42 protein-coding genes (1 of these 42 running past the window's edge) are annotated in these 57,671 nt (G+C 41.6%); 24 read left to right on the top strand and 18 right to left on the bottom strand.

Features of this window, described 5'->3' with window-relative positions; translation table 11 throughout:
• The 4 genes from D0T50_RS01865 to D0T50_RS01850 all read right to left on the bottom strand — a co-directional run.
• Window positions 1-384: the 5' end (the start) of a peptide chain release factor 3 gene (locus D0T50_RS01865; protein WP_163221407.1), read on the bottom strand. It extends 1,188 nt beyond the left edge of the window; the window shows 384 of its 1,572 coding nt (coding positions 1-384); the start codon lies at window positions 382-384; its stop codon lies off the left edge, out of view.
• 79 nt (window positions 385-463) lie between these two features.
• Complete coding sequence (gene rfbD / locus D0T50_RS01860; RefSeq protein ID WP_163221405.1) at window positions 464-1,327, bottom strand: dTDP-4-dehydrorhamnose reductase; 864 nt, start codon at window positions 1,325-1,327, stop codon at window positions 464-466.
• 110 nt (window positions 1,328-1,437) lie between these two features.
• On the bottom strand, window positions 1,438-1,995 hold the full coding sequence (locus tag D0T50_RS01855; RefSeq protein WP_163221403.1) for a DUF4924 family protein: 558 nt from the start codon (window positions 1,993-1,995) through the stop codon (window positions 1,438-1,440).
• A gap of 2 nt (window positions 1,996-1,997) precedes the next feature.
• The gene (locus tag D0T50_RS01850; RefSeq protein WP_163221401.1) at window positions 1,998-2,657 is read right to left on the bottom strand and encodes a LysE family translocator; all 660 of its coding nucleotides are present in this window, start codon (window positions 2,655-2,657) and stop codon (window positions 1,998-2,000) included.
• A 597-nt stretch (window positions 2,658-3,254) separates the two neighbouring features.
• On the opposite strand from D0T50_RS01850, the gene D0T50_RS01845 reads away from it, so the two are divergent.
• From D0T50_RS01845 to D0T50_RS01830, 4 genes are all read left to right on the top strand, one after another.
• Window positions 3,255-5,702, top strand: a complete 2,448-nt coding sequence (locus tag D0T50_RS01845) for a TonB-dependent receptor (RefSeq protein WP_163221399.1) — start codon at window positions 3,255-3,257, stop codon at window positions 5,700-5,702.
• 33 nt (window positions 5,703-5,735) lie between these two features.
• Entirely contained in the window at window positions 5,736-8,156 is a 2,421-nt protein-coding gene (locus D0T50_RS01840; RefSeq protein ID WP_163221397.1) for a TonB-dependent receptor, read from the top strand.
• Between the two features lie 21 nt (window positions 8,157-8,177).
• Entirely contained in the window at window positions 8,178-9,347 is a 1,170-nt protein-coding gene (locus tag D0T50_RS01835; RefSeq protein WP_163221395.1) for a 6-bladed beta-propeller, read from the top strand.
• A gap of 540 nt (window positions 9,348-9,887) precedes the next feature.
• On the top strand, window positions 9,888-10,937 hold the full coding sequence (locus D0T50_RS01830; RefSeq protein ID WP_163221393.1) for a BF3164 family lipoprotein: 1,050 nt from the start codon (window positions 9,888-9,890) through the stop codon (window positions 10,935-10,937).
• On the opposite strand, the gene D0T50_RS01825 is transcribed toward D0T50_RS01830, so the two are convergent.
• A complete protein-coding gene (locus tag D0T50_RS01825; RefSeq protein WP_163221391.1) occupies window positions 10,879-11,934 on the bottom strand; it encodes a winged helix-turn-helix domain-containing protein in 1,056 nt (351 codons plus the stop codon). The genes D0T50_RS01830 and D0T50_RS01825 overlap by 59 nt on opposite strands.
• A gap of 124 nt (window positions 11,935-12,058) precedes the next feature.
• On the opposite strand from D0T50_RS01825, the gene D0T50_RS01820 reads away from it, so the two are divergent.
• Together D0T50_RS01820 and D0T50_RS01815 are read left to right on the top strand one after the other, a co-directional pair.
• The gene (locus tag D0T50_RS01820) at window positions 12,059-12,274 is read left to right on the top strand and encodes an NVEALA domain-containing protein (protein ID WP_163221389.1); all 216 of its coding nucleotides are present in this window, start codon (window positions 12,059-12,061) and stop codon (window positions 12,272-12,274) included.
• 10 nt (window positions 12,275-12,284) lie between these two features.
• Window positions 12,285-14,309, top strand: coding sequence for a transglutaminase family protein (locus tag D0T50_RS01815; protein WP_163221387.1), 2,025 nt, complete (start codon window positions 12,285-12,287; stop codon window positions 14,307-14,309).
• Between the two features lie 10 nt (window positions 14,310-14,319).
• Here the strand turns inward: D0T50_RS01815 and lepB are convergent, their stop codons facing one another.
• Entirely contained in the window at window positions 14,320-15,123 is an 804-nt protein-coding gene (lepB, locus tag D0T50_RS01810) for a signal peptidase I (protein WP_163221385.1), read from the bottom strand.
• A gap of 176 nt (window positions 15,124-15,299) precedes the next feature.
• Between lepB and D0T50_RS01805 the strand changes: the two genes are divergently transcribed.
• The 13 genes from D0T50_RS01805 to D0T50_RS01745 all read left to right on the top strand — a co-directional run bounded on the left by D0T50_RS01805 (window position 15,300) and on the right by D0T50_RS01745 (window position 39,277).
• Window positions 15,300-16,175 (top strand): DUF1573 domain-containing protein, encoded by an 876-nt coding sequence (locus D0T50_RS01805; protein WP_163221383.1) that lies wholly within the window; start codon window positions 15,300-15,302, stop codon window positions 16,173-16,175.
• 187 nt (window positions 16,176-16,362) lie between these two features.
• Complete coding sequence (locus D0T50_RS01800; protein ID WP_163221381.1) at window positions 16,363-16,647, top strand: NVEALA domain-containing protein; 285 nt, start codon at window positions 16,363-16,365, stop codon at window positions 16,645-16,647.
• A 1-nt stretch (window position 16,648) separates the two neighbouring features.
• A complete protein-coding gene (locus D0T50_RS01795) occupies window positions 16,649-17,953 on the top strand; it encodes a 6-bladed beta-propeller (protein WP_163221379.1) in 1,305 nt (434 codons plus the stop codon).
• A gap of 75 nt (window positions 17,954-18,028) precedes the next feature.
• Window positions 18,029-19,678 (top strand): O-antigen ligase family protein, encoded by a 1,650-nt coding sequence (locus tag D0T50_RS01790; RefSeq protein WP_203558164.1) that lies wholly within the window; start codon window positions 18,029-18,031, stop codon window positions 19,676-19,678.
• A 3-nt stretch (window positions 19,679-19,681) separates the two neighbouring features.
• Window positions 19,682-20,683, top strand: coding sequence for a BF3164 family lipoprotein (locus D0T50_RS01785; protein WP_163221377.1), 1,002 nt, complete (start codon window positions 19,682-19,684; stop codon window positions 20,681-20,683).
• 85 nt (window positions 20,684-20,768) lie between these two features.
• Window positions 20,769-21,851 (top strand): efflux RND transporter periplasmic adaptor subunit, encoded by a 1,083-nt coding sequence (locus D0T50_RS01780; RefSeq protein ID WP_163221375.1) that lies wholly within the window; start codon window positions 20,769-20,771, stop codon window positions 21,849-21,851.
• Window positions 21,848-24,931 (top strand): efflux RND transporter permease subunit, encoded by a 3,084-nt coding sequence (locus D0T50_RS01775; protein ID WP_163221373.1) that lies wholly within the window; start codon window positions 21,848-21,850, stop codon window positions 24,929-24,931. The genes D0T50_RS01780 and D0T50_RS01775 overlap by 4 nt, the downstream gene beginning before the upstream one ends.
• Complete coding sequence (locus tag D0T50_RS01770) at window positions 24,924-26,423, top strand: TolC family protein (protein ID WP_163221371.1); 1,500 nt, start codon at window positions 24,924-24,926, stop codon at window positions 26,421-26,423. Before D0T50_RS01775 ends, D0T50_RS01770 begins: the two co-directional genes overlap by 8 nt.
• Window positions 26,410-29,613: an efflux RND transporter permease subunit gene (locus D0T50_RS01765; protein ID WP_163221369.1), complete on the top strand. Its 3,204-nt coding sequence runs from the start codon at window positions 26,410-26,412 to the stop codon at window positions 29,611-29,613. Before D0T50_RS01770 ends, D0T50_RS01765 begins: the two co-directional genes overlap by 14 nt.
• A gap of 805 nt (window positions 29,614-30,418) precedes the next feature.
• The gene (gene purL, locus D0T50_RS01760; RefSeq protein WP_163221367.1) at window positions 30,419-34,120 is read left to right on the top strand and encodes a phosphoribosylformylglycinamidine synthase; all 3,702 of its coding nucleotides are present in this window, start codon (window positions 30,419-30,421) and stop codon (window positions 34,118-34,120) included.
• Between the two features lie 101 nt (window positions 34,121-34,221).
• Window positions 34,222-38,175 (top strand): response regulator, encoded by a 3,954-nt coding sequence (locus tag D0T50_RS01755; protein WP_163221364.1) that lies wholly within the window; start codon window positions 34,222-34,224, stop codon window positions 38,173-38,175.
• A gap of 2 nt (window positions 38,176-38,177) precedes the next feature.
• On the top strand, window positions 38,178-38,732 hold the full coding sequence (locus tag D0T50_RS01750; RefSeq protein WP_163222181.1) for a chromate transporter: 555 nt from the start codon (window positions 38,178-38,180) through the stop codon (window positions 38,730-38,732).
• Window positions 38,729-39,277 carry a chromate transporter gene (locus tag D0T50_RS01745; protein ID WP_163221362.1) on the top strand — a complete coding sequence of 183 codons (549 nt, stop codon included), beginning with the start codon at window positions 38,729-38,731 and terminating at the stop codon, window positions 39,275-39,277. Before D0T50_RS01750 ends, D0T50_RS01745 begins: the two co-directional genes overlap by 4 nt.
• 23 nt (window positions 39,278-39,300) lie before the next feature.
• Here D0T50_RS01745 and D0T50_RS01740 read toward each other — a convergent pair whose 3' ends face one another.
• The 5 genes from D0T50_RS01740 to D0T50_RS01720 form a co-directional block, all read right to left on the bottom strand.
• Window positions 39,301-40,836: a carboxypeptidase-like regulatory domain-containing protein gene (locus tag D0T50_RS01740; RefSeq protein WP_163221361.1), complete on the bottom strand. Its 1,536-nt coding sequence runs from the start codon at window positions 40,834-40,836 to the stop codon at window positions 39,301-39,303.
• A 12-nt stretch (window positions 40,837-40,848) separates the two neighbouring features.
• Window positions 40,849-41,703 (bottom strand): FecR family protein, encoded by an 855-nt coding sequence (locus D0T50_RS01735; protein ID WP_163221359.1) that lies wholly within the window; start codon window positions 41,701-41,703, stop codon window positions 40,849-40,851.
• A gap of 4 nt (window positions 41,704-41,707) precedes the next feature.
• Window positions 41,708-42,244, bottom strand: coding sequence for an RNA polymerase sigma-70 factor (locus tag D0T50_RS01730; protein WP_163221357.1), 537 nt, complete (start codon window positions 42,242-42,244; stop codon window positions 41,708-41,710).
• A 16-nt stretch (window positions 42,245-42,260) separates the two neighbouring features.
• Window positions 42,261-43,517, bottom strand: coding sequence for a carboxypeptidase-like regulatory domain-containing protein (locus D0T50_RS01725; protein ID WP_163221355.1), 1,257 nt, complete (start codon window positions 43,515-43,517; stop codon window positions 42,261-42,263).
• 191 nt (window positions 43,518-43,708) lie between these two features.
• Window positions 43,709-46,216 carry a thiol protease/hemagglutinin PrtT gene (locus D0T50_RS01720; RefSeq protein WP_163221353.1) on the bottom strand — a complete coding sequence of 836 codons (2,508 nt, stop codon included), beginning with the start codon at window positions 46,214-46,216 and terminating at the stop codon, window positions 43,709-43,711.
• Between the two features lie 178 nt (window positions 46,217-46,394).
• Between D0T50_RS01720 and D0T50_RS01715 the strand changes: the two genes are divergently transcribed.
• From D0T50_RS01715 to queF, 3 genes are read left to right on the top strand one after another with little or no spacing between them, the layout of a single operon-like run.
• Window positions 46,395-47,075 (top strand): queuosine precursor transporter, encoded by a 681-nt coding sequence (locus D0T50_RS01715; protein ID WP_163221351.1) that lies wholly within the window; start codon window positions 46,395-46,397, stop codon window positions 47,073-47,075.
• Window positions 47,076-47,077: 2 nt separating this feature from the next.
• Complete coding sequence (queC, locus tag D0T50_RS01710; protein ID WP_163221349.1) at window positions 47,078-47,746, top strand: 7-cyano-7-deazaguanine synthase QueC; 669 nt, start codon at window positions 47,078-47,080, stop codon at window positions 47,744-47,746.
• On the top strand, window positions 47,739-48,194 hold the full coding sequence (gene queF / locus D0T50_RS01705; RefSeq protein ID WP_163221347.1) for a preQ(1) synthase: 456 nt from the start codon (window positions 47,739-47,741) through the stop codon (window positions 48,192-48,194). The genes queC and queF overlap by 8 nt, the downstream gene beginning before the upstream one ends.
• Here queF and nfo read toward each other — a convergent pair.
• The 4 genes from nfo to D0T50_RS01685 all read right to left on the bottom strand — a co-directional run bounded on the left by nfo (window position 48,181) and on the right by D0T50_RS01685 (window position 52,548).
• Window positions 48,181-49,020, bottom strand: a complete 840-nt coding sequence (gene nfo, locus D0T50_RS01700; RefSeq protein ID WP_163221345.1) for a deoxyribonuclease IV — start codon at window positions 49,018-49,020, stop codon at window positions 48,181-48,183. The two genes, queF and nfo, sit on opposite strands and share 14 nt — an antisense overlap.
• Window positions 49,021-49,280: 260 nt before the next feature.
• Window positions 49,281-50,651, bottom strand: coding sequence for a TrpB-like pyridoxal phosphate-dependent enzyme (locus tag D0T50_RS01695; RefSeq protein WP_163221343.1), 1,371 nt, complete (start codon window positions 50,649-50,651; stop codon window positions 49,281-49,283).
• 128 nt (window positions 50,652-50,779) lie between these two features.
• Window positions 50,780-52,003 carry a porin family protein gene (locus D0T50_RS01690; RefSeq protein WP_163221341.1) on the bottom strand — a complete coding sequence of 408 codons (1,224 nt, stop codon included), beginning with the start codon at window positions 52,001-52,003 and terminating at the stop codon, window positions 50,780-50,782.
• Window positions 52,000-52,548: an RNA polymerase sigma factor gene (locus tag D0T50_RS01685; protein ID WP_163221339.1), complete on the bottom strand. Its 549-nt coding sequence runs from the start codon at window positions 52,546-52,548 to the stop codon at window positions 52,000-52,002. Before D0T50_RS01685 ends, D0T50_RS01690 begins: the two co-directional genes overlap by 4 nt.
• Before the next feature lie 179 nt (window positions 52,549-52,727).
• Between D0T50_RS01685 and D0T50_RS01680 the strand changes: the two genes are divergently transcribed.
• Window positions 52,728-53,474 (top strand): NigD-like protein, encoded by a 747-nt coding sequence (locus D0T50_RS01680; RefSeq protein WP_163221337.1) that lies wholly within the window; start codon window positions 52,728-52,730, stop codon window positions 53,472-53,474.
• Between the two features lie 77 nt (window positions 53,475-53,551).
• Here the strand turns inward: D0T50_RS01680 and D0T50_RS01675 are convergent, their stop codons facing one another.
• The 3 genes from D0T50_RS01675 to D0T50_RS01665 are packed head-to-tail and all read right to left on the bottom strand — an operon-like array spanning window position 53,552 to window position 56,114.
• A complete protein-coding gene (locus tag D0T50_RS01675) occupies window positions 53,552-54,220 on the bottom strand; it encodes an MIP family channel protein (protein WP_163221335.1) in 669 nt (222 codons plus the stop codon).
• Between the two features lie 31 nt (window positions 54,221-54,251).
• Window positions 54,252-55,178, bottom strand: a complete 927-nt coding sequence (locus D0T50_RS01670; protein ID WP_163221333.1) for a hydrogen peroxide-inducible genes activator — start codon at window positions 55,176-55,178, stop codon at window positions 54,252-54,254.
• Window positions 55,179-55,187: 9 nt separating this feature from the next.
• The gene (locus D0T50_RS01665; protein WP_163221331.1) at window positions 55,188-56,114 is read right to left on the bottom strand and encodes a cation diffusion facilitator family transporter; all 927 of its coding nucleotides are present in this window, start codon (window positions 56,112-56,114) and stop codon (window positions 55,188-55,190) included.
• A 157-nt stretch (window positions 56,115-56,271) separates the two neighbouring features.
• Between D0T50_RS01665 and D0T50_RS01660 the strand changes: the two genes are divergently transcribed.
• Window positions 56,272-57,093 carry a mechanosensitive ion channel domain-containing protein gene (locus tag D0T50_RS01660; protein ID WP_163221329.1) on the top strand — a complete coding sequence of 274 codons (822 nt, stop codon included), beginning with the start codon at window positions 56,272-56,274 and terminating at the stop codon, window positions 57,091-57,093.
• Window positions 57,094-57,671 lie beyond the last annotated feature (578 nt).

The following is a 57,671-nucleotide window of genomic DNA, read 5'->3' as shown; positions in this document are numbered from 1 at the left end:
ACGCATCCTACAAACTTCCATCAGTTTTCGTGTTTGCGTTTCTACCCCTTTGGCGCCATCTACTACAATAATTACACTATCTACGGCAGTCAGTGTACGGAAGGTATCTTCGGCAAAGTCTTGGTGACCGGGAGTATCGAGGATATTTACTTTATAGTCTTTATAATCGAACTCCATGACGGAGGTAGTTACCGAGATACCACGTTGTTTCTCAATCTCCATCCAGTCGCTGGTAGCTGTTTTCTTTATCTTGTTGCTTTTCACAGCACCTGCCACTTGAATTTGCCCTCCGAAAAGCAGTAACTTTTCTGTCAAGGTGGTTTTACCCGCATCGGGATGTGCGATAATGGCAAAGGTGCGTCTTCTTTCTATTTCATTTATCATAACTGTTTATTGTAATGTGGGTGTGTTAAAAGACTACTTAAATCTTCTGACACACCCACATTAGTGCTTTAGTATATACTTATTTCTCTTGTTTTTTCAACTCCCTGATACACTTAGCCAAGCTGTCTTGCCAGTGTGGTATTTCTATGTGGTATGTTTCTTTTATCTTTGCTTTATTGAGCACAGAGAAAGCAGGACGTTTCGCTTTGGTCTTATAATCTTTGGAAAGTATGGGAGATACCTTGCAGTTTTTTATTCCTGCTTCGCGATGAATAGCTACAGCAAAATCGTACCAAGAACAAACTCCTTCGTTACTGTAATGATAAATACCAGTATCAAATCCTTTTTCAATAATATCGAAAATAACCTGCGCCAAGTCTCCCGCATAAGTAGGAGCACCTATATGGTCGTAAACCACATTCAGTGTATCGCGTTCTTTGCCCAACTTTATCATACTCTTCATAAAGTTACTTCCGAAAGCAGAATAAAGCCACGCCGTGCGTATCACAATTGATTTTTTACAGTTTTCAATCACATTGTCTTCGCCTGCCAGTTTGGTGGCTCCATATACCGATTGTGGGTTGGTTTTATCTTCCTCCACATAGGGTCTGTTCAGTTTACCATCGTATACATAGTCGGTAGATATATGAATCATAAATCCGTTGCGATTCTGCATAGCACTCGCAAGGACACGGGGAGCGTCGCAATTCACAGCATGGCACGCCTTTGGATTATCTTCAGCAGCATCTACGGAAGTATAGGCAGCGCTATTGATAATCATCTTTATATTATGCTCCATGACAAACAAATAGACCGCTTTTTCATTTGTTATATCAAGCTCATCTACATCTGTAAAGAAGTAGCTATGTGCCGGATATTTCTTAGATAAGAGCTTCAACTCATTACCTAATTGCCCATTTGCCCCAGTTATTAAGATATTCATATATACAACTACTAATAATCGAAATTGGCGGTAAATTCATAAACATACAAAAGTACGTTTCGATTCACATATTTACAGAAATCCAGAAAATTATTAACGTTATTTAATTGTTAATCGTTGCTTCTACCGAAATCCAGCTCCCCTTTTCTTTCGCGGTCATAGTAATTGGCAAGCATGGAAAGAAAGCTGCTGATTATATTGATGGCTTTGGTAGTTTCTGCGCTAACTGTTTTTTTCTGTAGCCTAAGCAACATCACGCCATACAGCGCATCGAAACATGTTTCCAATTCGGGTGTTTCAGCACTACCACTCCGGCTACGCAATTCTACAATAACCGGCAATGCTTTGTAGTAAGCCGCGCTATAATAAGGAAAAGCAGAGGTAGCCAAAAGCTTAGTATGTAGTTCCGTGAGGTTAATTATCACATTCTTATTTATCTGCAAGTGTCCGTTTTGAGTAACACCTTCATCGCGCATCATTTGTATCAAATCGGCATACCACCCCTCCAAAGCCTTTTGTTGTTCTTCGTCGAGAGTAGCACCAGCAACAACCGTTTGGCAAATTTTCTCTACATCAAAACCAGCGGCACGGATTAAATCCTCCACCTGCCACATATATATAAGGTATTCGGCAATATTTTTTTCTCTGAGCTGCTGTGCAATAAACATCGTCAACAATATAAAGATGCCCCAAGGAGCGTAAATATAAAACCAAGTACCGACACCACCATCACAACAATGCCTATGATGCGATTTATCAGCCAGATGCCACGCAGGTTAAAGCGTGCCCGCACCTTATTCACAAAGAAAGAGATGCCAAACCACCAACTGATAGCTCCGAGCACAATGGCGGCATAACCTATAAGTTGTTCCGCCAGCGGTATATCGGGATGCACAAAAGTAAGGCGCGCAAAGAGCCCAATAAAAAGGAATATAATAAGCGGATTGGAAAGTGTTACGAAGAATGCTGTTAAGAAATTATGAAAATAAGTTCCTTTGTTGGAAGATGCCGGACGAATAGACTTCACCGGATTAGTTCGAAACGTATAGTAGCCAAATGCCAATAGCATGGCGCTACCCAATAGTTGCAGATAAAAGATTTTATTGGTAATAAAATCAAAAATAAAACTCATGCCATAACCCGTAACGAGTGCATAAATGATATCGCTTAGCGAAGCTCCAAGTCCTGTAATAAAGCCATACCAGCGTCCTTTATTCAATGTACGCTGTATGCAAAGCACTCCTACCGGTCCCATTGGTGCTGAAACAACAACACCTATGATAATGCCCTTAATCAGTAACTCTATTGCAGTAACCTCAAAACCTAACATTCCGCAAATATCGCATATTTTTACGACATAGGGTTATACCTTAACGTTTTTTCGTGTCTAAGCCATAAGTAAACGGTCTGTGAGCCATAAGCAAACGACCCGTGAACCATAAGCAAACAGTCCGTAAGCCATAAGCAAACAGTCCGCGAGCCATAAGCAAACGATCCGCAAGATATAAGCAAAAATAAATTCGCTTTCAATGGCTGATATACACTCCAAATACACTTTTACTAAATAGGTCTTCACCTTCACAAAAAGCTGTAATCGAATGACAGTAAATTAGTTACGTGTGAAGACCTCCTCTTTTTGCCTTCACAGGGTCTTCACAACTATTTTTTTGAGATTTTCAGAGTCAGTTTTATACTAAAACACAGTCAAATATGATGTAAAACAGAGTCAGAAGTGTAGCAATAAACAGTCACAAAACAAACAACTTCTAATTCTATTTTACGTCTGCATATTTGTGGGAAATAACAGAAAAATCTTTTGTCACAAGAATTGTCACAAAGAAAAATACATTGTGACAATAATTGTGACAATGAAAAATTGCAGTAAAGAGGCAATAACTATATATTTGTAACAATAAAAATACGACAAATGAAAAACAAGAAACAAACTCTCCTACTCTTATTTACTCTGTTGCTAACTCAAATACTTTACGCGCAACAATCCATAGATAATCTGCGCGATAGCATAGCAACCAATTTTTCAACCCAACTAAATCTGTTTCCGCAAGAGAAAGTACACTTGCATACCGACAGGGAACTATACTCCCCTGCCGAAAAAATATGGTTCAAAGCCTACCTTGTGGATGCCTATCATCATCAATACTTGCAGCAAAGCAGGTATGTATATGTAGAACTCATAGCACCAGCCGACACCTTGATACAACGTGTGATGATTGCTCCGCAAAATGATATGTATCACGGGTATATCAAACTACCAACAGAAACTCCCGCAGGGGCATATACTCTCTGTGCCTACAGCAAACACATGGAGAACCAAGGAAAGGAGTATTTCTTTCGGAAGAAGATTCATGTGGTGCCCAGTGTAAAAGTACGTGAAGAAAAAGAAGAAGATTCCAAGGATACAAAGCCAGCAAAAAAGAAAGACTACGAAGTGTACTTTTTCCCCGAAGGAGGAAATATACCGGCAGGCGAGCGAAGTATGGTAGCGTTCAAAGCACTGGACGAAGATGGTAATGCAGAGATAATAACAGGCTGGGTAATAGACAGTAGCGGTAAGGAGGTGTTGGAAGTAAACACCCTGCACGAAGGCATGGGAACTTTTTCACTTTTCAGCAAAACAGGCGAAACGTATTCACTGCGTTGCACCAACCACCAAGGAACAAGCAAAACATTTAAGCTACCTGCAGCACAGCCTAATGTTTTTGCGCTTAGCTGCACCGCACGAAAGAATATGTTACTCCTGAATAAACTACATGCTACAGAAGCGAACACACAAGAGAAACATTACCTACTGGCACATTGTAAAGGTGGACTGTTTCATTTTGAGGAGTGGGATGAAGAAAAAGCAATCTCTTTCCGTCTCGACGAGTTACCTGCAGGAATTATCCAATTCCTCTTGCTCGATGAACAACTGAACCCGCTAAGCGAACGCCTCTTTTTCTCCAAGAACTACGAAACAACTACAATAGATTTTTCTACGAACAAAATAGTCTATGACAAGCGGGAGCTTATTTCTTGCGAGCTATCAGTGTCAGACAAAGATGCTATTCCCCTACTCTCCAACCTATCTGTTGCCATTACCGATGATGAAGATATTGTGTACGATGGCACAGCTCCCACCATACTCTCCAGCCTGTTGCTGACTTCGGAGTTAAACGGCTACATAGCATCGCCCGGTTATTATTTTGAAAACAATGATGCCGAACGCACACAAGCGCTTGATTGCCTGATGCTGACACATGGATGGAGACGCTACGATATACCCAAAGTTGTAAAAGGGGAGTTCACCGAGCCTGCTATACAGGCAGAAGTTAGCCAAACAATATCGGGGATGGTAAAAACATTGGTGTCAAATCATCCGGTGGTAAAAACCGAGGTAAACTTTCTTGCGCATAAGAAATATGTGACCGGTAAAGCATTAACCGATGAAAACGGAAGATTTTGTTTTGGTGGCTTTGAACTTCCCGATAGCACTACTTACGCTGTGCAAGCCTTAAGCAATAAAGGGAAGAAAACCGTAGAGCTACTACTAGACGAGACTACCTATCCAATACTAAAAAAGTTACCTCATCGCAAAGAAGAGATTACCACGTTTGCCAACCATAGTTCTTATGCACCCAAAGTAATGCAACGCGAACATACCTATAACGAGAAAATGCGCAGCATCCAACTCGACGAAGTAGTAATCACAGCAAACAAAGTAGATAAAATGAAGGATAAAATGCCTTATTTCTCTAGTTTTGCAACACGTTCAATTAATAGTGAGGCAATCAAGAAAAAGCGTCCCAGAGCAACAAATCAGGCTCTTTGGGGGTTGCCAAAGGTAAAGATATCTCCTACTGGTGAGGTTGGGCTGTACGGTCGACCCGGCTCTTTTATAGATGAAACAACCCCAATGGTTTATGTTGATGGAATGCGCATGGGCAGAGACTTTAACATCAACGACATACCGGTGGAAGATATATACCAAATTGATGTATTCAACGATAAGATAGCTCTCAGTGCTTTCCCACGGAGCGATCGGGATACAGGAGTTATCAGTATTATCATGAAGGCACCGGAAGATAGAGCCCACGGCGAACAGTTTAACATCAAAACCACAACCCCACTCGGCATACAAAAGCCGGTAGCATTTTATGCGCCTCGCTATGACACGAAGACGCCAAACCATAATACGATCGACATCCGTACCACTCTCTTCTGGAAACCCGATGTAATAACAGACGAAGAGGGGAAAGCCTCTTTCGACTTCTATTCGGCAGATTATTATACGACCTATACAGTTATTATTGAAGGGGTGACCGAAGAAGGATTGATAGTAAGAGCGGTGGAGAAAATAAAAATAGGAGAAGAATAAAGAAACACTCTTAATAAACATAAAATACTAATTATGAAACACTACTCAACACTCCTACTAACTCTTCTGTTTTTGCAGGCAGCCTACGCCCAGCAACCCATCGATAATCTGCGCGACAGCATAGCCAACAACTTTGCCATTCAGCTCAACACCTATCCGCAAGAGAAAGTACACCTGCATACCGACAGGGAATTATACTCCCCTGCCGAAAAGATATGGTTCAAAGCATACCTTGTGGATGCCTATCACCATCAATATATGCAGCAAAGCAGGTATGTATATGTAGAACTCATAGCACCAGCCGACACCTTGATACAACGTGTGATGATTGCTCCGCAAAACGATATGTATCACGGCTACATCACGCTACCAACAGCAGCTCCCGCAGGGGCATATACTCTCTGTGCCTACACCAAATACATGGAGAACCAAGGAAAGGAGTATTTCTTTCGGAAGAAAATTCATGTAGTACCCAGTGTAAAAGTACGTGAAGAAAAAGAAGAAGACTCCAAAAATAAAAAGCCAGCAAAAAACAAAGACTATGAAGTGTACTTTTTCCCCGAGGGAGGAAATATACTAGCAGGCGAGCGAAGTATGGTAGCGTTCAAAGCACTGAACGAAGATGGCAATGCAGAGATAATAACAGGCTGGGTAATAGACAGTAGCGGTAAGGAGGTATTGGAAGTAAACACCCTGCACGAAGGCATGGGAACCTTCTCGCTCTTTAGCAAACCGGGCGAAACATATTCACTGCGTTGCACCAACCACCAAGGAATAAGCAAAACATTTAAACTACCTGCAGCACAGCCTAACGTTTTTGCGCTTAGCTGCACCGCACGAAAAAATATGTTATACCTGAATAAGCTACGTGCTGCAGAAGCAAACAGACAAGAGAAACATTATCTATTGGCACACAGCAAAGGCGAATTGTTTTGTTTTGAAGAATGGAACGAAGAGAAGGCAATCTCTTTCCGTCTCGACCAACTACCTGCGGGAGTTATTCAGTTCCTCTTGCTCGATGAACATCTGAACCCGCTAAGCGAACGCCTCTTTTTCTCCAAGAACTACGAAACAACTACGGTAGATTTTTCCACGAACAAAACAGTCTATGACAAGCGGGAACTTATTTCTTGCGAGCTATCAGTGTCAGGCAAAGAGGCTATTCCCCTACTCTCCAACCTATCTGTTGCCATAACCGATGATGAAGATATTGTGTATGATGGCACAGCTCCCACCATACTCTCCAGCCTGTTGCTGACTTCGGAGTTAAAAGGCTACATAGCATCACCCGGTTATTATTTTGAAAACAATGATGCCGAACGCTTACAAGCACTTGATTGCCTGATGCTGACACATGGGTGGAGACGCTATGACATTCCCAAAGTAGTAAAAGGGGAGTTCGCAGAACCTACCATAGAAGTAGAAGTTAGCCAAACAATATCGGGGATGGTAAAAACGTTGGTGTCAAATCATCCGGTGGTAAAAACCGAGGTAAACTTTTTCGCTTATAAGGGAAATGTAACCGGTAAAGCATTAACCGATGAAAACGGAAGATTTTGTTTTATTGGCTTTGAACTTCCTGATAGCACCACTTATGCAGTGCAAGCTTTAAGCAATAAAGGGAAGAAAACCGTAGAGCTACTGCTAGACAAGACAACCTATCCAAGACTAAAGAAATTGCCTCATCGCAAGGAAGAGATTACCACGTTTGCCAACCACACCTCCCATGCGCCCAAAGTTATGCAACGAGAACATGCTTATAACGAGAAAATGCGCAGCATTCAACTCAACGAAGTGGTAGTCACAGCAAGGAAAGTAGATAAATCGAAAGATAACCTACCATGGTTTGCAAAAATATCGACTCATGTATTAGACAGCGAATACATAAAAAAGAAAAATGCACCTAAGGCAACACAACTTCTTGCAGGCATAGCAGGCGTAAGAATAGATGAAAATGAAAATGTCATTATACGATCAAGTGGCTTTAACGTATTAGCCATTTTCTATGTCGATGGATTTCAACAGGATTCGGAGTTCAAAATCAATGACATACCTGCTCACGAAATACATCGCATTGATATTTACAAAGGTCCCGATGCTGCTATTTTCGGCATGTCAGGTGCAGGTGGTGTAATAAGCATTATCACTAAAGGTCCAGAGGATAGAGAACCACCTGCACAATTTAACATCAAAACCATAACCCCACTCGGCTTACAAAAGCCGGTGGCATTTTATGCGCCTCGCTATGACACGAAGATACCAGACCATGATGCGGTTGATATTCGTACTACTCTCTTCTGGAAACCCGATGTAATAACAGACGAAGAGGGGAAAGCTTCCTTCGATTTCTATTCGGCAGATTATTATACAACCTATACGGTTATTATTGAAGGGATAACCAAAGAGGGATTGATAGTAAGAGCGGTGAAGAAGATAAAAATAGGAGAAGAATAAAGAGAATAAACAATAAACACTATGAACCAAAGATTAAAAACAACAGCTATCCTACTAATTGGATTGTTATGCTGCTACTCTTGCCAAGAGAAGAACAAAAAGGGTATCGCTACGGATTCCGAAGAGATTCTAACAGTAAATTTAGATGCTCCGGATGATGAGGTTTCTTTTTACGACATTTTCGATCGGGTGTCGGTTATCCAATTGGAAACGACCGAAGAATCGTTGATACGCACAATATGGAAGATTGTGTTTCACAACGACTCCATTTTTGTTTTCGACAGACCACAACAAACGATATTTCTTTTTGACGCAAACGGCAAGTACCTGAGTAAGCTCTGTAAAGTAGGAAACGGACCTGGTGAATACTCTTCCATTAGCGACTTCGCCATCAATAAATTCACCAATAACATAGAATTACTCAGTCCAATGCAAGGAGTATTTTGCTATGATTTGAACTTCAATTTCATCGAAAAGATAGTTACTCCCGAAGGAAGAGTTATTCATAGCTTTGCCATTATAGATGCCTGTACAAGAGTATTTCACAATCACGTAAGGGAGAATAATCTTGAGGTGTTTGATTGTTGCAGCAACGAAAAAACTGGCGAATACTACAACATCCCTAAAGATATCTATTTCAAGTCCGGAATTGTAAGTCCTTTCTCGTGTTTCGAGAACAGACAAGAAGGAGAAGCCACTTTCACGCAATCATTCACTCATACAGTTTACAGCATAACGAGAGATTCTTTTAAGCCGCGCTATACATGGGACTTTGGGAAATATAATTTCGATCTAAAAAAGGATCTGGACTTAACGCAGTCGGCAGAAGAATGGAAAAACTTCATTGAAAGTAAATCATTCAAAGAAAACCACATCTTTAGTTTGGGAACAAACACAGAAACGTCTTCATTCTATCTTGCAAATTTCATGTTTTGGAAAGAACAGAGAAACATTACGGTTATTCACAACAAAGCAACTGGCAAACAGATTAAGTTCAGCCTGTTTAAGGAAGGTGTGTGTTTCCCCAATTACGCCCATGCTACAGAAGACTTCATCTATCCATGTCCCATGAGCATGCGAGTGATAGATAGTTATTTGAATGACCAAATAAGAAAAGAGAATAATATCTCACTTGAATGGGATGAAGATCAAAATCCTATTATTATGAAGTATTATTTGAAGAAGAATTAATTCCGTCAATGCCTCCGGTTTTAGTTTTGTGATGTATGAGTTCAACCCCATTACAGGGTTGTGGATGGGTGATATTTGCTTCCACAGGTTTCACCCGTGGTTATAGACATTGCACCCCTACGGGGTTTGGTTAGCCAATGCCGTAGTCTACACTTTATTATCGAATAGTTATGTATGAAGTGTTTATCCTTCCCCATGGTTGCCCCTTCGGGGCTGAATATGGATAACCACGGGGGAAACCCGTGGCAGTGAGTAAGTTAATGAATGAATCCCGTAGCGGATTCAACCCCACACATCATAACTTTATAAAGAGCACATAGCCCGATGGTAAGCTTCCTGAAAAAGTCCTTGCATATATTAAGAATTTTAGCGAATATTGCATATGAATCTTAACATATATACATTATTTATTCTCACCATGTTGAGAACAAATACTCGCCTTGTTGAGAACGAATACTCGCCATGTTGAGAATAAATTCTCAACATGGCAAAAACAAATGAGAAAAACAATAATAGTTTCATCTAATACAATCCGGAATCATGAGCAATACTCCTAATAGTTTCTGTGTAATAGCAATGCTTCTACTTATTGCTGCTTTCTCTGCCTGTCGGCAAGAGAAGAGGGTGGCATTTGAGTTTCCCGAAACCATTCAGTTGCGATCGCAAACAATAGAGCTCGATACGGCTGTTTTTCGCTACCCGTTCAGGATACGTATAGCTGGCGATAGAGCTATTGTTATGGACTTACACAACATTGATTACTACTTTCACCTTTTCACCTACCCCGAATTCAAACATCTATCGGCTTTTGGTAAACGTGGCAACGCACCGAGAGAGATGCTCTCTGCCGAGAACTTCCGCATACAAGGCGATGCGGTATGGGCACTGGATGCCAACAAGAGGGAGTTGAGCGAATTTCGTTTCAACACTTCGCGAGACTCCGTAATCCTTACGCAACAAATAACGCTCGAAGAGAAATTCTTACGTCCGTTGGATTTTGCCATAACGGGCGAGTTGTTTATCATCCCCGATTATTCCGGCAAGAAACGTTTGAACCAAGCAGACCATGCGGGAAAAATGGTAAATCAAATAGGTACAATTCCAAGCAAAAACGTAAATAACTCCAAATTACAAAACCCGGCACTGGCACAAGCATGGCGAAGTTTTATCGATTACAACCCGGCAAATCATACCATCGCAGCAGTAACGCAACTTGGCGAAGTTCTGGAAATTCTTCATTTGAACGACACTACACACATCACTTTGGAGGGTTTTGGGGGCGAACCGGAGTTCCGCTTATCAGACAACTATGCCGTGCCCACAGGTATTATGGGATTTAGCGATATCCAGATAACAGAAAGATACATTTATGCTGTATTCCACGGACGAACATTCAAAGAAATGTCTCAACAGAAAGAGCATATTGATGGTGGCAAGTATGTATATGTATTTACCTTAACAGGCGAGCCGGTAAGAAAATATGTGCTCGATGCATTTATATATGGTATCTATGTAGACGAAGCCGAAGGAATTATGCTGGCAACGGATGTGAATCAGGATCAGCCGATTCTAAAATTTCGACTGAGGTAGACTCTTCTTGCTGCAACTCAAGGATATAAAAATTTTCTTTATTATTGCTTACTCTTATAGTGTATGCCGTTTTAGCCTTCAACATATTCCTAAGTCTATTTATGTTAGTTGTCATGTTCTTTGCCGCACTTTCAGGTGCACTTTTACTCCACAATTCTGTTATTATATCCTCTTTCATCACACAATAATCGGGTGCGAGAAGAAACAATTCAAGTAACCGATTGCTCCTTGCCGATAGTTTAACAATTTCATGCTCAGCAGTAGTTATTGTTCTTTTCTCAAAATCAATAACACAATCGCCCAGCCAATAAGTCTGGTTACTCGGTAATATTGTATCGTCTTCGTTCTTTTGGTGCTTCTTATATTCTTGTATCCTATAAATAATGAATACCATTAATAAAACGCCAATGGTAGTATAAAGAACTCCTTTGGGCATTGCCCTCCAATAGGTATAGGGAGTTAGTTGTATATAAGCTGTATAGTTAATATCTTCATAATCACCTTGCTTTTCGACACTTGCCCGTTGGTTAATTCGCATATTAGTTGTATCACGACTTAACAAATTGGCTTTTGTATAGAAAGAAGCGGTTACTCCAACAGAAGATTTAACATATAGCTCGTGAGAATGGCAGATACTATCGAAAATTAAATTTAGGTCATCTACCGATAATGCTTCTGTATCAATTAAATATGTTTGAACCGCTCTATTATTAGATGTATTTTTATCAACAATTGTGGTCATATAAAAAAAAGTTGTATCAGCATATACTGCTTTCGCCTTCTTCCTTTTTCCCAAATTTTTTGGATCAAATTTAGAAAAATCACATAAGTGTGTGCGTAACATTTCTTTTTCGACATAAGTACGTTGCGATTGTTCAAACAAAGCGGGTAACATCTGTTCTGCATCTTTTGAAATTGAGAAGCATGCATATATGTAATAATACAAGGAGCATACTATGCAAGCAACAGTAAAATAGATTAAATAGAGCGGTTTCATCGTTATTTATGTGTTTATTGTTTGTTCAATTTTATATTGTGAGGCAAGTTGTGAGGCAAAAAATTTGCTATTTCTTGACAGTACAACTAACTTTACCTGCAAAAATAACTAAAAATAAGAACTAATGAAAAAAATCAAATTGTATTTTGTAGGCATAGTAATATTAGTTATTGCTATTAGCTGTTTTTCCTTAAACAAGCAAAACAAATCAAACAAGGTGTTATTATCTAATGTAGAGGCATTAGCAAATGGAGAGAATGATGGATTTTGCGCTGGAACAGGTTCCGTAGACTGTCCTAGAGGCAACATTAAAGTGTACAAAGTTTACCTCTATAGATAAATTTTGCCACATGACAACACGCGCTACCCTTCCCCCCTCCTTTCTTATACTATTGTTTACCGCAACAATACTCCTTGCTTCGTGTCACCGCAACACATCGCGTTTGGAACAGGCGCTATCGCACGCAGCGACAAATCAGGGAGAGTTGGAGAGCGTTCTTAATCATTACAAAGCAAGCCCTGCCGATACATTAAAGTATCGGGCGGCTTGTTTTTTGATTGAAAACATGTTTCATGGTTATTCGTACACGCCCATTATGGATGAGTACAGGGAAGCTGTTTTTGCAGCTCCCACCCTATTCAGGTACCAGCACGACACTATCTGGACAGAATTATCTGCACAGCCAAGCGTTTCCAGAACAGGAGTGTCGCGGTTTATTTATGATTCTTCGGTTATTACCGCAGATTATTTAATAGAAAATATAGATGAGGCATTCGATGCGTGGCAAAATGCTCCGTGGCATAACGAGATAGCCTTCGAAGCATTTTGCAAATACATTTTGCCCTATCGTGCGAGCGACGAACCGCTGTCTAACTGGCGCAAAGATTTACGAGCAAAGTTCCTACCGGCAATTACAGATGTGAAATCTTCCGAAGCCGCCTTTGTTAGTATATACAATAAGGTGTTGACAGAGTTTAAGAAGTCAAACAACGCCTATCCGTATGGAATAGATGCGCTGTTGGCAGACAAGATACAACACGGCAGTTGCGATAATCGCTCGATGTATCTGGTAAACGTACTGCGGGCACTTGGCATTCCCGCTGTATATGACCATACCCCCTTTTGGGGAAACTTTAATTCCACCGGGCACTCATGGGTGTCTTATGTTCGTAATGATTCTACTTTTTCGCTAACACACAAAGAACAGACACTTAAACTGTTTGGCACCATTGATGCCTCCCGCTTTTATCAAAAAAACCACAACTACGACATCAACACCTTCTCCTACCGCGTAGATTCGGTTAAGAAAGTACCCAAAGTATTCCGGTCGGGCTACGAGGTACAGCAGGCACACATCGATTGGCTCAACCGTAGCAAGGACGAAGTTCCTTCCTTCTTCAAAAACATCTACCGCAAAGATGTATCGGAACAATATGGTCTTTTTGCTTCGCGCGAAATATCCACTACCCACCGCTCACCCATCTATCTCTGTGCGTTCGCTGCCGGAAAAGATTGGCAACCCATTGCTGTGGCACAACCACGCCACGGCAAGGTACTATTCGAACACCTGAATAATGAATTGGTGTATATCGCTTGCCGGTACGAGAACGACTCGCTCATCCCCATTTCATCGCCATTCTACGTTACCGACAACCACATTGTACACGAAATTATTGCCGATAAAACCACCACGGAAACCATTCGGTTAACAAGGAAATACGTACTTACTTTTCATTGGACAGACAGGTGGAGCCTCTTCCTCAACGGACGATTTGAAGGGTCGAACAAACCCGATTTCAGCAGCAAAACCATTCTGCACGAAATAACAGAGCTACCCACAGGTGTAGAGCAGATTACATTCAGCAATCCCGGCAAGTATCGTTACATCCGCTTCGTAGCCCGCAAAGACGCAGATCCCAACTTTGCAGAATTTGCATTCTTGGGCAAAAAGGAACTGACGGATGCCACACAGCAAGAGATTAACGGCAAACTTATTTATCACGATATTGAAGAAATATCTATCGTGCGTGGCATGGATAAGGACAACTCTACGTTCTTCAGAATTACCAACACACCCGGTGTACCCCTGAAAGGCTATTGGTTTGGCTATGACTTGGGCAGTAACCCCGACGCGTACATAACCGGTGTATCCTTCTGCCCCATGAGCGACCAGAACATGATTGAGCCGGGCGACTTGTATGAGTTGTTTTATTTTCAGGAAGGGTGGGTCTCATTGGGCGAGCAAACCGCCACTACCAACTGTCTGAGTTATAACAACGTACCCCGGAACGCGTTGTTATGGTTGAAGAATAAGACGAAAGGAAAAGAAGAACGAATATTCACCTATAAGGACGGAAAACAGATTTGGTGGTAATATTGAATCCCTACCACGCAAACGCAACTTTACCCACAATATACTCCTCGGGCACTACTCCCCAGTAACGGGAATCTTGCGAATTTATCAGCCTATCGCCTGCCATGAAGTAGTAATCTTTCCGGAAGCTATATTCGGTAATGATGCTATCGCCTAAATACACCACATCATCCTGTAAGATGGGACGTTGCTGTTGTTCCCAAAAAATAAGAAAGCGATAGAGTCGCCAGTTTTCTTTACTCATTTGCACTACCTGCCCTTTGGCAGGAACAGCAAAAGGACCAAACTCTTTAATTGTCCACGGCAACATCTGGCTTTTGGGGAAAGCGCGCATCTCTTTGATGGTATCGGGCAGATTGGCTACTATCGCCTGCATCTCCATATTACCCAACGCCTGCTCTACTCCCCGAACACGAAAATAGCCTTTTCGTATCTCCACAGTATCGCCCGGCAGTCCGATGCAACGCTTCACGTAGTACTTCATAATATCAAAACTAATACTATCTTTTCTGTCGGGATAAGGATAGTTAAACACCAATACATCGTTGCGGTTGAAAGAGCTAAAGCCCGGCATGCGATAGATATTGAAAGGTTTTCTGTTTAAGGCGGCAAACAAATCGAACAACCGCGCGCCACCAGCCAATTTATTCACCACAATTCTGTCGCCCGGAACCAACGTTGGCTGCATGGAATCACTGGGTACGTTAAACGAAGTAAAGCAGAACACCTGCAACACTCCCCACAACAACGCCAGTAATACAAGGTAAAATGTAACATCGAGTAGTTTATTCAGAATATATTTCAGTGTTTTCATGTAATATGCTTTTATTGGTGGTCAAAGATAAAAACATTCAGGAAAACAGCCGTAAACCATGCCTCACAAGTTGCCTCACAAACAAAAATAATTTTGTGAGGCAACTTGTGAGGCACAAAATTTGCGCCATATCGTGAGTAATTCTACTTTTGTTGCAATCAAATACAGACAAAAACATGAAAAACATTATTCTCCTTTTATTATTACTATTAGTTACCGCTGCTTGCAAAGAAAGCGAAAAACAACGCATCACCCGTTTAGTACAAGCATGGGATGGGAAAGAGATTATTTTCCCCGATGATGCTATTTATACCATCTATGGAAAAGACACAGTAGCATATCCACGACCCAATGCCGCATACACCATTGTATCTTATATAGACTCGGTAGGTTGCACTTCTTGCAAATTACAACTGATGCGTTGGAGTGAGTATATGCATCAATTAGACTCCATTTCATCGAAAGAAATTGCTTTTCAGTTTATCTTTCATCCCAAAAACACGAGAGACCTTATCCATATATTAAGAAGAGACCGATTTGACTTCCCTGTATGGCTCGATCAGGCAGAGTTGTTCAATAAAGCAAACGCATTGCCCGAAGACCGTATGTTCCACACGTTCTTGCTCGATACCAAACATAGAGTGGTAGCACTTGGCAACCCTGTAGAGAATCCTAAAATCAAGGAACTGTATCAAAAAGTAATAACGGGAAAAGTAGAAGTGCGCCCCGCATTGCCAACGACATCAGTCGTTATAAGTAAAAAAGAGATAAATCTTGGAGAATTTGATTGGACAAAAGAGCAAGAACAAAAGTTCTCTTTGCAAAACACAGGAAAAAATGCCTTGGTAGTTCAAGATGTTATAGCTTCTTGCGCTTGTATCAAAGTAAGTTATTCACGAGAGCCCGTACAACCCGGGCATGAATTGGAATTTGTAGTATTATATAGTGCAATCTCACCGGAGTATATTCATGAATCGCTAAAGATTTATGCGAATACTGAAGCTTCGCCATTAGTTATAAAGGTGAAGGGTGAGTCGAGAGAAGAAAATTGAAGTAAAAGGAGCGAGCAGGTAAATTCTTGCAGAGAGTTGCTGCTCGCTCCATACACCCTAAAAAGAAAGGATATGCCTGGCAAAGATAAATAATAAGAGAAAAATAAGAATGCTGTTTCGTTGAAAAAGAGTAGATGAAAGAGTGGAGAGTAAAATAGAATTAAATACAAATTAAACAAACAAGAAAATGAAAAAGAGAATTATTGGAATTTCATTGGTAGCAATATTTGCTTTAGTTGCTAGCTGGAATTCATTTCAAACAAAAAATAATGATAGAATGTCAGATTTACTATTAAGTAATGTGGAAGCATTAGCAGGTTTAGGAGAGTGGTGGGATTCTAAAGTCTATACCTGTTCATCACAGACTTGTACTATAACATTCTTGTTTTATACGTATTATGGCACATACGAACAGTGTTTAGATGGAAGTGATGTTGCCCATTGCTGGAATTGTAAAATGTGTGATGCGTAGTATGAAGACAACATATTGTTTTATTGCCTGCTTGCTATTATTTGGTTGCAAGCAGGCAACAAATAATCTTCTTCTATATGAAGAGGAAAATTTACAAGGAGACACTTTTTCTAGGACAATTTCTATAGATGTTTTAGATGAAAATAACGTATTGAAATATTCAGATGTGTTTGACTATGTTAATTTTATAAAGTTAGAAACAACAGACGATGCAATTATTGGACGGGTTGACAAAATAATTGCATTAGACGACAAATACATTATACTTGATTCATCATTAGCAAAGAAAGTCTTTGTCTTTGACTCTTCGGGGCAGTACCTAAATTCTTTAGGAAAGATAGGACAAGGACCGGGTGAGTTTGAAAGTCCTCACGATATTGCATTCAATAAATACACCAATGAGTTGTTGATTTGGAGTCATAATGATAAGAAAATCCTTAGATTTAAGCTGGATGGTACTTTTGTCTCTGAACTCAAAATTGATTGGTGGATATCATCTTTATCTGTTATTGCCCCCGATGCGATTGTCTTATATTTGAATAACATTACTCAAAAAGCGTCGACTGAAATTGGATATAATATTGTTATGATTGACTATGATGGAAATATTCTGAATAAAATGATGCCAATAGAGAATGAGTTGAAACGATTTTCTCCTCCCTCAAAAAAAGTATTCTCTCTATATAATGATAATGTTCTGTTCTCTCCACAGTTCAGTCGTGGAGTCTATACTGTAGATACCGATAGTATTAGCCAAAAATACTTTATTGACTTCGGTGAGATGAATATCCACTCATCACTTATAAGAGCAAATACATTACGTGATTTATATAAACTCATCAACAAGCATAACAAATATGCTTTTTCAAATAGTATTATAGAGACAGAACACCATGTTTATGTACAGGCAGTATATAAAAATAAATTATTTGACTGCTACTATTCAAAAGAGTCCAACAGCATAAATTGCACATCATTATATTTGAATGACATGAAATTATTAGCTTTTAGTGGTGTTGTAATGACTGCAAAACAAGATACAATAATAAGTATTGTACAGCCTGACGCGTTTACTGCATTCCTTGACTATATAGAGAAGGAAAACAACATTGCATCCGGTGGTACCATTTACAAAAAGTTACTTTCTTCCTCAGCAGCCATACTTGGAAGCGCAAAAAACAACTACAAAAAGTTAGCAGAGGAATCTGACTTTGAATTATCTAAAAGTGACATTGGGTTTATTAAAAGTATAAATAGTACAGATAATCCTATCATAAGATTATCTACATTAAAAACAATAGAATAAAAAGGATAAGAGTCTAACTATTTATATGAATTTAACAATAAGATTGTTTACGCTCACAATTATTGGCGTGCAAAAATGATAACAAAAACACGCAACCCCATCTCCTCCCTCCTACTGTTCGTCGGCGTTATCGTCGCCCTGTCAGTAGTATGCATCACCACCCCCGAGCTATCGCCCAATGATACCACCGGACAACTACTATGGCTCGGACGTGGTTGCATCGTTTTTGGAGTTTGCGGAGTGCTATCGGCTATTGTCCGTACACCATCAAACGAATCGAATTTTGCCGGCATCGTATCGTGGGTGCTTATCTGTTTAGGAAGTGTACAAGCCGTGTGGGGATTGTGCCAGCTATACGGACTTACCTATTCCAACCATTCGCTCTTTGCCCTTACCGGGTCGTTCTTCAATCCGGGTCCTTACTCGGGTTACTTAGCGATGGTGTTACCTATCTGCCTGCATCAATGGCTGTTGCTACGTAGCAAGGAGCAGCGCACACTCTTTGAACAAATAGGCTATTACCTTGCTTTCGTGAGTATGATTTTGATACTATGTGTACTACCTGCGGGTATGAGCCGTTCTGCCTGGCTTGCTGCATTAGTATCTTGCGGCATGGTATATGCCATTCACTACTCGTTGATAGACTTTATAAAAAAACAGTGGCGCACACACCGCAAACGAATGATAGGTTGTTTTGCTGCTGCCATACTCTTGGCTATATTAAGCACAGTATGGGTATTTTACATCAAAAAAGATTCTGCCAACGGGCGATTGTTTATGTGGAAGATTACCGCCACTGCCATATTCGAGAAGCCATTTGGTTATGGAACCAACAGCTTTGCCGCTGTATATGGAGCCACGCAAGAGGTCTATTTTGCCAAAGGCAACTATAGCGAGCAAGAAGAACACGTAGCAGGCTCGCCCGAATATGCGTTTAACGAGTACTTGCAGGTGGCACTGGAACAAGGCATACCTGTATTGGTGGTTTTATTGTTATTAATAGGTTATTGTCTGTTCGTTTCTTTAAAGAACAAACGTGTGGGTGTGGCAGCAGCCGTGGTGTCTCTATTGGTTTTCGCATTTTCTTCCTATCCGTTTCAACTTCCTGTATTTGTATGTACCTTTGTTTTTTTGTTGGCAGCTTGTGTATTGGGTCGTAGCAATTATTGGTTAGGTTTGTTTTCCCTATGTATGGCTATAACCGGATTCGTAATAGAGCAAAACAACACATACGAGGAGCATTGCAAATGGAGAAGTAGCCGGATGCTTTATCAGACAGGGGCCTATGACTCGGCAATCAAAGCATACTCCGAGTTATATCCTGTTCTAAAAACGCATCCGGCTTTTCTTTTTGAATATGGACACGCCTATCATAAAGCGGGGCAATATGCACAATCTACCAAGATAATGAAAGAAGCAGTACAATATAGTTGCGACCCGATGATATTGAATATTATCGGTAAGAATTATCAGGAACTGGCACAGTACCATGAAGCAGAACAATGGCTACTACGTGCAGTAAACAGGCTACCGGGTAGGATATATCCCTATTATTTATTGGCAAAGCTGTATGCAGAGCCAGAGTTTCATCAACCCAAGAAGCTGGAAGAAATGGTACAATTAGTACTAACAAAAGAGCCGAAAGTACAATCTACAGCAGTGAGGCAGATGAGGGAAGAGGTGAGGAAACTGGCAAGCAAAGGTAAAGAACAAAACAAATACTAACATATGAATACAAAACCAATTTACGCATTACTACTGTGCATATTGGCATCTTGCCAGTCTTCTCGTACAACCGATATCGAAAGAGTTTCAGTAACACCCGAGATTGTGGTCAATGACTTAGAGACACCCATGCCGGGACAGTTGCAGGTAACAGAAAATTATCTATTATGGACAGATCCGTTTAGTAGTGAATTTGGTGTTCATCTTCTTGAAAGAGAAACCGGTAAAGAGCTTTCGGCAGTTGCTCCCATAGGAAATGGTCCGGAAGAGTTTTTATCACCTACGGTTTCTACTGTTTCGGGAGACTCTTTTCTTACCTATGATTATAATGCTAATCGGTTTTTTCTTGGTTCGGGCGATAAATCTACATGGGAGAAACTAGATTGGGATATTAAACATTTGGTAGAAGTCACACGCATAACTCCATTAAACAAAGAGCAGTTTGTAGCCTTTTCGCCGTCTCAGAACCCTTCGTTCGCTCTTCTCGATCACGAAGGAAAAGTATTAAACCGCTTTGGGAAAGCACCTATCGAAGAAGAGGTTAGTAATAGCTTTGCTGCATTTCAAGGAGGAGTCACGTATCATCCCATACGAGAAATCTTGGTTTACTCCCTTTTCAATTTTCCATATATCGCCTCGTATAAGAAAGGAAAGGGCGTATTTGCATTACAACATGAGTTCAAAGAGGGAGCTAATTGCCATATCGTAGAAGGAAAACTTAAATACGACCGCTCTAAGAAAGGTATTTCTGAGTTAGCTTTGACAAAAGACTACATCGTAACATTAGAACGCGATTATCAAACAGACCCTATGGATGAATCTACAGTAGGGCGTGACTTCAGTAAATTGCCGCAGACTGTATTCCTCTATGATTATAATCTTATATTAAAGAAAATAGTACATACCGGAATGCCTATTTTGCGTATTGCTGCCACTCCTTTAACAAATGAAGTGTATGCAGTGGGGGTTAATCCTGACTTTGCAATTGTCAAATTCAACTTATAAACACAATTTCCGTCCAATCTCCTTTGATTTCTTACGTCAAACTCGTAGATTTGCATAGAACGACAATACAAATAAACTACACAATATGAGAAAACACATACTCATCAGTCTCCTCATCTGTCTCCTGATAACCTCAGCAGCCTGTTCGGGCGAGAAGAAAGCTATAACAGAAGAAGAAGGTGTATCTACCGTGTTACCCGATTCGAAAAGTGAAGTAACAATTGCTACCCTTAAACGCCAGGCGTTCAATCATGAACTGGTAAGCAACGGTAAAGTAGCCGCGCGAAACATGGCTGACCTGCGCTTTCAGTCGGCAGAGGTCATTGCATCTGTATGGGTGAAGAATGGCGACCGTGTAGTGAAAGGACAAAAGTTGGCAGAATTAGATTTATTCAAACTCACGAATAACCTCAACCAGACCAAAGAAGCACTGAAAAGTGCGCAACTGGAACTACAGGATGTATTGATAGGACAAGGATATCGGTTGGAAGATCAAGACAAGGTACCCGCCAATATCATGGAGCTGGCAAAGACACGAAGTGGATACGACCGCAACCTGGCGCAATACGAATTGGCTGCGCGCGAAGTACAAAATGCTACATTAACCGCACCATTTGATGGTATCGTAGCCAACCTCTTTGCCAAACCGCACAATGTGGCAAATACATCGGAGGTGTTTTGCTCGATCATCGACAATCAAGGAATGGAAGTAGACTTTACCGTATTGGAAAGCGAACTGGCATTGATACGCAATAACGACAAAGTATCCGTAACTCCCTACTCGGGCATGGCAGAATCGTGCAGCGGACAGGTGGTGGAGATAAATCCCGTGGTAGACGACAAAGGCATGGTAAAGGTTAAGGCACGCATAAACGGAAACAGCAAACTCTTCAGCGGGATGAACGTACGGGTTAGCGTGTTCCGCTCGCTCGACGGACAGTTGGTAATACCCAAAAGTGCCGTGGTGCTTCGTTCGGGCAAGCAGGTGGTGTTTACCTATAAGGATGGAAAAGCACACTGGAACTATGTACACACCGGGTTGGAGAATGCCACGGAATGTACCATTCTGGAAGATAGTAAAGATAAGCTATCCGAAGGAGATGTGATAATTATCAGTGGAAATGTTAACTTGGCACACGAGTCGCCAGTCTCTGTTATTGAGCAATGATTAAGTTTCTGCTTCAGCGACCCATAGCCGTCTTAATGACTTTTACCGCCTGCTTTATTGTGGGTTGGATAACTTACTTTACCCTGCCGGTATCGTTGCTCCCCGACATTGCCATTCCTGAAATTACGGTGCAGATAGCCGCACAGAACACATCGGCACGCGAACTGGAGAATGCCGTGGTGAAGCCTATACGGCAACAACTGATGCAAGTAGCCCGCCTGCGCGACATGATTAGCGAAACACGCGACGGAGCCGGTATCATCCGCCTCAGCTTTGACTACGGAACCAATACCGACTTAGCTTTCATAGAGGTAAACGAAAAGATAGACGCCTCTATGAACAGTCTGCCCAAAGAGACAGAGCGTCCGAAAGTGGTAAAGGCAAGCGCCACCGACATTCCGGTATTCTACCTCAACCTGACGTTGAAAGAAGAAACCGTTTATAAGGAAACCAGCCAACAAGACTTCATGAACTTGTGCGAATTTGCCGAATCGGTTATCAAACGTCGCATCGAGCAACTCCCCGAAGTAGCTATGGTAGACATTACCGGATTGATAGACAAACAGCTACAGATTGTGCCCGATGCTGCTAAAATGACACTACTGGGGCTCTCCATCCAAGACCTTGAAAGCGTACTGGAACAAAACAATGTAGAAGCAGGGAGCATGACTGTGCGCGATGGCTACTACGAATACAATATAAAATTTGCTACTCTGCTCAGAACCGCCGAGGATGTGGAAAACATCTACCTAAATAAAGACGGACGCGTTATGCAACTGAAGGACTTCTGCCGGATACGCATTGTGCCTCAAAAAGAAAAAGGTATCTCCGTGTGCAACGGCAAGCGAGCCGTATCCTTAGCCATCATCAAGCAAGCCGACGAAAACATGGAGCACCTCAAGGTAGCACTGTCAAACGTTATGAAGCATTTCGAGGAGGTCTATCCAGATATTGACTTCCACATATCGCGCGACCAGACCGAGCTTTTGGACTACACCATTTCCAACCTCAAGGAGAACCTATTGTTGGGGCTTATTTTTATTTGTTTTATTGCTATCTTATTCTTGGGCGATGTACGCTCTCCATTCATCATTGGACTGAGTATGCTGGTTTCTATCGTGGCATGCTTCGTCTTTTTTTACCTGTTTAAGATGTCGCTCAACATCATCTCGCTATCGGGATTGATATTGGCGTTGGGGATGATGATTGACAACTCCATTATTGTAACCGAGAACATCTCGCAATATCGCGAACGGGGACATACGCTAATGGATGCCTGTGTATTGGGTACAGCCGAAGTGATTACACCCATGCTCAGTTCATCGCTTACCACCATCTCGGTATTTGTGCCGTTGATTTTCATGAGTGGCATAGCAGGAGCTATTTTCTTTGACCAGGCCTTTTCGGTTACGATTGGTTTGTTGGTTTCTTACCTCACAGGAATTATGCTGCTGCCCGTGCTCTACTACCTCATTTACAGTATCAAAGCAAAGAAAGTGCGCTTTTTTTCTTTGCACTTCAACAATCCTATTAAGGAACACACGCTCGACGCATGGTATGACAAAGGTGTGGATTGGGTATTTAATCACAAAACCTTCTCTACCATTGCCTGCCTATGCTCATTACCCTTATGTGCCTTTATGTTCTTCTTTATCAATAAAGAAAGAATGCCCGAGATAGACGAGAGCGAACTCATGGTACGTATCGAGTGGAACGAAAACATCCATATAGACGAAAATAAAGAACGGATCTACACCCTATCGGCAACGTTTGCACCAAGTACGGTAGAGCAAACAGCCTTTATCGGGCAGCAGGATTTCTTATTGAACCGCGAACAGGAGCTCTCTTCTTCGGAAGCGGAGGTGTACCTCAAAACAGAGACTTCGGATAAGATAGCACCGTTACAACGTGAAATTATGAATTGGTTGAAAACGCATTATCCATTGGCGGTGGTCTCTTTCTCGCCCCCCGAAACTTTCTTTGAAAAGCTGTTCGTAACCGGTGAACCCGATGTGGTAGCCGAATTATATGCCCGTGACATGGAGCAAGTGCCCGACGCGAATATGCTGCGCGAAATAGAAAACAACCTCACCCGGCAAACTGGCATCGCCCCTACAGGTATTGCTTTCGAAAACCAACTCAACATTACCATTAACCGCGAAAAGCTATTATTGTATCAGGTATCCTACAACGAACTGCATCGTACCCTGAAAACCGCTTTCAAAGAAAACAGTGTGGCAATGCTGCACTCGTACCAGCAATACCTGCCTATCTCCATTGCAGGAGAAGAAAAAACGATTAACAAGGTGTTGCAAGAAACCCTGATACAGGCGCAAAACACATCCACGAACAATAAAATCTTCATTCCGCTGCGCGAGCTCATTAGCGTGACACCTGCCGAAGACCTCAAGAGTATTACTGCCGGAAAGAATGGCGAATACATACCATTCCGTTTCTACGATGTAGAGGACGCCGAGAGTTTGATTGCGACAAGCAAAGCGGTTATTGAAAAAGTCAACACGTGGGATACGGCATTCTCGGGTAGCTTTTTCTCCAACCGGAAGATGCTGAACGAGCTGGTAGTTATTCTGCTGGTTTCTATCTTGCTGATGTACTTTATACTGGCGGCTCAGTTCGAGAGTTTCCTCCAACCATTGATTGTACTCTTTGAGATACCAATAGATGTAGGTTTCGCCTTGGTGGTGCTTTGGCTGTGCGGACACACGCTGAATCTGATGTCGGCTATCGGATTGATTGTAACCTGTGGCGTTATTATTAATGACTCGATATTGAAACTCGACGCGATAAACGAGTTGCGCAAGAAAGGTACTCCCATACTCGAAGCTATTCACGAAGCCGGAAGACGAAGACTTCGCCCTATTATCATGACGTCACTGACAACGATGTTTGCCATGGTACCGCTACTGTTTTCATTTGACATGGGTTCGGAGTTACAGAAGCCGCTTGCCATTGCTATGATTGCTACCATGTTTCTGGGTACATTAGTGAGCCTCTTCATCATCCCATTGCTATACTGGTTTATTTATAGAAGAAAAGAAAGAAAGGAACCAAATGAATAAATATATACACTACTGGCTGTTGTTCATCACACTTTGGCTGGGCAACACAATCTACCTCCATGCTCAAGAAAGAGTAACTCTTGATTTGCACGAAACCATCGGTTTGGCAAACGATAGTTCGCTGGAGGCATTCCGCACGCAGAATATGTATCTTTCGGGCTACTGGGAATATCGCACCTACAAAGCCAATCGTCTGCCAAGCTTGACGCTCAACATGACACCGGCACGCTACAATCGCGACTTTACCCAACGCTACGATTCGGAAAATAATCTGGATGTGTATCGCAGCCAGCGGAGTTTCTACGCATATGGCAACCTTGCTATCCGACAAAACTTCGACCTTACGGGAGGTACGTTCTTCTTAGACACAGAACTGGCCTATCTGCGCAATTTCGGCGACAACAAAACGACACAATACACCAGTGTTCCTATTCGCATAGGGTATTCGCAAAGTTTGCTGGGATACAATGCCTTCAAGTGGGAGCGAAAGATTGAACCGCTCAAATTTGAGAAAATAAAGAAAGAGTTTATCTACAACACCGAGCAGGTGGCAGAGTCGGCTATCAGCTATTTCTTCAAGCTGGCGACGGCACAAGTAGAATATAATTTGGCAAAAGACGAGGTGGCTTCGAGCGACACCTTATATAGAATGGGATTGCAACGGCATCAGATAGCTGCTATCTCACAATCAAACCTGCTCACATTAAAGTTAGACCATGTAAATGCCAGAAACCGCTTGCAGAACGCATCCATCAGTTTGAAGCGTGCTATGTTCTCCTTAGCTTCGTTCCTCAATCTGGACAGGAATACCGAAATTGAGCTGGTACTCCCCCAGCGACCACAAGATATGATGATTCCTGTGGATGCCGCGCTAACCTATGCCAAAGAGAATAATCCTACGCTGCTGGGGTTGAAGCAAAGCATCTGGGAAGCCGAGAGAAATGTGGATAAGACAAAAAAAGAATCGCGATTCAATGCGTCGCTCAGTGCCAGCATAGGCTACAACCAATCGTCCGAAACCTTTAGCAATGTGTATCAACACCCGATGCGTCAAGAAATGGTAGCACTTTCTGTCTCCATTCCTTTAATAGACTGGGGGGTGCGCAAAGGAAAGTATAACATGGCACGAAACAATCTGAATGTAACACGTATCTCTTCCCGCCAAAGTGAAATAAGCCTCGAAGAAGATGTGATTATGACTGTGAACGACTTCAATATTCAGCAAGATTTAATCATCAGTGCCGAAGAAGCCATGAGTTTGGCACTGTTGGCATACAACGAAACCAAACAACGGTTCATGATTGGCAAAGAAGACATCAACAGCCTTACCCTCTCCCTGAACCGCCAACAAGAAGCGCAGCACAACTACATCACTGCGTTGGAGAACTATTGGTTGAATTACTACAAAATACGCAAACTCACCCTGCACGATTTTGCCACCGGCATGTCGCTCTCCGAAAAGTTTGATTACTCCACGAATGGCAGATACTAAACAACACACCACAAACGGTTGGAAATTCTCTTCCTTCACCCTCATCGTAGCCTTTATTTGCCTGGCGTTGGTGGGGGTAGCGTTGGTTCCGTTGTTGCCTGTTAAGCTCAATCCTTCGGGAGCATTACCGGGTTTTACCATCCGGTTCAATATGCCCGGAAGCTCTTCGCGGGTAGTAGAAATGGAAGCTACCAGCAAGCTCGAAGCTATGCTGGCACGTATCAGGGGGATAAAATCTATGAAATCTGTTTCGAGCAACGGGTCGGGACGCATCACCATCGAAGTAGACAAGTATGCCGACATCGATGCTGTTCGCTTTGAGGCTTCTACCGTGATACGCCAAACCTGGTCGCAGCTCCCCGAAGGGGTGACTTACCCCTATCTGCAAATGCGCAGAACCGACGAAAAGAACGCACGCAACTTTCTTGTTTTCACTATCAACGCACCGGCTACACCTATATTAATTCAACAATACGCCGAAAACCACATCAAACCACGACTCTCGCAGTTGCAAGGAATTTACAGCATCGATATTTCAGGAGCTACCCCCATGGAGTGGAGGTTGGAGTACGACAGCGAACAATTGCGCACACTGGGCATTACAACAAATGCCATACAAAGTGCCATTAGTCAATACTACGCGCACGATTTCCTGGGAACAGCCAATATGGAAACCGCATCGGGAGGCAAAAAATGGATACGTCTATTATTGACTTCGGGTATTTCGCGCAATAAGTTTGATGTAACAGAGATATTCGTCACCGCTACCAACGGTAAACAGATTCGTTTAGACCAACTGGTAAAAGTTGCTTATGTGGAAGAAGAGCCGCAAAGCTACTACCGCATCAACGGACTGAACTCCATCTATCTTTCTATTACCGCCGATGAGGCCGCAAATCAGTTAAATCTGAGTGAACAGGTAATAACCGAAATGACGAGTATAAAAGAATCATTGCCACAGGGCTACGAAATCCATACCAGCTATGATGCTACCGAATACATTCACAAAGAACTCGATAAAATATACCTCCGCACAGGACTTACGATAATCATCCTGTTGATGTTTGTATTGCTCATCACGTTTAATCCACGTTACCTTTTGCTCATCGTCATCAGCTTGAGCATCAACATTGCTATTTCGGTTATCTTCTACTACCTATTTGGTTTGGAGATGCAGTTGTTTTCTTTGGCAGGAATCACCGTTTCTCTCAACTTAATCATCGACAACACCATTGTGATGACCGATCATATCTTGCATCGACGTAACTTAAAGGCTTTTCTTTCTATCCTTGCCGCCACACTAACCACAATGGGAGCACTGGTTATTATCTTCTTCCTCGACGATAAGATAAAACTGAACCTGCAAGACTTCGCAGCGGTAGTCATCATTAACCTTACAGTATCGCTCTTTGTCGCTCTATTCCTCGTACCCGCACTGATAGATAAGCTAAACCTGCAAAAAAACAGTTACAGATGGCGAAGACTCCAACCACGCTTTATTAAACACCCGAAGACACTATTCAAACGCTTCGCTGTTTATTTTGGCAAGGCATACGCGGCTATGATACGTTTTCTGTGTCGGTGGCGGGTAGTGGTATGCTTACTGTTTGTATTACTCTTCGGACTGCCGGTATTCCTCTTGCCCGAGAAGATAGAAGGAGAAGACAGAAAAGCCGAGCTATACAACAAGACCTTAGGCTCTGCTACCTACAAAGAAAAAATAAAACCAATCGTAGATAAAGCGTTGGGGGGCACCTTGCGTCTGTTTGTTCAAAAGGTGTACGAAGGAAGCTACTTCACCCGCAACGAAGAAATAGTACTCAGCATCAGCGCTACACTACCCAACGGCAGCACGCTCGAACAGATGAACAACCTTATTAAACGCATGGAGGTATATCTGAGCGAGTTCAAGGAAATCAAACAGTTCCAGACCAATATAAGCTCAGCGCGAAGAGCACACATACAAGTGTTTTTTACAGACGAAGCACAACAAGGCGGTTTTCCATACACACTGAACTCGCTCGTTATTAGCAAGTCATTAGAGTTGGGCGGTGGCAGTTGGGGCGTATATGGTTTACCTCAAACAGGCTTCAGCAATGATGTACGCGAGAATGCCGGAAGCTTCCAGATAAAAATGTATGGTTATAACTACGACGAGCTCTATGCCCATGCCGAGAGGCTAAAGGCACAGTTGATGACCTTCAGACGTATCAAGGATGTTATTATCAATTCCGAATTCTCGTGGTATAAGGACGATTATCAGGAGTTTTACTTCGACCTCAACGGGCATCGATTGGCAGAAGAGAACCTCTCTGCACAGAACCTCTTCAACACTATGCGTCCCATCTATGGCAAAAATATCGGAGCAGGTTACATTGTTACTAAAAATGGTACGGAAAACATTCGCCTTTCCTCCCAACAGTCGCATCAATACGACATCTGGGCAATGCAACACTACCCTTACCTCATTGGCAATCGACTTTACAAACTTACCGACCTTGCTACCATTGAAAAAGGACAAGCGCCTCAAAACATTGTAAAAGAGCGGCAACAATACCTGCTTTGCCTACAGTACGAATATATTGGAGCCCACGAACAAGGGCGTCGCACGCAAGAACGTGTTTTAGAAGAATTCTCGTCCACGCTCCCTATGGGCTACACTGCCGAATCTGAAAATGCCCGTCACTACTGGAACAAAAAGGATAACAAGCAGTACAACCTGTTGCTGGTTATTGTCGTTATCATCTTCTTTATTTCGAGTATCCTCTTTAACTCACTGAAGCAGCCATTTGCCATCATCTTTGTCATACCCATTTCGTACATTGGGGTATTCCTTACATTCTACTGGTTCAAACTCAACTTCGATCATGGCGGCTTTGCATCTTTTGTCTTATTGTGCGGCATCACGGTCAATGCCAGCATCTACATTCTGAGTGAGTACAATGCCATTCGTCGCCGCTTCCCGCGCCTATCACCGCTGCGCGCTTATGTAAAGGCATGGAATTCTAAAATAATTCCTATCTTCCTCACGGTAGTATCTACCATACTTGGCTTCATTCCGTTTATGGTAGGAACACAGCGCGAGTCGTTCTGGTTCCCACTGGGCGCAGGAACGATGGGTGGGTTAATCATGTCGGTCATTGGAATTTTCTTCTTATTGCCGCTGCTTACACTGAAAAAGCGACCTTAATTTGAGACTGTTTTTCTATCAAAAGAAACGCTAAAAGTCATTATTACAAAGGGGTTAATAAGAAGAAAGTACAAAAAGGATATCAGCAATTCAACATGAAGAGCATCTCCGCGAGACTATGGACGAGCGATGGTGCGCCTATGGACGAAGGGTCGTGAGCCTATGGCTGAAGGGTCGTGAGACTATGGCTGACGATGCACGAGCCATAGGCTGACAGGGCGTGAGACTATGGCTCACAGGTGCATTTAACTAAGAGCTTTAAGCCATCTCTTTTTGTGACTGTTTTTTGCTTCATTTCTCACTGTTTTTCACCTCGTTTCCGACTGTTTTCTTACCACAATAACAGTCAGAAAATTATTGTGAAGACCCTGTGAAGGATAAAAGAGGGAGCCTTCACACGCAACTTGCTTACTTTCACTCGCTTACAGCGATATGTGAATGTGAAGGCTAATTTGCTAAAACTACATTTGGGATATATATTAAGCTGTTGGGTTGGTAAAATATGCATTAATTAATTCCGCCAACGGGTGTGTTTATAAAAACGTAGAGCCCAGACATATTCTATCGGACGACGAATCGTTCAAAGTGGCAGGTACAGAGAAAGACGTTGAAGAGGAAAGCAACAAAGGGATTGTGAAATTTAGAATAAAAGCAGCCAAACCCTAATCTCTGGCATAGTAGCCAAACCCATCTCTTTGTGGCAAATAATTGAAAGGAAAATTGTTCTTGCAGAAAAGAAAAAGTAGATATAAAACATTATCTTTGCACACTCAAATACAAATAACTCATTAACCATAATAACATTATGATTTTTTTCTTCAAGACCTCTTCCCAAAGCATTATTGCTGTAGAGTGCGCTCACAATCTTTCCACCGAAGATAATAAAAAACTTTGTTGGCTTTTTGGCGAAGCAGAGAACCTCAAAAAAGAAAACCTGGAGGGCTACTTTGTTGGTCCGCGTCGCGAAATGATTACTCCTTGGAGCACCAACGCTGTTGAGATTACACAAAACATGGGAGTGGAAGAAATAGCCCGTATTGAAGAATACTTCCCCGTGTCTGACGAAAATGCGGAATATGACTCTATGTTACAACGCATGTACAAGGGGTTGAACCAAGAAATATTTACCACCAATCGTGCCTCACAGCCCATTCAATACATTGAAGACCTCGAAGCATACAACGAGCAAGAAGGTCTGGCACTCTCTGCCGAAGAGATGGACTACCTGAAAAAAGTATCGGAAGATTTGGGCAGAAAGCTAACCGACTCTGAGGTATTTGGTTTCGCACAGATAAATTCCGAACACTGCCGTCATAAAATATTCGGTGGCACCTTTATTATCGACGGGGTAGAAATGGAGTCGTCGCTATTTCAAATGATTAAGAAAACAACCGCCGAGAATCCCAATAAGATAATCTCCGCCTATAAAGACAACGTAGCCTTTGCCAGCGGACCGGTTGTAGAACAGTTTGCTCCTGCCGACCATTCCACTTCCGACTTCTTCATCATCAAAGATATCAAGACCGTTATTTCGCTGAAAGCCGAAACACATAACTTCCCTACCACCGTAGAGCCTTTCAATGGAGCATCTACCGGAACGGGTGGCGAAATACGCGACCGCATGGGAGGTGGAAAAGGTTCTCTGCCCATTGCCGGAACAGCAGTATACATGACCTCCTACCCTCGTACCGAAGCCGGACGCGAGTGGGAAGAGTTACTCCCCGTGCGCAAGTGGTTGTACCAAACACCCGAGCAGATATTGGTGAAAGCTTCTAATGGAGCATCCGACTTCGGAAACAAATTTGGCCAGCCGCTGATTTGTGGTTCGTTGCTTACTTTTGAGCATCAGGAGCACGACACATTCTATGGCTACGACAAAGTAATCATGCTTGCCGGTGGTGTGGGATATGGCACCGAACGCGACTGTCTGAAAGGAAAACCCGAAGCAGGAAATAAAGTTGTGGTACTGGGTGGCGACAACTATCGCATTGGCTTGGGTGGTGGCTCCGTATCGTCGGTAGATACCGGTCGTTACAGTAGCGGCATTGAGCTCAACGCTGTGCAACGCGCCAACGCAGAAATGCAGAAACGTGCCAACAACGTGGTACGCGCATTGTGCGAAGAAGATAATAACCCCGTGGTATCCATCCACGACCATGGCTCGGCAGGACACGTAAACTGTCTGTCGGAACTGGTGGAAGAATGTGGTGGTGTAATAGATATGAGCAAGTTGCCCATTGGCGACAAGACACTCTCTGCTAAGGAAATCATTGCCAACGAATCGCAAGAGCGTATGGGGCTGCTTATCAAGGAAGAAGCCATTGAACATGTGCGCAAGATTGCCGAACGCGAACGTGCCCCGATGTATGTTGTAGGCGAAACTACCGGCGACCACCGTTTCTCGTTTGTACAGGCAGATGGTGTTCGTCCCTTCGATTTGAGCGTTGACCAGATGTTTGGTTCGTCGCCCAAAACCTATATGATAGATAAAACAGTGGAACGTCATTACGACAATCCTACCTATAAAACCTCCGAGTTACACAACTATCTTACCGACGTATTACAATTGGAAGCTGTGGCATGTAAAGACTGGCTGACTAATAAAGTAGACCGTTCCGTAACAGGTAAAGTAGCCCGTCAGCAATGTCAAGGCGAGCTGCAACTGCCTCTAAGCGACTGTGGCGTGGTAACACTCGACTATCGTGGCGAAAAAGGTATTGCTACCTCTATTGGTCACGCACCACAGGCCGCCCTCTCCGACCCTGCATCCGGTTCTGTACTTGCTGTAGCCGAAGCCCTTACCAACCTGATATGGGCACCGTTGGAAGATGGTATGGATAGCATATCACTCTCCGCTAATTGGATGTGGCCCTGCCGTTCGCAAGAAGGTGAAGACGCTCGCTTGTACACTGCGGTAAAAGCGTTAAGCGACTTCTGCTGTGAGCTACAAATTAACGTGCCCACCGGTAAAGACTCATTGTCCATGACCCAAAAGTACCCTGATGGAGACAAAGTAATATCTCCGGGAACGGTAATCGTTTCGGCAGGTGCCGAGGTGTACGATATAAAGAAAGTGGTTTCGCCCGTAGTGGTTAATGATGCAAACACATCGCTCTACCACATTGACTTTAGCTTTGACGCATTGAAACTGGGAGGATCTGCTTTCGCTCAATCATTGAACAAGATTGGCGACGAAGTACCCAGCGTGAAAGATGCAGAATACTTCAGAGATGCTTTCCTTGCAGTTCAAGAGCTAATAGGAAAAGGATTAATCCTTGCCGGACATGATATATCGGCAGGTGGATTGATTACCACGCTACTGGAAATGTGCTTTGCCAATGTGGATGGTGGTATGGAAATCAGTCTCGACAAATTGAAAGAAACAGACCTTATCAAGATTCTTTTTGCCGAGAACCCAGGTATTGTAATACAAATAAAGAATAAAGATAAAGAGAGCGTTAGCAAGATACTTGAAGACGCAGGTGTTGGCTTTATTAAGATAGGTAAACCTACAGAGGAACGCCACATTCTGGTTTCTAAAGATGGCATTTCGTATCAGTTTGGCATAGATCACCTGAGAGATGTGTGGTACACCTCTTCTTACCTGCTCGATCGCAAACAATCCATGAATGGTTGTGCCAAAAAACGTTTTGAAAACTACAAGGAGCAACCAGTAGAGATGGTATTCAGCCCTGCTTTCAAAGGTAAGTTCTCGCAATACGGCATCACTCCCGAACGTCGCGAAAAGAGTGGCATAAACGCAGCCATCATTCGCGAAAAAGGAACCAACGGCGAACGCGAAATGGCATACGCACTCTACCTAGCCGGTTTTGACGTGAAGGACGTTACCATGACCGACCTTACCAGTGGTCGCGAAACACTCGAAGACATCAATATGATTGTGTTCTGTGGCGGTTTCTCCAACTCCGATGTACTGGGAAGTGCTAAGGGATGGGCAGGTAGTTTTGTATTCAACGAAAAAGCCAAAGAAACGCTATCTAACTTCTATGCGCGTAAAGACACCCTTTCATTGGGTATTTGTAACGGTTGCCAGTTGATGATAGAGCTTGGACTTATCAATCCGGAGCACGAACAAAAAGCGAAAATGTTACACAATGAATCGCATAAATTCGAGTCGACATTCGTCTCTGTTGAAATTCCAACCAACCAGAGTATATTATTCAGTTCATTGAGCGGAAGCAAACTGGGTATCTGGGTAGCACATGGAGAAGGTAAGTTCTCTTTGCCTTACGCAGAAGATCAATACAATATTGTTGCTAAATATAACTACAACGAATATCCTGGAAACCCTAATGGTTCGGACTATTCGGTAGCTGCTTTGGCAAGTAAAGACGGCAGACATCTTGCTATGATGCCCCACTTGGAACGTACTATCTTCCCCTGGCAAAACGGATATTATCCTGCCGACAGGAGAGAAAACGACCTGGTTACACCGTGGATTGAAGCATTTGTCAACGCGCGGAAATGGGTTGAAGCAACTAAATAAAAACGAACAGCGGGTGGATAGAAAATCCACCCGCTTTTGTTTGGATAACTTTCTTTTTTCTTTATCTTTGTCCCATCACACTTGTCAATCTGTTGTTTTACATGAAGAAAATATTACTATTCTTAATTTTCCTGTTGCCAATAATAGGGAATGCTCAAAACTACAGGCATCTCACCACTGCCGACGGATTGAGTGATAGAAAAGTATATGCCATCAAAAAAGATCATATTGGCTACATGTGGTTCCTAACCCATGACGGGATAAACCGCTACAACGGAACCGAGTTCAAGCACTACAACCTTATTCACAATAATGAAGCACTTAATTCACTGCAAGACTTGAATTGGTTGCATCTCGACAAATCTGGTACACTATGGGAAACAGGTAAGAGAGGGAGAGTTTTTAAATACGAAGCCTTGGTCGACTCGTTTAAACTGGTTTACGAAATACCTAAAGAAGACTTTGCGAACAACCCGGTGCCTATTACCTATAGCTTCATCGACAGCAATAACTTTATGTGGCTGTGTAGCGATTCCATCATTTACCAATATCATATTGACCAAAAAAAGGCACAACGATTTCCCAATATTTTCGGAACCATTACGTGTATAGAAGAGAGATTTCAAAATGAATACATCATTGGTACTACCAAAGGTATTCTACATGTGAAACTAAACAATAATAGCTTCAACATTATTTCGCACGATAAATATGATTATCGCAACATTTCCGAGATAAAGGAAATTTACTATGACCCTAATGGAGATAAAATTATATTTGGCACCTACTCTAAAGGGGTGTTTGTATATGATTTCCAGAAAGACCTCCTCTCACCGATAAATATAGATATAAAGGAGCTAAACATCACACGCATAATCCTCTATAAACCAGACGAAGTTTTGATAGCCACCGATGGGTTTGGTGTCTTAAAATTGAATCTGAAAGATTACTCCACCACACGCTTCATCACTGCCGATTATAATAAAGACAAATCAGTGAGCAATGTGATTAAAGATATTTTCGTTGATGACGCGGGAAAGATATGGATTGTGAACTTTCCTGCCGGGATTACAATATGGGACGAACGATACTCAGTCCCTGTATGGTACAAACACTCCATTGGCAACAATAGCTCACTTGTAAACGATTGTGTTAACGCAGTGCTAGAAGACCATGAAGGTGATATTTGGTTTGCTACTAACAACGGAATCAGCCTCTATGAAAGTAAAACCGGGAAATGGAAAATCCTGCTTAGTTCATTTAGTGAAAGCACAAGTAACAAACAAAGTAAATCTTACTTCTCGTTATGCGAAGTTGCTCCAGGATATATCTATGCCGGAGGATACAACGCTGAGATACAATTGATAAACAAGAAAAGCTTCACGGCAAAGTTACTAAAAATAGACTCTGAGCAGGGTGTTATCGTCAAGTCGGGGAATCACATTTCGAGCATCCTCAAAGGCACACAAGGGAATATATGGATAGGAGATTACAAAGGTTTACAAAGAACGCGCTTTGGAGAAACCAGTGCTATTTCTTATAAAGGATTGGACGAAATAACCGTTATTGAAGAAAAAGATGCCGACAACTTATGGATAGGAACAGGAAAGGGACTATATAGTCTGAACAAGCGCACAAACGAATACACCAAAATGAACACCCCGGTGGAGTCGGCTTATATTTATGATCTTTGCCAAGCAAAAGAAAAGCTATACATAGGTACCAACGGTTCGGGGTTATTTGTCTACGACATCGCAAGCAACAGCTATAAACATTATCACAAAGATAACTGTGCCCTGATATCCGACAATATCTATACCATACTTGCCGATGATGTCGGTGATATTATCTTAGCCACAGGTTCGGGATTAACTCGTTTTTATACCCGCGAAAATTTCTTTCACAACTGGACAAAAGAACAGGGGCTAACTAGCGAAGGGTTTAATGTTAGTTCTGGTGTATTCAAAGATAAAAAAACATTTATCATAGGGAGCAACAGTGGAGCCATAGAATTATCCAAAGACCTACGACTGCCTACAGACTACAGCTCAAAAATGATATTTACCGACTTTACTCTTTTCTATCAACCTAAGTACCCAGGGCAGAAAGGTTCACCACTTAAGAAAGACATCAATATAACCGAAACCTTAAAATTAAAACACAACGAAAATGCTTTCTCTTTCAAGGTATCGTCTATTAATTTTGACAACCCTTCCAACATTCTATACACATGGAAACTAAAAGGATACTTTGATGAGTGGGTAACTCCTACCCGATATAATATCATCCGGTTTACCAATTTGAATCCGGGTAAATATGTATTGAGTGTACGTGCCGTTACCAAAGAAACCGGTGCGGTTGAGGAGGAACGAACGATGAACATACACGTCACGCCGCCCATAACCCGAACACCGCTTGCGTATTTCCTATATATACTAACGATACTGGGCATCATTGTCTTTATTATGCGTATGCTCTACCATAAGAAGCAACTGTCCATGCAAGATGATAAGTTACAGTTCTTTATTAATACCGCGCACGACATTCGTACGCCATTAACATTAGTAAAGGCACCACTGGATGAACTTGCCAGCAAAGAACAGCTTAGCGAAGAAGGCCAAATCAATGTAAAAACGGCCATGCGAAATATCAATGTACTATTACGCATGTCCAACAATCTCATTAATTACGAAAAAACGAATTTCTACTCCTCCGAGCTGAATATTGCCGAGTACGAGCTAAACTCATTCGTAAAAGATATCACGAGATCCTTCGAACTATACGCTGAGAGTAAATCCATCATTTTTACTTACGAAAGCAATTTCGACAATCTAAACGTGTGGTTTGATAAAGAAAAAATGACCTCTATCTTAACCAACATTGTATCCAATGCGATGAAATATACGCTGGAAGGAGGTACAGTCCTTGTGTATGTACAAGAAAAACAAAACAGTTGGACTGTTGGTGTGAAAGATACAGGTATTGGCATACCTGCCAAAGAGAAGAAAAAGATGTTTGAAGAGCATTTCAGAGGAAGCAATGCCATAAATTACAAGATTAGCGGAAGCGGTATAGGCATGATGCTTACACATAAATTCGTCAAAGCACATAATGGGAAGATTGTTTTGGAAAGTGAAGAGAATAAAGGAACCAACATCAATTTCACTTTCGAAAAAGGCTACAAACACCTGAAGAATGTGCATATGATAAAACCCAGTGCTGAAAACGAGGAGAAATCCGAGAACATTGAAATTCACATTCCCGAAGGAAATTCCGAAACAACTGCTACTACCAACGGCTACCGCTTGCTCATTGTAGAAGATAATGACGAACTACGCAATTACCTGAGACAAATTTTGCAGGTTGAACACCTTATCCAAGTATGCGAAAACGGGAAAGAAGCCATGCTCATTGTAAAGGAATATATGCCCGATTTGATTATTTCGGATATCATGATGCCCGAAATGCGTGGAGATGAGCTTTGCTCAATACTCAAACACGACATCGACACATCGCACATCCCCATCATTTTACTTACCGCGTTAAGCGACGAACGAAACAAACTGAAAGGTATTCAAACAGGTGCCGATGCCTATATTGGCAAGCCATTTAATGTAGACATACTCAAAGCTACCGTCAACAACATGCTTCACAATCGTGCCATCTTGCAAAAGAAGTATGCAAATCTGGAGCTACATGAAGATAGCGAAGATGACTGCCTCAACTGCAACACAAGCATAGATTGGAAATTTATTTCCAACATAAAGGAGCATGTAGAGAAACACATGGAAGAGCCACACTTCAACGTAGATACTCTCTGTGCATTGATGAACATGAGCCGCACTAGTTTCTACAACAAAGTAAAAGCACTTACAGACACATCTCCAAGCGACTATGTACGCCTCATCAAACTAAAGAAAGCCGCCGAGCTATTGAAAGAAGGCGAACATACGGTTACCGAAGTGGCCGAAATGACTGGTTTTAACGATGCTAAGTATTTCCGCGAAGTGTTCAAAAAGCATTTTGATGTAAGTCCAAGTAAATACCGTGGCTAATGATGAGCATCTACCTGCAGCTATTCGGAATCTTTGCTAAGATTGGCGCGTTTACCATTGGAGGAGGTTATGCTATGATTCCTCTAATAGAAAGTGAGATTGTAATCAAACGAAAATGGATAAGCCCTGAGGATTTTCTAGACCTACTTGCCATTTCGCAAGCTGCTCCCGGAGTATTCGCTGTTAACATAGCCATCTTTATCGGATATAAACTGCGTGGAGTACGCGGAAGTCTTGCCACTAGTTTGGGATGCATCATGCCTTCTTTCGTGATTATTCTTGCTATTGCTATGTTTTTTGTCAATTTCAAAGACAACCCGATAGTAGAACGAATATTCAAAGGCATCCGTCCGGCTACGGTCGCACTGATAGCTGCGCCAACATTTTCTATGGCTAAGTCTGCCACAATAAACAAATATACCATTTGGATACCAGTTATATCGGCACTGCTCATTTGGTTGCTTGGGTTCTCTCCTATTTATATCATTCTGGTTGCCGGAACAAGTGGTTTTTTATGGGGAAAGTACAAACGAACGATTAATAAAAAGGAATCATGATTTACCTGCAACTATTCTACACCTTTTTCAAAATAGGTTTGTTTGGCTTTGGCGGCGGATACGCCATGCTCTCGTTGATACAGGCAGAGGTGGTAACGCGCTACAAATGGTTATCTGCACAAGAGTTTACAGACATTGTGGCAATAAGCCAAGTTACGCCCGGTCCTATCGGCATCAACTCCGCTACATACGTAGGCTACACAGCTACCGGAAGCGCTTGGGGTTCTGTAATCGCCACGTTTGCTGTTATTCTTCCTTCATTCATCCTCATGCTCACCATCAGTCGCTTCTTTCTGAGATATCAGAAACACCCCGTGGTAACATCTATCTTCGATGGATTGCGTCCTGCCATTGTTGGGCTACTTGCCGCTGCCGCATTGGTACTAATGGACAAAGAGAACTTTGGTTCGCCAAGCGACAATCTTTATGAGTTCATCCTCAGTGTTTTAATTTTTGTAGTTGCGTTCGTAGGTACACGCAAGTTCAAAGTCAATCCCATTCTGATGATTTTAGGCTGCGGACTGTTGGGATTTTTAGCCTTTTAGTGAAGAAATGTTCCCTTGCGATATCACTCGCTTGTCAAGCTCTTTATAATTAATTCCCGCAATGCATCTTCCGGTAATATTACATTGAATTTATCCCAGAAGCTTGGATCATAGGCATGGTTTGTTTCCGAAAAGATACCACGTGGAGAGATACGTTCGTTACGTGGAAAGCTTTCTACCTGCTCATTATCTATTTGGCAGGTTACCATCTCAAACCAAATCTTTGTGGATGAGCCAAACAACTGACGCTTGTGTCGCACCTTGAATTCCAAATCGCCTCGCACACGGTTGATATAGTATAGACCATTATCCATTGCACGATAAGAAATATGGTAAGCTGCTTTTTTCAATGTTAACCTGTAGTGTCTGCTCAAGCGATTGACGTACCATCCGATTGCCTTCTCAACATACATCGGGTGTACCTCGAAGCGACATTCTAACAATGCGGCATTTTCCATGTCTATGTACATTTCGCCCTTATAAAAAGGTTCGCGAATCTCCTTTTTTTGTTCAAAAGTTATCACATTAACCAACCTGTTATCAACCACATCAATATCGGCATGAGTGTATAAGTATGGATTCGGCCGATTATGCACTTCCAGAAAATCGGGGATATTCTTTACCACATCAAGCAACAAGGAAGAGTAAATACCCGACTTTATTTTCGTAAAAATGGTATCGTTCACTTGCCAATCTCTGATTTGGCGCATTTTAATGAGTTTGGCTTGATCAGGTGAATCGCTCTGTAAACCGGTCTTATAGATTTTCAGCACTGCTTCGGCAAGATCCAGATTCCGGTTCTTACGCTCTACCCCCTCGCGATAAAACACGGTGAGGAGAGTAGGTTTGGTGGCATAGTTTGCTGTACGGGCAAGAAGCATAGCATCTATCTCTTTTTGAGGATCGACAGGACGAACAATAACCTCCTGCAATGGAATAACCCGTGGTTCCAGATAGATATACAAAGGAGTATCGGATAGTGAATCGACACGAAGCTCCTTGTTTTCATAGCCTATATGAGAGAATTTAATGGAGCTATGCCGCATAGAACCGGGTAACGTCATTTTAAACACACCATTACCATTGGTCACAGTGCCGGTGGTAGTGTTCGTAAGACTTACAGTGGCAAAAGTAACTGCTTCGCGAGAGTGAGCATCAAGTACAATACCATAAATAGTAAGATAAAAAACATCCTCCTGCTGTTGTGGAATGCCGGACGAAGTATTTTCATCTGATGATAAGGTAAGTGCTATATGGCTTCCCAGCAACTCCATCCTCAGATTGTTTCTTCCGGTTATGAGTTGTATCAACGAGCGTAGTGTATACTTTCCTTTACGAATGGAGACTATCTCATCATTGTTTACTACCTCGCTATCATAAACAAACAAATAACCCGTTTGCTCCGATAGAGCACACAACAGACTGTAACGAGTATCGGTAGTCGACTCCATCTTTACTTCCGTATTTGGCCATTCATTGTTGCTCAAAGCAATAGTAGATGTGGTAAGCAACAAAGTAAAGCAAACCATACGAATCATAAAATGGAATAACTTACCCATATGCCTAAAACATTATTGTGCAGAAGAAATATAAATAACGTTTTCTACCTGCCTATACTCCAAAGTCAATGCTTTACAAATAAGCATTGCCATCGTTTCGGGAGAATTGTGATGGAAAGTTACAGTAATATGTCTTTTGGCAAGTTCAGAAGGTATAACTATTTCTACTTTATCAGTGTTTTCATTGATAAAACGTACCACATCGCCCAATGCCTGATCCTTAAAATGAATATATTCCATGTAAGCATGAAACTGTGCATAGTCATCAGTAGGCAAAGTATAGAGTCTATCGGGACGAAGCAGTGCCGTTTGCCCAGCAGTTACATATACACTTTCGCCACTTTTCCTTGAAGTCACACGTACCTCACCCTGCTTTACGGAAAGCGAAAAATCATCTCTGTTTTTTATGTTGAATACCGTACCGAGCACCTCAACCATAGCATATGGAGTTTCTATCACAAAAGGTTGTTGTTTGTTCTCGCTAATCTCGAAAAAGGCATCTCCCTTCAACGTAACGGTGCGCTTTTCGGTACCAAAATGTGATGGGTATTCAATAGTTGCCTGGTCGCTAAGATATACTATGGAACCATCTTGAAGCGTAGTTACAAGCGTAGGCGCTCCTGCTTGATTATAAAGTACTATTACATCCTCTCGTACTGTTTCGCCGGGAAGCAACAGAAACACAAAGGTAGCGCACGTCAGCGCCACTACTGCTGCTACCGCTGCCACCCACCGCAAGGTTGAGAGGGGTAGAGCAGTACGCCTCTTTGGTGTCACGGATAGCAAACCTTCTGTTTCGAGGCGGTTATGTAGTGCTCCCCACGCCACATCCGTATTCTTTTCTATTTGTTCTTTCAAATTCATCATATAACTACAATTTCTCTATTTCTACCCGCAGAGCTTTATAAGTCTTGGTCATTTCGGCTTCTACCGTCTTTACCGAGATAGATAATTTTTCTGCTATTTCTTTGTACTTCAAACCTTGGTAGCGATGCATAGCAAATATTTGTCGACGACGTTCGGGCATTCGTTCCAGGGTTTGGTTAATAATTATTTCCAGTTCTTTATACTCTAATTGTTCTTGCGGAGTACTATTTTGCGATTTCTCACTAAACGCTATCACCTTTTCTTTGTGCTGTTCGCGCACCATGTTGTATTCGTGATAGCGTAACGACTGGTTACGAACCGAAGTATACAAATAGCTCTTCAATGACTGGAAGATTCGAAGCTCTTCCCTGTCGCGCCACAGTTTGAAAAACAGTTCCTGAATGATTTCTTCTGACACCTCTCTCCTACCCGTTATGCTATAAGCGTACATCATGAGCGGAGTATAATAAAAGCGGAAGAGTTGTTCAAAAGCTTTGACATCTCCCTCTTTTATCCGTTTGATGAGTAACGCATCCCGCATGGTGTCAGTGTGTGTGCTATTTGTATTTTTTCATCAATTTACTTACTGCCGATTCCAACAATTCGGTAGGTGCAATAATATTATATCCTTCCCAGAAATCTTCATCATAGAAACTATTTACACGGTCGGAGAGTATACTTCTGAACTTAAACGCATCCCGATAATGAATAGGTTTCACCTCCTTCAAGGTTTTGTCCGTCACCACCATTTCGGAAAGTACCGTATAAGTGGTGGAAAAGAGGCGTCTGGACCAATCGCACTTAAATCGTATCTCGTTGCGAATATAGTTGAGGTAGGTTACCCCATCCTCTTGCCGGTAAGTTACCAGGTAGGTTAATTCTTCGGGCTTAAATCGCAGGTTATGAGGCTTTCTTCGCAATATCATGTTTGTTATTTTATTACGATCCTTCATATTATAATTGAATTCGGCCTGCGTAAACGTAAGGGTTTGCTCATCGATGTAGAGTTTGCCATAAAACAGAGGATAGGGCTGTACTAGATTCGGTTCAAAACTCACCACATAGTTAGAGCGGTCGTTCAGCATTACCGAACCGTTCATTCTAAACTTATAATCGCGAAAGCTCTGCTCATCAAGGAAAATTTCTTTATTCTTCACAACATCCATAAAGATGGCGTAGTTGGGTCCACCTTGAAGTTTCACTAATAATGTATCTCCGCGTTTGGGACTTACCAATTGCCTGCCTTTATACACCTGTACTTTATCATGGGTTACATCTTCTGTATAAGCTGTTTTATAGATGTTTATCACCGCTTCGGTTACGTTGATGTAGCTACGTCTTTTCTGAATAGTTTCGCGATAAAAGCCCATTAATAAGTGAGGCTTGTTGGGATTGTTCACAGCTACCTTTTCCAGTGCTTGCCGTACCAATAACGCAGGATCCATAGCACGTATCACAACCTCGGGTAGCGAACTAACATTAGGTGTAAGCAGCACGGTGACGCCTTCAACATCTTTTCCCACCAGCGGAATAATTTCACTGAGATAGCCCAAGTAAGAAACTTCCAACGAACGTGCATGGATACTATCGGTTACTTTGATGGTAAAGAAACCTTCGGCATTCGTTACTGTACCGATACTTGTGCCAGGTACAGAGATATTTACCGCTTCGAGTATTTTTTTTGTTTGTTTATCCTTTACCACTCCGCTTACGGAGATGTAACGATCGTCTTTTCTCGCTTCTGCGGGGATAGTGCCAAGCAACAGCATACAAGTAAGCACATATCCAACTACTTTTGTAACAGTTGTTTTCATAACGTATAGGGTATTAGTATTTATCTTTCGTAATGATGTTATACTAATAAGATCGGCGAGGAAAAGAAAACCCTACGAAGAAGCGAATGTTTTTTGTTAATAACCAATTTTCACATCTATACTACTAATAAAAAGAAACTGTTTTTGAATTTTATTCTGAGATAATTCAAAAACAGTTTCTTATGCTTTGGTTATTTCTTCATAAACTTAGTCGTATTCACTCCACTCTCTGTATGTAACCGCACAACGTACAGTCCGGCAGGGAATTCTGCCACAGAAATGGTGTGAGTTGCGCCAATTTCTATCCTATCTACCGACTGCTTAACAACAGTGCCCGAAAGAGTAATAATGTCGAGTTGGAGTATTGCTTCATCGCCTGCTTTTACCTGTAAATCATTACCTGTCAAGTAGAGCTTGAAAGTTTCTTCTTGTTGATTGAGAGCAATGCCGGTAAGATCGGATACTGTAAAAGCAAAAGATTTATTTGTATCATAAGGAATAAAGTTCCCCCAATCTCCATTCAAAGAGTAACGTACTTGCAAGAAATAATTATCTGCGGTAGCAAGTGCCGGCAGTGTTAAGGTTATTTCTTTTGTTTCACCGCTTTCTATAAACAAAGGAGAAGTTCTCATTGATAATGAATAACCACCCGCATATGGAAATACGGGAACAGCAATAGTACCGTCATAAAGAGCTCCCGAATTATTGATAGATAAGTTTACTTGAAAATCTTCTCCCATTTTTATCGGTGTAGAGTTGAAAGAGATATTCTTTGTCAACGTAAGGACAGGAGTTCCTGTTGGTGTTGCTTGAAGCGTAAAAGTAAAACCCGAAGAGAGTGTAGTCCAAGTACCTGTAGCCGTTTGTAGAGCTGGTAGTATAGTATATGTATTACCCGCGACTAGCCCTGTAGCAGCAATTGTTCCGGAGAAATTCAGTTCTTTTTCTTCGCCTGGTTCAAGAAAAGCAATTTCCGATGAGATTAATGCCGAGGAAGAGGCACCCGTAAGCAAAACACCAATCATAGGCATACATTCTTCGCCATCATTCTTTACTTTCAGCTTAAAATTCCCTGTTCTATTTAGATATAAATTAGCACTTGTTTTTTCAAAACTCAAGCAAGATAGCTTTGCAGAGACATCAGGGTTGCTAAAATTGATAGTACTTGCATTTACAAATACACTAATGTAATTAGCCACACCATAAGGTGCTCTAACTTGTTGCCACTCTGTTTCGCGAGCATCTTTAGACATTATAAGGAGTTGGTAGGTGCCTTCTTCTACAGTTGTTGGGATAGAGAGATTAGATGCGGTTCCTTCGAATCCTGTATACGTTTCGTAGTTGTTTCTCGTGATTTCCCCAAGATTTGTATGTAGTTTCCCATCTTTGTATAATGCTAATGCTGTTGTACCGGAGAAATAAGCACCCAAATTGAATACTCCTTGAATTGTAAGATTAAAAGTTCCATTTCTTGCAATACTTGTTACATTTACACTGTATGGTTCTTGAATACCTAAGTGAGATACATATTTGCTATTTGCATTGGGCTTTTGAATACCTATAATCATACCTTGAGACATATTATAACCACCTCCAGATCCACCACCGGTTCCTTGTCCATCCGGGTTCAATGCGGTAAGCAAGAAATAGCCATTATTATATCCTCCCCACCCCCAATTTAGATGGAAGAAATTGTTGGCATCATATCCATCTACAACAAATGCGTGCCCAACAGACGGACTTCTACCATTGTAATAAATAGGTCTATTTTCTGCCAGTTCGGTTTTTGCCAACGCTATCCACTCTGCGTTTTTGTAATATGTCCGTGAGTATTTCTGGATATTTTCATCATATTTAAAATGATTAATCAGTGCAGGAGGCACGTCAGAATCATACGCACCACTTCCACCTGAGGCAGCTGTGTTGTAACCCATTTTAACAGCAACACCACAACTATACATCAACTCGGCCACATATTCGGCACTTTCAGGAGTATATGTACTGGTATATGTGGGTAACATTTTATCCCACTGAAATGTGGTTGCACTAAAAGCCTTTGTTATTTCATATGACGTTCCAGCAATGGTATATGTATAGTTCTTTACGCCTTTTCCTTTTTCCGGCCATTTGTGATACATCATAATCTGCGCCATAGCAGTTGCCACACAACCTGTTACGAGTCTTTCGCCATTGTGTGTCGGACAAGCATTATTGTAAGGAGCTGTTTGATCCCAAGCAATATCTCCCAGAAGCGGTGCTACTGTAGCAGGGAAGTTATCTTCTGCTCTTGTTTCGGCAACCAGCAGTGTATTTTGTTCATCGCAGGTAGCAAGTGATTCAAATTCTTCGGCATAAAAAAGTAACCAACCGCGAAGATTATCCGGAAGATTCTCTGTTACAAACGTTCCTGTGTCCGAATAGCCTAGAACTGGTTGCATTCTATCATCTCCCGAGACTATCAGAAATCCTGCATTCTCGGCTGTAAAGACGTAAAATGCTTCATTGCTCACAGTGCGTGTGTTTGGCAATAAAGCACTTGATGGAATTTCTGTCAATGCAGCTACCGTTCGAGTAGTTGTTTTACCTTGAAAATATTGAGTCACAATGGCGTGAACCTCTTGTTTTGTACGTGGCAAAGACCAACCAGGAAGAAAAAAGCACAGCGAAAAAATAGAAAGGAGAAGTAAATGTTTCTTCATAAACGGTAGTTGTTAAATGTATGATTAGGACAAATTTAGAGTTTATTTTGTCATTTACAAAGGAAACAGGCAAAACTTGTTTGCCACTCTATCTACTTTTCGTATCTTCGCGCACTATTTTATTAACCCGTGAATATTAATCACCGTGTGCTTGAATACCACGTAAAAAACAAGAATTATGAAGAATAAAGTATCTGTACCTTTCATGCTTTTGGGCATTCTCTTTAATGTATGCCTTATCACAGCCAATCTTTTAGAGACTAAAATCATTCAGGTTTTCGGTATTTCCATTACTGCCGGACTCATGGTATTTCCTATTTCGTACATCATTAACGACTGCATCGCCGAGGTGTGGGGGTTCAAAAAAGCACGTCTTATTATTTGGAGTGGCTTCGCTATGAACTTCTTTGTAGTTGGCGTGGCACAAATAGCTGTTGCTATCCCTGCTGCCCCTTTTTGGGAAGGCGAAGAAAGTTTTAACTTCGTTTTTGGCATGGCACCACGTATTGTTTTCGCCAGCTTGTCGGCTTTCCTCGCAGGTTCTTTTCTTAATGCGTATGTAATGAGCAAGATGAAACTTGCCAGCAAAGGAAAAAACTTCTCGGCAAGAGCCATTTGGTCGACTGTTGTGGGCGAAACTGCCGATTCATTAATTTTCTTCCCTTTGGCTTTTGGAGGAATTATTGCATTCAAAGAACTTATGATTATGATGGGGGTACAAATTATCCTGAAGTCTCTTTACGAAGTTATAATACTCCCTGTTACCATCTGCGTAGTTAAAGCTATAAAAAAGATAGAAGGAACAGATGTGTATGATGAAGACATTTCCTACAACATCCTGAATATAAAAGATTTGTAGGTATGAAAAACAACGAAGCAGTAGTTCTATTCAGCGGCGGGCAAGACTCCACGACCTGCCTTTATTGGGCAAAGGAGCATTTCCGGAAAGTGTATGCACTTAGTTTCTTATATGGGCAAAAACATGAGCTGGAGGTTAACATAGCAAAAGAGATTGCCACTAAAGCCAATGTGGAATTTCATGTAATAGATGCGGAACTGATAGGAAAATTAGGGAGCAATTCGCTTACAAATAGTTCATTACCCATGGACAACGAACAGCCTCGCAATTCTTTCCCAAACACATTTGTTCCGGGCCGCAACTTATTTTTTCTGAGTATCGCCGCCGTATTTGCTCGTGAGAGAGATGTATTTAACTTAGTTACAGGTGTTTCGCAAGCTGACTATAGTGGCTACCCAGATTGCCGCGAGGCTTTTATAACTTCTCTGAATGAAACATTGAACCTCGCCATGGACGAGCAGTTCTACATTCACACCCCTTTGATGCATCTCGACAAAGCACAAACATGGCAACTTTCCGACCAATTAGGAGTTTTTGATATTGTTTTGAACCACACCCTCACCTGCTATAATGGTATACCCGGAAGTGGATGCGGTCATTGCCCTGCTTGCAAACTTAGGTCGCGCGGATTAAACGAATACCTCACTCAAAAAACGAATAACAATGGATAAATTGACAGAACAACTTTCTCTACTTGGTGGAAAAACAGAATACAAACAAGATTATGCACCCGAAGTTCTCGAAGCTTTTGATAACAAGCACCCTGAAAACGACTATTGGGTACGTTTCAACTGTCCGGAGTTTACTAGTTTATGTCCTATTACAGGTCAGCCCGACTTTGCCGAAATCCGTATCAGCTATCTTCCCGATATTAAAATGGTAGAGAGTAAGAGCCTGAAACTATATTTGTTTAGCTTCCGCAATCATGGTGCATTTCACGAAGATTGCGTTAACATCATCATGAAAGACCTCATCAAACTCATGAACCCCAAATATATAGAGGTTACAGGATTATTCACTCCACGTGGCGGAATTTCTATTTACCCTTACGCCAATTACGGACGAAAAGAAACGAAGTACGAAACAATGGCAGAACAACGATTACTTAGCCATCAATAAACGATCGCAGCATCTCAATCTCCGCTTTCCATTTGCTTTCATCGGGTGTTTCCAATACGATAGGTATATTATCAAAGCGAGGGTCGTTCATCAGTCGTTTAAAGAAATCGAGCGGCAGAAAACCTTCACCCAGATTGGCATGACGGTCTACTTTAGTACCCAATTCTTTTTTAGTATCGTTGAGGTGGATAGCACGAAGATACTTGAAACCTACTTGCTGCTCAAAATCATTGAATACAGCATCGTAACTATCTTTTAGGTCATACCCTGCCGTAAAAGTGTGGCATGTATCCAAACAAATGCCTACCCTATTCTTATCTTCTACACGATCAATAATATACATCAGTTGCCAGAACTCATTACCTAAGTTACTACCTTGTCCTGCTGTATTTTCTATCACAGCCGTCACCCCTTTTGTACGATTAAGCACATAGTTGATACTCTCGGCTACACGAGTCAGAGAATCTTCTATACTGATTTTATTCAAGTGACTACCGGGATGAAAATTCAATAATTTCAAACCCAATTGTTCACAGCGTTGCATTTCGTCGAGGAAAGCAGCGCGGCTTTTAGCAAGCCCTTCTTCTTCGGGATGTCCAAGATTTATGAGGTAGCTATCGTGCGGCAAAATATATTCGGGTAGGAGTCCATACTTGGCACAATTGGCTTTGAAAAGTTCAATACTTTCGGTCGTCAAAGGCTTACTTACCCACTGACGTTGGTTCTTTGTAAATAAAGCAAAAGCATTCGCTCCTATTTCATGAGCATTAAGGGGGGCGTTCTCTACGCCACCAGAGGCAGATACATGGGCTCCTAAAAATTTCATATCGGTATTATTTAAGCATATTATTTGACGTGTAAACTTAATCAAAAGAAGGGAGTTATCAACGAAAAACACAATAAATAACAAAAAGAGAGCATGTATGGTTTAAATTAAACTTCATTTTTCCGCAAAAAGAAGCTCATTTTGACAGAGAATGAGGTCTGTTTTCAACCAAAATGGAATCTCCTTTCGGTTAGTAAATAAAAAACCGGGAATCGTGTTCTTTTTCACAATTCCCGGTCCTATCTTATTTTATAAGAATTCTATTTCGTCAAATCTTTTATCTCATTCAGGTTTTTATCAACATCGGCATCGGTCAATGTATAATTTACCAAATCGCCCGACAGATACTTATCATAGGAAACCATATCCAACAATCCATGCCCAGAAAGGTTGAACAAGATAACTTTTTCCTCACCTGTTTCTTTGCATTTAAGCGCCTCCTTGATGGTTGCCGCAATAGCATGAGATGATTCAGGTGCAGGTATAATACCTTCAGAACGTGCAAACAACAAACCGGCATCAAACGAATCCAGTTGCTTAATATCAACCGCCTCTATATAACCATCTTTCAACAATTGAGAAACAATAACACCGGCACCATGATAACGAAGTCCGCCCGCGTGAATGTTTGCCGGAGCGAAGTTGTGCCCCAGCGTATACATTGGTAATAAGGGGGTATATCCTGCTTCATCACCAAAGTCGTATTGAAATTTACCACGCGTTAATTTAGGGCACGACGCCGGTTCGGCTGCTATATATCGAGTTTTCTTTCCATCAAGAATGGTATGGCGCATGAATGGGAAGCTGATTCCTGCAAAGTTTGACCCTCCGCCAAAGCAGCTAACAATAATATCGGGGTATTCTCCCGCCATTTCCATTTGTTTCTCAGCTTCAAGTCCGATAATTGTCTGATGTAGAGCTACATGACTGAGTACTGATCCAAGTGTATATTTACAGTTTGGCGTATTTCTGGCCAATTCAATAGCTTCGGAAATTGCCGTACCCAATGAGCCTTGGTAGTTGGGGTTTGCCGTAAGAATATCCTTTCCGGCACGAGTAGACATGGATGGAGAGGGAGTTACTTGCGCACCAAATGTTTGCATGATGCTCCGACGATATGGCTTCTGTTCATAGCTTATTTTTACCTGATAAACAGCAGCTTCAATACCAAAAACCTTCGCAGCATAAGAAAGTGCTGCTCCCCACTGCCCGGCTCCTGTTTCTGTAGTAACATTGGTAACACCCTCTTTTTTACAATAATAAGCCTGTGCAAGTGCAGAGTTAAGTTTGTGCGAACCGATTGGACTTACACTTTCGTTCTTAAAATAAATATGAGCAGGAGTTCCCAAAGCCTCTTCGAGTCCATAAGCGCGAACAAGTGGTGTACTGCGATAGTTCTTGTACATTTCGCGTACCTCTTCGGGTATTTCAATCCACGTATTTGTTTGATCTAATTCCTGACGACTTAACTCTTCTGAGAAAATTGGAAATAAATCTTCCGGTTTAAGTGGTTGCTTTGTTCCCGGATGCAACGGTGGCAGGGGCTTATTTTTCATATCCGCCTGAATATTATACCAGTAGCGTGGTATTTCGTTTTCGGGCAGAATAAATTTCTTAATACGTTCGCTCATAATTATATGTGTTTTGTAATTTGAGCGCAAAGTTAAAAACTATATCTCAAAAAGAAAGGCAAAACAACAAATGTTTTGCCTTTTTGATAGCATAAAAGTTATTTTAGTGCTAAAATATTAAATCAGAATTAATAACTTATACGAAAACCTGCTTGCAAGTTGAAGTTAAACGGATTTTCCTTACGACTGGTATCGTAGTCGCTACCATCATCAAAGAAATAAGAAACACCCGGTTCCATATACAGTCCAAGATGCTTGGATATATTGTATTGCGCCCCTACACCACCATTTAGTGAGAACTGAAGTGGTTTTATTGTTGCATCATTACCGGCAGATTTACCATATACACACTTCTCTATAATTCCACCCGCCATAGCATACAGCGTAAAGTGCTTAGAATCCAAGAAACTCCAATTTGCACGTAATGGGATACCAATATAATGAAACTCTTGCTTTAATTTGCCACCATTCTCTCCATAAATTTTCGCTTCCGAGCTTAAGAAAGTATAGGTAAGCCCACTCTCGAGAGAGATTCGATTAGTCAATGATTTACGCACCGACAAACCAAATGAAATGGGTTGTTTATGGTTCCAACTCTCAACGGCATCATTCTGGGCAGCATAATAAGGAACACCATTATCAAAATGGACAACCCCATTAGACGGAAGACTAACCAAGCCTGATGATGAAATAAAATCCACCTTATTAATTCCATCTGGATAAAAGAAGTTCACATCGTTAGAGCTAAGATTACTACCCAATGTACCCGTTGACGCACCAACAGACCAACCTTTGTTTTTCTTAGATGTTGCTTTAGCAATAGGCAGGTGGAGCTTATCCTTACTCGACGGACGCACTTGTACCCGTTCTTCTTTCACTGTCTCCTGCTGTTGCGTATCAGCGGATTCATGATTGACTACTACCTCAAGAACATCATTGTTTTCAATTTGGTTTTCTATCTCAACACATTCTTCTGTTATTACAGTTTTTGTGACTGGGTGCTTTGCTCTCACCACTGCTACCACTTCATTCTTTGTTGTTATCAGTTGTTCGGGTTCTTTTGCCTCGGGTATAGCGTCGGGAGTTACCACTGCCATTGCTGTAGAAATCTGTTGCATTTCCTCAGCAGCCGGTGTATTGAGAAAATATAAACTAATACCCGAGATAGCCAAAATAGCTATTGCTGCCGCCGAAGCCCATATTCGCTGAAAGTATATTCGCTTCTCAACAATGACCGAAGATCGCAAGTCTGCCTCCAATGCTTCCCAAGTTTCTTTGGGCGGCTCTTCGGAGTACTCTTTGAGCGACTTCTTCATTGTTTTCAACCACAATTCATCATCCTGCTGTTTCATATATTATTCTTTGTATATTCTTTAATCCTTTTTGCTAATGTAGCTTTTGCTCTGTGTAACTGCGATGACGACGATTTCTCATTAATGTCAAGCAGCGTTGCAATCTCTTTATGAGATTTCTCTTCAAACATATATAAATTAAACACTGTTCGATAACCTTCGGGAAGTTCACTGATAAACCGCATCAACACGTGCTGTGGTATAAGCTCTACTTCCGATTCTGTTGGGTCTTCATACCCCTCTCCTATATTCTCTATCTCGGTAGCTATACTTAACACATCGTTCTTTCGCAAAAACTGCAACGCCTCATTTACCATCACACGTTCCAACCAAGCCCTCAAAGAACCATCTCCACGCCATGTAAACTTATCGAACGAATGGAATATTTTCAAGAAACCATCGTGCAGAAGATCTTTTGCCACCTCTCTATCCTTCGCATAGCGAAGACAGATGCCGAACAATCGCCCGGAATACTGCTCATAGAGTTCTTTGCGGGCTCGATTGTTGCCTTGCCTACAAAGTTCCGATAGCTCAAATTCTTCCATTCTTTTATTCAACACATGTTTATTCCTTAAATACATTCATCGCAAAAATACTGCACCAGAAGAACAAAAAAGAACCGTATATGTTTTTTAACACAAACAAACGCAGTAATCCTTAATACATTACATTTATGAAGCAGAGTGATCTTAAGAAATAAGTAAAACCTGTTAAACATATTAATATGATGAAACAAATAAAAAACCTATCCCTATTTATTGCCATATTGTTATCAGCCGCAATGTTCTCGGCATGCGATGAAGACTTTCTAAAATCAGACGAACCCACTGGATTAGCTATCGGATATATAGAGCTAATTGACGATGGTTATTTCTTCCAATTAGATAATGGTAAGAAGATGTACCCCGGCGATGTTTCTTTAATGCCCAATTACAAACCCGAAGAAGGTAAACGTGTTATTGTCTACTTTCAATCTCTGAGTCAGAAAATTGCCGGATATGATTACAACATTAAAGTAATACACATTGAAAGTATTCTAACCAAAGAAATTATTAGTCTTACTGCCGATAATGTAGAAGAAATTGGCGAAGACCGTGTTAATATCACCGGTCTGTGGATAGCCAACGGATGTCTTACAATAGAGTTCCAGATGGAAGGAACAAGAAACCCCGCGAAGAAACATTTCATTAACTTAGTAAAGAATGAGCTGGAAGAACCGGAGCAACAGAAAGAAGGTTATCTCTCATTAGAACTTCGCCACAATGCATACGATGATCCGGCACATGAAATCCTTAACGGTTTGGTTTCGTTTACCCTGCCAGAGAGTGGCGAGTTGCCCCAGAATGGTTTTATCATAAAGGCAGAGAGTATTTATGAAGGTGCCAAATACTATAAAGTAGAGTTACCCGAAAGTAGTTTAGATGCTATTTCGCTAAGGCACTATATGCCAGAGATTGTTCAGGTAAGATAATTTGAGAACTGTAAGAGAAAAAAGAAAGGAGTTAAAGCGTATCCGCTTTAACTCCTTTCCTTTATATATAGCATTAACTACTTCGTTTGAATAGCTTTCCAAACTACACCGCTCAACAATGCGCCTACAAATGGAGCAACGATGAACAACCAAAGTTGAGAAAGAGCTTGTCCACCTTGGAAAATAGCCGGACCGATACTACGTGCAGGATTTACAGAAGTTCCTGTAATAGGAATCAACACGATGTGTACCAATACCAACGACAAACCAATAGCCAAACCAGCAGTTGTTGCGTTTCCTTGCTTAGAATCAGTAACACCAAGTACTACCAACACAAAAGCAAATGTACCTACCACTTCGGCCAAGAAAGCTGTTGTAACAGACACCGAATCACTAAAGCCATTGGCACCTGTAGTCGTAGCGTAATCTCCTGCATAACCAGATACGAGCAGATACAAAATAGACGACCCTATGATTGCTCCAATTACCTGAAACAACATGTACATACCGGCATCTTTACCACTGATACGTCCGGTTATCAAGCAACCCAACGTAATGGCAGGATTAATGTGGCATCCCGAAACTCCTCCAATAGCATGCGCCATTGCCACTACCGATAGACCGAAAGCAAAAGCCACTGTTAATACTTGCGCAGTAGTGCCTACACCACCATTAAAAACCGCGCTACCACATCCGAACAACACTAATACCATTGTTCCGATCATTTCTGCAAAATACTTTTTCATAAATAATGCAATTAAGTTAAAAAATACAGATTCAAACCAATGTCTGTACCGCATCCAACACCAACATGCGTTCGGGTACAGATTCTTTAATATTCTCTTTTACTATTTTCAATATACTCTGACGGATAAAATCTATACGAGTAACCAACACGATAGGACGTGTGGGACGTGGAATAGCAAATGATTTCACCAACTCCTTTTGTTCTTTGCATAGCTGAGACAATGCCAGTTCAGGAATAAAGGTCATTCCGTTGCCACTTTCTACCATACGCATAAAGGTTTCCATGCTACCCAGCTGATACACGACGTGCGTATTCTTGACAGAGTCCAACTGGCAGAAACGCACTAACTGATCGCGGAAACAATGTCCTTCATCCAACAACCATAAACGCGACGGATTAACATCCGAGGTACGAATAAATTCATTCTTGAACAACGGTTCATTGCGCGACACATAGCCCATGAACTCTTCATAAAACAACACATCACCTTGTAACTTGGCATCTTCGGGCATACTGGCTATGATAGCCGCGTCTATCTCATCATTCTTCAATCCCTCAAACACTTCGTGCGTTTTGCGTTCGCTTACCCGCAGATCTAAATCGGGACATTTTTTTCGCAATTGTGGAAAGAAACGGGGTATCAGATAAGGTGCAATAGTAGGTAACACTGCCAGACGAAACTTTCCGGTTATCACGTGCTTCTCTTCCTGTATAACCTCGCGCATATGCAACGTCTGATTAATAATGCTACGTGCTTGGTGCAATATTTTTTCGCCTATATTGGTCGGAATTACCGGTTGCACATGACGGTCGAATATCTTCACATTGAGTTCATCTTCCAGTTTCTGAATCATAGCGCTCAACGTGGGTTGCGTAACGCCACAATGTTCGGCCGCTTTAGCAAAGTGCCGGAATTTATCTACTGCCAATATATACTCTAATTGCTGTAGTGTCATCTTATGCTTCTATATCATCTTTTCATTCATGCCAAACCTTTCTTCCGGGCTATGTTCGCCATAAGGTTCCGCATGAACGGTTATATCATATATATTTTCTATTGAGTTTCGTATCTCCTTTTCCACAAGCTCGGCTCTGGCATGTGCCTCATTCAGTGTTATATTACCATCCATTTCCACATCCAATACAATGACATACATCCCGCCTACTAAGCGCGAACGCACTCTGTGCGGATTGTCAACGCCTTCCACCCTGCGTACCGATTCGAATATCTTATCATAGATACCTTCGTCCTTTACTCCATCCATCAGTTCCACATTAGATTCCATAAAAATAGAAATGGATGTTTTCAATATAAACAAACTTATAATAAGACTGGCTACGGAGTCTAAGATTGGCAGCTCAAGTACAAAAGTAAAGAAAAGCCCTAACAAAACGCCTACAGAGATAAGAACATCGTTTTGCATGTTCTTTGCATTAGCAATCAATAGAGAACTGCCTATTCGCGCACCTTGTCTATGCTGATAAAGACTGAGAAGCAGTTTTCCTACAATAGAAATTACCGTAACATAAATAGCAAGCGTACTTGGGAGTTCCTTGGCTTCCGCGTCGAACAAACTCTGCACTGAAGTAACCAACATTTGCACACCTGCATAGAAAATAACCAGAGAAAGTACTTTGGTAGCAATACCTTCTGCCTTTTCATAGCCATACACGTATTTAGGGCTGGGAGGTTTGTTCATGATCTTCGCAGTGAAAATCATCACAATAGAGATGACTACATCGGTTGCCGAATCAATACCATCGCCAACAACAGCCAAGCTCCCTGCCAACAAACCGATTACTATTTTTGCTATTGACAAAAATGCGTTACCTATCGTACTTACCCACGACGTTTTTATCAATATCCTGTCTCGCTTTTCTTTCTCGGACATTTTACTATGTTTCAATTTGGAGAACAAATATACAAAAGAAACTCACAAAGAGAAACAAATAACAAGAATAGCGAATATACAGAACCGGATAAAACGAGAAAGAATAAACAATTAGCCGCATGAGTTGTTAAATATAAATCAACCAAAAACCTTTTTTATGGAAGAAATTAATATTTCAAGAATCGAGAAGATGCTGGAGACTCTTCTTGAGAGCGCCGAACACTTGGGCATTGCTATTATTAAAGCTATCATTATTTTTGTTATCGGGCAATTAATAATTAAGCTCATCAACAAATTCGTTAAACGTCTTCTTTCCAAAAAGAACATCGACCCCTCTGTGCGCACATTTACCGCCAACCTGGTTAATATTACCTTAATTATACTATTAATCATCTCCATTGTGGGTGCGTTGGGCATTCAAACTACTTCATTTGCTGCTTTGCTGGCATCTGTTGGTGTGGCGTTGGGTATGGCATTGAGCGGAAACCTCTCTAATTTTGCAGGCGGACTGATTATTTTGTTGTTCAAACCCTTCCGTGTGGGCGACTTCATCGATGCACAATCTGCGAGTGGTACCGTAACCGAAATTCAGATTTTCCATACTATCCTCAACACATCCGACAATATTCGCGTTTATATTCCCAACGGTGCGTTAAGTAGTGGCGTTGTGAAGAACTTTAATATTGACAAGCGCCGCGCCGAATGGATTATAGGCATTGAGTATGGCGAAGATTTCGACAGAGCCAAAGCGGTAGTAGAGAAAATATTAAGAGAAGATAGCCGTGTCCTTATAGACCCTGCCCCATTCATTGCACTCAACGCACTGGATAGCAGCAGCGTAAACCTGATTATCCGTGCATGGGCAAACAATGCCGATTATTGGAACGTCTACTTTGATATGAACAAAGCCATTTACGATGCTTTCAATAAGGAGAATATTAACTTCCCATTCCCGCAGATGACTATCCATCAAGCTTAATGAGAATAGGTCTTCACATTCACAAAACGCTGTAACTTAATAACAGTAAGCGGGTTGTGTGTGAAGACCTATTCTTTTTGATTTCACAGGGTGTTCACAAGTAATTTTCTTTAATTGTTACCATATCATTCGTCTCCTTTGAGGATGACGAACAGGCTGCAGCAGCAATTATCATACTTAAGAGAGTGAGGCAGTAAAAGAAATATTTCATAATAGATAGAGATAATAATTATACTTTGTTCTATAACACCATGCAAATATAACAAGACCTACACAAGCAACAAGAACCGACAGCCACTTTCAGAATCACTCAATAAAACAGTCTCTTTGTGTATTCCACACTGCATTTCTATTTGTTTCAAATAGTACTTTTCACTTCTTCACAGCTGTGAAGAGATATCGTCACAATTGTGAAGAGATATCATCACATATGTGAAGAGATATCATCACAACTGTGAAGAAGTAATTATGATAGTAATAATGACTTATACTGAAAGTGGTTGTCAGTTTTTACTGCTTGTTACTAAAAAGGTTGTCGCAATATATCTTTTCATTCTAAAAAGGTTGTCATTCATATC

It is taken from the genome of Bacteroides sp. 214, from assembly GCF_010501015.1.
Classification (GTDB): domain Bacteria; phylum Bacteroidota; class Bacteroidia; order Bacteroidales; family Bacteroidaceae; genus Bacteroides.
Note: the sequence above shows the minus strand (reverse complement) of the source record. Positions and strands in the feature narration are given on the sequence as shown.

What these genes read in the sequence shown, in the direction of transcription:
- D0T50_RS01820 (WP_163221389.1), top strand. Translation starts at nt 12,059, where the DNA reads ATGAAAAAAATCAAATTGTATTTTGTAGGCATAGTAATATTAGTTATT.
- D0T50_RS01855 (WP_163221403.1), bottom strand. Translation starts at nt 1,995, where the DNA reads ATGTTTATTGCACAGCAGCTCAGAGAAAAAAATATTGCCGAATACCTT.
- D0T50_RS01850 (WP_163221401.1), bottom strand. Translation starts at nt 2,657, where the DNA reads ATGTTAGGTTTTGAGGTTACTGCAATAGAGTTACTGATTAAGGGCATT.
- queC (WP_163221349.1), top strand. Translation starts at nt 47,078, where the DNA reads ATGAAAAACAACGAAGCAGTAGTTCTATTCAGCGGCGGGCAAGACTCC.
- D0T50_RS01715 (WP_163221351.1), top strand. Translation starts at nt 46,395, where the DNA reads ATGAAGAATAAAGTATCTGTACCTTTCATGCTTTTGGGCATTCTCTTT.
- D0T50_RS01665 (WP_163221331.1), bottom strand. Translation starts at nt 56,114, where the DNA reads ATGTCCGAGAAAGAAAAGCGAGACAGGATATTGATAAAAACGTCGTGG.
- D0T50_RS01725 (WP_163221355.1), bottom strand. Translation starts at nt 43,517, where the DNA reads ATGAAAACAACTGTTACAAAAGTAGTTGGATATGTGCTTACTTGTATG.
- D0T50_RS01795 (WP_163221379.1), top strand. Translation starts at nt 16,649, where the DNA reads ATGAAGACAACATATTGTTTTATTGCCTGCTTGCTATTATTTGGTTGC.
- D0T50_RS01785 (WP_163221377.1), top strand. Translation starts at nt 19,682, where the DNA reads ATGAATACAAAACCAATTTACGCATTACTACTGTGCATATTGGCATCT.
- D0T50_RS01735 (WP_163221359.1), bottom strand. Translation starts at nt 41,703, where the DNA reads ATGATGAATTTGAAAGAACAAATAGAAAAGAATACGGATGTGGCGTGG.
- D0T50_RS01690 (WP_163221341.1), bottom strand. Translation starts at nt 52,003, where the DNA reads ATGAAACAGCAGGATGATGAATTGTGGTTGAAAACAATGAAGAAGTCG.
- D0T50_RS01780 (WP_163221375.1), top strand. Translation starts at nt 20,769, where the DNA reads ATGAGAAAACACATACTCATCAGTCTCCTCATCTGTCTCCTGATAACC.
- D0T50_RS01730 (WP_163221357.1), bottom strand. Translation starts at nt 42,244, where the DNA reads ATGCGGGATGCGTTACTCATCAAACGGATAAAAGAGGGAGATGTCAAA.
- D0T50_RS01740 (WP_163221361.1), bottom strand. Translation starts at nt 40,836, where the DNA reads ATGGGTAAGTTATTCCATTTTATGATTCGTATGGTTTGCTTTACTTTG.
- D0T50_RS01800 (WP_163221381.1), top strand. Translation starts at nt 16,363, where the DNA reads ATGAAAAAGAGAATTATTGGAATTTCATTGGTAGCAATATTTGCTTTA.
- D0T50_RS01765 (WP_163221369.1), top strand. Translation starts at nt 26,410, where the DNA reads ATGGCAGATACTAAACAACACACCACAAACGGTTGGAAATTCTCTTCC.
- D0T50_RS01815 (WP_163221387.1), top strand. Translation starts at nt 12,285, where the DNA reads ATGACAACACGCGCTACCCTTCCCCCCTCCTTTCTTATACTATTGTTT.
- D0T50_RS01755 (WP_163221364.1), top strand. Translation starts at nt 34,222, where the DNA reads ATGAAGAAAATATTACTATTCTTAATTTTCCTGTTGCCAATAATAGGG.
- D0T50_RS01845 (WP_163221399.1), top strand. Translation starts at nt 3,255, where the DNA reads ATGAAAAACAAGAAACAAACTCTCCTACTCTTATTTACTCTGTTGCTA.
- D0T50_RS01840 (WP_163221397.1), top strand. Translation starts at nt 5,736, where the DNA reads ATGAAACACTACTCAACACTCCTACTAACTCTTCTGTTTTTGCAGGCA.
- D0T50_RS01680 (WP_163221337.1), top strand. Translation starts at nt 52,728, where the DNA reads ATGATGAAACAAATAAAAAACCTATCCCTATTTATTGCCATATTGTTA.
- D0T50_RS01790 (WP_203558164.1), top strand. Translation starts at nt 18,029, where the DNA reads ATGATAACAAAAACACGCAACCCCATCTCCTCCCTCCTACTGTTCGTC.
- D0T50_RS01825 (WP_163221391.1), bottom strand. Translation starts at nt 11,934, where the DNA reads ATGAAACCGCTCTATTTAATCTATTTTACTGTTGCTTGCATAGTATGC.
- D0T50_RS01670 (WP_163221333.1), bottom strand. Translation starts at nt 55,178, where the DNA reads ATGACACTACAGCAATTAGAGTATATATTGGCAGTAGATAAATTCCGG.
- D0T50_RS01675 (WP_163221335.1), bottom strand. Translation starts at nt 54,220, where the DNA reads ATGAAAAAGTATTTTGCAGAAATGATCGGAACAATGGTATTAGTGTTG.
- D0T50_RS01805 (WP_163221383.1), top strand. Translation starts at nt 15,300, where the DNA reads ATGAAAAACATTATTCTCCTTTTATTATTACTATTAGTTACCGCTGCT.
- D0T50_RS01750 (WP_163222181.1), top strand. Translation starts at nt 38,178, where the DNA reads ATGAGCATCTACCTGCAGCTATTCGGAATCTTTGCTAAGATTGGCGCG.
- nfo (WP_163221345.1), bottom strand. Translation starts at nt 49,020, where the DNA reads ATGAAATTTTTAGGAGCCCATGTATCTGCCTCTGGTGGCGTAGAGAAC.
- D0T50_RS01830 (WP_163221393.1), top strand. Translation starts at nt 9,888, where the DNA reads ATGAGCAATACTCCTAATAGTTTCTGTGTAATAGCAATGCTTCTACTT.
- D0T50_RS01835 (WP_163221395.1), top strand. Translation starts at nt 8,178, where the DNA reads ATGAACCAAAGATTAAAAACAACAGCTATCCTACTAATTGGATTGTTA.
- lepB (WP_163221385.1), bottom strand. Translation starts at nt 15,123, where the DNA reads ATGAAAACACTGAAATATATTCTGAATAAACTACTCGATGTTACATTT.
- D0T50_RS01745 (WP_163221362.1), top strand. Translation starts at nt 38,729, where the DNA reads ATGATTTACCTGCAACTATTCTACACCTTTTTCAAAATAGGTTTGTTT.
- D0T50_RS01770 (WP_163221371.1), top strand. Translation starts at nt 24,924, where the DNA reads ATGAATAAATATATACACTACTGGCTGTTGTTCATCACACTTTGGCTG.
- D0T50_RS01775 (WP_163221373.1), top strand. Translation starts at nt 21,848, where the DNA reads ATGATTAAGTTTCTGCTTCAGCGACCCATAGCCGTCTTAATGACTTTT.
- D0T50_RS01695 (WP_163221343.1), bottom strand. Translation starts at nt 50,651, where the DNA reads ATGAGCGAACGTATTAAGAAATTTATTCTGCCCGAAAACGAAATACCA.
- rfbD (WP_163221405.1), bottom strand. Translation starts at nt 1,327, where the DNA reads ATGAATATCTTAATAACTGGGGCAAATGGGCAATTAGGTAATGAGTTG.
- queF (WP_163221347.1), top strand. Translation starts at nt 47,739, where the DNA reads ATGGATAAATTGACAGAACAACTTTCTCTACTTGGTGGAAAAACAGAA.
- D0T50_RS01685 (WP_163221339.1), bottom strand. Translation starts at nt 52,548, where the DNA reads ATGGAAGAATTTGAGCTATCGGAACTTTGTAGGCAAGGCAACAATCGA.
- D0T50_RS01720 (WP_163221353.1), bottom strand. Translation starts at nt 46,216, where the DNA reads ATGAAGAAACATTTACTTCTCCTTTCTATTTTTTCGCTGTGCTTTTTT.
- D0T50_RS01660 (WP_163221329.1), top strand. Translation starts at nt 56,272, where the DNA reads ATGGAAGAAATTAATATTTCAAGAATCGAGAAGATGCTGGAGACTCTT.
- purL (WP_163221367.1), top strand. Translation starts at nt 30,419, where the DNA reads ATGATTTTTTTCTTCAAGACCTCTTCCCAAAGCATTATTGCTGTAGAG.